This is a genomic window from Microbulbifer thermotolerans (assembly GCF_900112305.1).
Lineage (GTDB): Bacteria > Pseudomonadota > Gammaproteobacteria > Pseudomonadales > Cellvibrionaceae > Microbulbifer > Microbulbifer thermotolerans.
On record NZ_FOKT01000003.1, the window covers coordinates 229,757 to 287,427 of the forward strand.

The following is a 57,671-nucleotide window of genomic DNA, read 5'->3' on the forward strand; positions in this document are numbered from 1 at the left end:
CCGCTGGCCGCAGCGCTGATGACCAAAGGTGTGGGCGCGGGCGCGGTATTGGCATTGATTATTGGCAGTGCCGGTGCCAGTCTGACAGAGCTTATCCTTTTGCGTTCACTGTTTAAGTTCAGGCTTCTGGTGGCCTTTGTCACCGTGGTATTTGCCATGGCAATCATTGCAGGGTACGCCACGTTTCTGTTTTTTTAAGTAAGCCTTGATAAATTCGCCTGAGCGCTGTCGATGATGCAGCGGTGCTCAGGCAATGGAGTGGAAATTTATAAAAGCCGAGATCCCTATCCAATAAAGTCGAAATCCCTCTCCAACTATTTGCGTTTTTTCAGGCGGATTATTCGCAGGCCAAATAGCATTTATCAGCCATTCATCCGCATGTTTACTCGTATTTTTACCGCGAACTTTTTCACCAAAAGAAATATTTTCATAACGCTTAACACTTGTGAACAACGTTGCTCCATAGTGGTGCACAACCAAACAACTTTTTCTAATTGAGATTTGGTTCTCACTTTGGAAGCCATGCTGCACAAATGTTCTCCAAGAAATAGCATTTTGGCGCCAAATTCAAAGAGTTATCCCCAAAAAAAACTGAGGGATAGAATCATATTTCCGTTAAAGGAAAGCATTAGGATTATTATCCTTTTGTGACATTGAGTCTTTCCCGTCTAAATCTGTCGCTAAGCGTATCGGCAGCAGTATTCGTCGGCACACGAGAAACCACTCTTTGGGCAATAATTTTTGATTGTTCAAAAGTAAAACGGTAGGCGGGATACAGGAAGTAAAACGGCGCGCTGCGGGCAATTGGCGGTCGCGTTCAAAACAATAACAAAGGAGATTATGGCAACAATGAAATCACCCTTAAAAAACCTCGTGCAAAAATCCGCGCTGTTAAGTGCGGTCACTCTATTATGCGCGGGTCCTTTCACGGCCCACGCGGTGGAAACCAGCAACCCCGCGGCCGCGCCCATGAGTATGAGCGCGCAACCAGTCACTGACCGCATCATTGTCAAATATAAAAACACGTCGCAGTTGAGCATGGCTTCCAGCATGTCTCAAACCGCAATGGAAAATGCCTCGCGCCTGGCGGGCACTGAATTGCGTCACATGCGGCGCTTGGCCACCGGCGCACAGTTGATGCGTCTGAATAAGCATAAAGGCGGAGCCGAGCTGGCGGAGATTATCAGCCGTCTTCAACAAGACCCGAACGTCGAGTACGCGGAACCGGACTTGCTTCTGCAGCCCATGGCCATTCCCAACGACACCTACTACAACCAGCAGTGGCATTATTTCGAGTCCGCCGCTGGCCTGAACCTGCCCTCGGCCTGGGACACCACGCAGGGGGAAGGCGTCGTAGTGGCAGTGATCGACACCGGCTACCGGCCGCATGCGGATCTGGTGGACAATATTTTGCCCGGCTATGACATGATTTCTGATTCCACCGTGGCCCAGGACGGCGGCGGCCGCGACAGCGATCCCAGTGACCCCGGTGACTGGGCGCCCGCAAATGCCTGCTACTCCGGCTCACCGGCCACCAACAGCAGTTGGCACGGCACCCATGTGGCCGGCACTATAGCGGCTGTCACCAACAACGGCACCGGCGTCGCCGGCGTGGCCTACAAGGCCAAGGTAGTGCCCATCCGCGTTCTGGGCCGCTGTGGTGGTTACACCTCGGATATCGCCGATGCCATTATCTGGGGCGCGGGCGGCAGCGTCAGCGGCGTGCCCAGCAACCCCAACCCGGCGCAGGTATTGAACCTCAGCCTGGGCGGCAGCGGCAGCTGCGGCACCACCACCCAGAATGCAATAAACACTGCGCGCAGCCTCGGCGCCACAGTAGTGGTGGCCGCGGGGAACTCCGGCGCCAATGCCGGCAATTACACGCCCGCCAGCTGCTCCGGTGTGATCACCGTCGCCTCCGTGGACCGCTCCGGTGGCAGGGCCTGGTACTCCAACTACGGCAGTGTGGTCGATGTGGCGGCCCCCGGCGGCGATACCTCGGTATCCAGCAACGGTGTGCTGTCCACTCTGAACAGCGGCACTCAAAGCCCGGGCAGCGACAACTACGCCTACTATCAGGGCACCAGCATGGCGGCTCCCCACGTGGCCGGCGCCGCGGCACTGCTGTACTCGGTGGACCCAACCATTACCCCGAGCGAGGTTGAGTCCATCCTGACCAGCACCGCGCGCAGCTTCCCGGCTTCCTGCAGCCAATGCGGCGCCGGTATTGTCGACGCTGCGGCAGCGGTAGCCGCGGCTGGTGGCGGCAACAACGGTGGCGGCGGCGGTGAGGAAACCGGCTGGACCGAGACCAATCTCTCCGGCAGTCAGGGCTCCTGGCAGCACTTCACCCTGGAGGTGAACAGCGGTATGTCCTCTCTGAATGTAGAGATGTCCGGAGGCAGTGGGGACGCCGATCTCTATGTGCGTTACGGCGCCCAGCCCACCACCAGCAATTACGATTGCCGCCCCTACCGTTGGGGCAACAGCGAGAGCTGTAGTTTCAACAATCCCTCCGCGGGCACTTGGTATATCAGTATCCGCGGCTACAACTCCTACTCCGGTGTGACCCTGGACGCCCAGGCAACGGAGTAACCCGGAGCTTTTGCTGTAACTGCGACTATATTTCCGCAGTTTTCAGCACAGAAGGGCGAGCCAAGTGCTCGCCCTTCGTCCATCTTGAACAATACCCACCCACTCGCATCCGCAAAAATCCCTAACGGATTTCAAAATCACGTCCTCTCCCACCTAGGCGCCCGCCCCGGGGCTGTGGCAAAGTCCCTGCAATTGGGCCGAATAACAAAATAAAGAGGTACCCGTGAGTCTCATCACCCTCGCTATCCCCTTTTTTCTTATCGCTGTTCTGGTGGAGCTGGCACTGGACCGCTGGCGCGGATGGGGTCTTTACCGGCTGAACGACGCCATCGGCAGTCTCGGTGCCGGCATACTGAGCCGACTTTCCGGACTGGTGCGCGCCGGCCTGCTGCTGGCCATCTACGTGCCCGCATACGAGTGGCTGAAGCCCATCTACGCAGCGGCGGGTCTCCATTGGTCTGCGGACAACATCTGGCACCTGTTTTTGGCGGTGGTGGCCTATGACTTTTGCTACTACTGGAAACACCGCTTCGCGCATGAAATCAATCTCCTTTGGGCCGATCACCTGGTGCACCATCAGAGTGAGGACTACAACCTGACTACGGCGCTGCGCCAGCCGGCGGGCGGCCCGCCAGTGGGCTGGATCTTTTATATGCCACTGCTGGCCATCGGCCTTCCCCCGGAAATGGTGGTCACCGCTGGCGCCATAGACCTGATCTACCAGTTCTGGGTGCACACACAGAAGTTCCCCAAAGTGCGCTGGATGGAGTGGGTCTTCGTAACCCCGTCAAACCACCGGGTGCACCACGCTCAGAACACGATCTACGTGGACCGCAATTACGGCGGGGTATTTATCATCTGGGACCGCCTGTTCGGCACCTATCAGGAGGAGCTGGAAGAAGAGCCGTGTATCTACGGGGTACGCAAACCGCTCAATAGTTTCGATCCCCTGGCCGCCAATCTACAACACTACAAGCGCATGGCTTTGGATGCTTGGCACACTAAAAACTGGTGGGACAAGCTCACGCTTTGGTTTCGCCGCACCGGCTATCGCCCGGCGGACGCCGAAGCAGCCATGCCGGTGCCTTCCTGCGACCTAAACAACTTCCAACGGTTCGATCCGCAAATCACCCGCGGCCAGCGCATCTACGCGCTGGCACAGCACCTGTGCTACTCCGCCGCCACCCTGGCATTGCTCTGGCATGCGCAACACCTGGACTACTGGCAGCAACTCACTACCGTACTCGCGCTGACCTTCGGTCTGGTCGTCAACGGCCGTATTCTCGACGGCCACCGCCTGGCCAAGGGGGCAGAGTTGATCCGCCTCGGAGCCCTGGCTGCACTCCTGCCACTGCTGCCGACACCCCTGTCCGCCACCCTGGCCATCTATTGTTTGCTCAGTGCATTGAGTTGGTGGTGGTTGGCTTTTACGAGCAAAGCCGATAGAGTCGCCCTCGTTAGCGATTAGCAACAGGGAACAAAACCCGGTCGCAGGAGGTAGGTGGTGATCGGGGGCCCTTCCCACAGGGCGGTTCCGGCCGGACTCAGGGGCGTCTGTACCAGTAGTTGGTACGAGCGCTCCTGAAAACTCCCAACACATCCCCCCCACCGGCCGGGACTTAGCCTTTTACCCGCCTCGTGCAATTGCATCCGTTATAATGCGCCCTTTGTCCGGATGCAGGATCAGTTGTGCAAACAGGAACCCTTTTTACCGTGTCCGCACCCTCAGGTGCGGGAAAAACCAGCTTGGTGAAAGCGCTGGTAGACAGCGACAGCCAGGTGACCGTGTCCGTATCCCACACCACCAGACCCATGCGCCCGGGCGAGCGGGATGGGGTCAACTACCATTTCGTCGACCGCGATGCATTTGTGGAAATGCTGAACAGGAATGCCTTCCTCGAACACGCGCAGGTATTCGACAACTTTTACGGCACCTCGCGGGAGTGGGTCGAGCAAACACTGGCCAGCGGTCGAGATGTGATTCTCGAAATTGACTGGCAGGGCGCCGCCCAAGTGCGCCGTCTGTTACCGGATACGGTCGGCATCTTTATATTGCCACCCTCCCAGCAGGCGCTCCGCGAGCGTCTGACCGGACGCGGCCAGGACGAGCAGAGCGTGATTGAAAAGCGTATGGCGCAAGCCATCGACGAAATGTCCCACTATGTGGAAGCGGACTACCTGGTGATCAACGACAACTTCGACGAAGCGCTGCGCGAGCTGCGCGCGATCGTTACCGCCCAGCGCAGCCGCCTGCAGTGCCAACAACAGCGCCACGGCGCGCTGTTGGAAGCACTCCTGCACCATTGAGTCAGCTGTTCGATTTGCGTACACTGTTCGGTCCGATAGAATATCCGTACCGAATTGCCTCGCAGGTAACGCCTGCGCACTGTTAATGGAACCGAAAATTTATGGCACGCATTACCGTTGAAGATTGCCTGCAACACGTCGACAACCGCTTTGAACTCGTCATCGTGGGCAGCAAACGCGCCCGTCAGATTGCCACCGGCGGCAAAGACCCGCTGGTACCGGAAGAGAATGACAAGCCCACGGTAATCGCCCTGCGGGAAATCGAAGAGGGCCTGGTGGACGCCAGTATCCTCGACGAACCGGAAGAGGAGGCGGCCCCGGCACCGCAATCCCTGTCCGCTCCGACCTACCTGTCCGAGCAGAACATCTGATTCGTTTGGACTTGAACGCAAAGAGAGGCGCGCACGGCTTTGCACACCATCGATAGTCTGGCCCACCGCCTCTCCTCATACCTGCCCCCCAATCAGATCCAGATAGTCCGCCGCGCTTATTTCTACGCGGAGCAAGCCCACGACGGCCAGCAACGGCGCTCCGGCGAGCCCTACATCACCCACCCACTGGCGGTCGCCACCATACTGGCCGGCATGCATATGGATCACCAGAGCCTGGCCGCGGCCATGCTCCACGATGTCATCGAAGACACCGGCATTCCCAAGGCTGCGCTGGCGGAACAGTTTGGCGATGAAGTGGCAGATCTGGTGGACGGCGTCTCCAAACTGACCCAGTTCGAGACCGACAGCCCGGCGGAAAAACAGGCGGAAAACTTCCAGAAAATGGCACTGGCCATGGCGCGGGATATCCGTGTCATTCTGGTCAAACTTGCGGACCGGCTGCACAACATGCGCACTCTGGGCGCACTCAAGCCGCAGAAGCGCGCGCGCATCGCCCGCGAAACGCTGGAGATCTATGCGCCCATCGCCAACCGCCTGGGTATGAACGACGTGCGCATCGAATTCGAGGATCGCGCCTTTTTTGCCATCCACCCACTGCGTGCCAGCCGTCTGCGCGCGGCACTGGTGGCAGCGCGCGGCAACCGCAAGGAGCTGCTGGAACAAATCCAGAACGCGATAGAGCTGCGACTGCAGCGCGAGGGCATAGATGCGCTGGTCATCGGCCGCGAAAAGCACCTCTACAGCATCTATCAAAAGATGCGTGCCAAGAAAAAATCCTTCAAGGAAATCATGGATGTCTACGCCTTCCGCATTATTGTCGATAGCGTGGACACCTGTTACCGCGTACTGGGCGTGATGCACAACCTGTACAAGCCGGTGATCTCCGAGTTCAAGGACTATATCGCCATTCCCAAGTCCAACGGTTATCAGTCTCTGCACACGGTGCTGCTGGGTATGCACGGCGTACCCATCGAAGTGCAGATACGCACCAAGGAAATGGATGAAATGGCCAACAGCGGCATCGCCGCGCACTGGCTCTACAAAGCCTCTGGCGATGAAGTGATCAACACTGGCGGCACAAGCCAGGTGCGCGCGCGGCGCTGGGTGCAGGGGCTGCTGGAGATGCAGCAGCGCGCGGGCAATTCGCTGGAATTTATTGAAAACGTCAAGATCGACCTGTTCCCGGACGAAGTGTACGTTTTCACGCCAAAAGGTGAGATTATCGATCTGCCCGCCGGCGCCACCGCGGTGGACTTCGCCTATTCGGTACACACCGATATCGGCAACTCCTGTGTCGCGGTCCGTATCAACCAGCGTCTCGCGCCGCTGTCGCAGCCGCTGGAGAGCGGGCAAAAGGTGGAGATTCTCACGCGCAAAAACGCACAGCCGAATCCCAACTGGCTCAATTTTGTGGTTACCGCCAAGGCCAGGAGTGCCATACGCCACTTCCTGAAGCACCAGCGCCACCACGACTCAGTGGCCCTGGGCCGACGCCTGCTGGAAAAAGCGCTGGGGAAATTCAACACTCGCCTCGAAGATCTGACCGAAGAGCAGCTGCAAAAAGGGTTGCAGGAAAACAAAGTGCCCACGCTGGAGAAGCTGCTGGAGGAAATCGGCCTGGGCAACAAGGTGGCTTTTTCCGCTGCCAAACTACTGGCCCCCGAAGGCAGCGAGGAGACGGAGGCCAGCCACATTTCTTCACCCTTAACCATCGATGCGGAAGAGGGCATGCTGATCAGTTTTGCCCGCTGCTGCCGGCCGATTCCCGGCGATACCATTGTCGGTCACATCAGCTCCGGTAAAGGCGTGGTGGTACACCGGGATACCTGCCGCAACACCATAGATTTCCGCGAGCACCCGGAAAACATCATGCTGGTCAACTGGTCGCCGGATGTAAAGGGCGAGTTCCTCGGCGACGTGCGGGTGGAAGTGGAATCCGAGCGCGGCATTATCGCCCAGCTGGCCACCCGCATCACGGAAGAGGGCGCCAGCATCGAGCAGATTCACGTAGACGAGAAAGATGCCCACAACAGCGTTATTTCTCTCACCCTGGAAGTCAGCAACCGTGTGCACTTGGCGCGGGTGATGAAACGGCTGCGCAATCTGCCGGCGGTGATCCGCATCTCGCGCCCGTGATGGCGCTGTCACCGCTTATCCCGCCACCGCCAAAATCCTGGCAAATTTTGTCGGAGCCGGCCGGAACCTATGACAGCATCCAGCCAATTGCCATTTGTCGGCAAAATTTGCGCTTTCTTTCCGCCGCCTTATCCCCCACCTCCCATTCCCTGAACAGGCGCGCTATATTTGCCGCTTTTCTTTTTCGGCAAAGCACTGGAGTACCTCATGCCCAATCGCGCCGTCATCAAGACTGACAAAGCCCCGGCAGCTATCGGCAGCTATTCCCAGGCCGTCAAGGTCGACAACACAGTCTACCTGTCCGGACAGATTCCCCTGGATCCGCAAAGCATGGAAATTGTCGAAGGCGACTTCGCAGCCCAGGCCCGTCAGGTATTTCAAAACCTGCGCGCAGTCTGCGAAGCGGCCAACGGTTCCCTGGGGCATATTGTGAAGCTGAACCTCTATCTGACCGATCTCAGCAACTTTTCCACAGTTAACGAGGTGATGGCGGAATTCTTCGAGGAACCCTATCCCGCGCGCGCGGCGGTGGGCGTAAAAGAACTGCCCAAGGGGGCACTGTTTGAAGCCGAAGCGGTAATGGTCATCTGAGGGTAGCGCGTCCGCAACACGGTCAGCACTCCAATACCACCTTGCCCACGGAGCGCCCGGAGCGCAGAAAATCCAGGGCGGCGTGGGCATCGGCGAAAGGGAAGCGCCGCCCAACCAGCGGCGGTGGCAAAGGCACATCGCCGAGTTCAGCGAGCAGCGACTGCATCTCGTCCTTACGATCCCACAGCCAAATCAAATTGAAGGCCAATACCGAGCGGTTGCTGCTGATCATGTCCATGACATCGTAGCGGGGACGGCGCAGATAGCGCCAGGCGGCACGCAAATAGTCCGGACGTTTTCCCCTGGGGGTAAATTCAGCGGCGCCAAATACCACCAGCCGCCCCATCGGTTTGAGCGCTGCGAAACTGGCCTTTTGCACCGCGCCGCCGATGGCATCCAGAACCAAGTCAAAACTCAACCCTGTGCGCTGCAATTGCCGGTGGAAGTTCTTCTCCCGCACCAACACATCATCGAACCCCAGCTCGCGAAGCCGCACCGCTTTGTCTTCGCTGCCCACGGTGCCCACCGGACTGCCCCCCAGCGCCCGGGTCAGCTGCATCGCCTGTAATCCGACGCCGCCAGCGGCGCTGTGTATCAGAACCCTCTCACCGGAGCGCAGGGCGCCCAGCCGGGTCAGTGCATACCAGGCGGTCAACGACTGCACGGGCCAGGCCGCACCCTGGGCAAAATCCCAATCGTCCGGAAGGGGCATCAAATAGTCGGGTTCACAATCGATGACCGAGGCGTAGCCACCAAAGCGGGTCACCCCCATCACTCTGTCACCCGGCGAGAAGCCGGAGGCCTCTCCGCCCACCGCCGACACTTCTCCCGCGAACTCGAGGCCGGGGATAAAGGCACCACGCGGCGTGGCGGAGTAGAGGCCGGTGAGGGCGAAGATGTCGGCGAAATTGAGTCCGACCGCGCGCACTGTAACGCGTACGCTGGTGACGGGCAGGGTGGCCAGCGGCTCCGTCCGCAGACACAGCCTGGCGATGTCCCCGGCACCCGGCGTCTGCCAAACGGTGCGCCGCTCCCCTGCGGGCGGCGGATTCTCCCTCCGGTCGACCGCTGCCCGCGCGCCCATTTTCCTATCCTTCCGTTTTCAGCAGAGCACTGTAACCGGCCTTGTAGTCCGGGTATTTCATCGTATAGCCACTTTCCAGCATGCGCCTGTTGCTGAGTTTTTTCGAACGGCGCTCGCTGGTTTCGACAATTTCCCGCAAGTGGGCACTGGTGTAACCCATGGTCTTGACCAACCACTGCTGCAGTTCGTACATGGGCACAGGCAAACAGTCCGCTCCGATATACAGCTTTTCGGGCGCCCAGCCCCGCTTGTGCTTTTCCATCAGATGGATCAGGAAACCGATGCAGTCGTCGACGTGGATGCGGTTGCTGTACTGGGGCGGCGTCGGCGGCGCACAGCGGCCGGCACGCACTTGGGACAACAGGCGGTCGCGGCCGGGGCCGTAGATACCGGCAAAGCGCACCACACAGGTTGTGGGCACAGCATTGTGGATAATTTCCTCCGCCGCCAGCAGCGTATCGCCCTGGAAGCCATTGGGAATGGCCGGGGTCTGTTCATCGATCCACTGATCGCCACACTGGCCGTAGACGCGGGTAGAGGAAACCCAGATCAACAGACGGGGTGGGCGCGGCAGCTTGGGCAGGGTTTTGGCCAGAGCGGTGGCGGTACTGATATAGGCGCGATGATAGCCGCTTTGCGTGTGCTCATCGGGAGTGAAGGTAGCCAGCACCACATCGGCGCCATCAGTGAGCAACCGCTCGATATTTTCCGGTTTCGTCGCGTCGCCACGGCGCCAGTTGACAGCGTCGGCGCGACGTTTGGTAGCCAGGGCCACCAGCGGATTACGACGCACACCGTAGATTTGGTATTCCTGCCGATTCAGCTGCAATGCCAGGCGCGCACCCAGGTCGCCGCAACCGAAAATCCATAGTTTTTCCTGAGTCATAATCCTTCGCGCAGGGATGCCGCTCCCTCGACTTCCCCCCTTGCCGTTTCTCCCCTATCGTTAACTTGACCACCCCAAATAAAGAGGTCTTCCAGACCTCTGCAATAAGTCCCGACCAATTTCGTGGAACGGAGCCAGCGGATTCCGTAAATGACAATGCTGTTTGCCGGCCGCTGCGGTTTATTCCGCAGCGAGCCCCACCGTATCTAAAAATTTAAAAAATTCAGTGACTGCGCCGCTTGAGCATGCGGTACACGGCCAGAAATATAATCGCACCGATAGTGGCAGTGACAATATCACCGAGGCCGACACCCGTGACCGGCCCGCCGATTCCCACCAGGGAACCCACCCAGCCGCCGATAAAGGCGCCGACAATGCCGATGACAATAGTGACAATCCAGCCGCCCGGGTCCGGACCGGGCATGATCCATTTCGCCAATACGCCAGCGATCAATCCGAGAATGATCCAGGAGAAAATACCCACGATGATGCTCCAGTCTACGACTTGTTAAACGTATAGCAAAATAATGCGCCGCTAGCGCACGAACAGTTCCCTAAATAGAAAATTTTTCTATCCCCGGCGAGAGATCTACCGAAATACATTTCCCCCGTTGGCCCAGAGCTATTATTTATGAATAATTGCTATCACCCGTAATCAGCTAATTGCCTCTAACATGACGCTCAACGAACTGCGCTATATTGTGACCCTGGCCCAGGAACAGCACTTCGGCCGCGCCGCCGAGCGCTGCTTCGTCAGTCAGCCGACGCTATCGATCGCTGTTAAGAAATTGGAGACGGAACTGGGCGTGGCACTGTTTGAGCGTTCCAAAACCCGGGTACAGGCAACGCCGCTGGGAGAGCGCATCGTTTCCCAGGCGCAACTGGTACTGGAACAGGCAGCCGCCATCAAGGACATCGCCAGCGCCGGCAAGGATCAGCTGGCCAGCCCCCTGTCCGTGGGCGCCATTTTCACTATCGGCCCCTATCTGTTTCCGCACTTTATCCCACAACTGCAAAAACTGGCCCCGGATATGCCCCTCTACGTGGAAGAGGGCTACACTGCCACCCTGCGCCAGCAGCTGCGCAAGGGAGAACTGGACGCGATTATCATCGCACTGCCATTTACCGAGCCGGACGTGGTTACCCAGCCCCTCTACGACGAACCCTTCGTGGTACTGATGCCCGCCAACCATCCACTGGCGGCACAAGAGTTCATCACGCCGGAGCAACTGTCCCAGGACAATGTGCTACTGCTGGGCGAAGGTCACTGCTTCCGCGACCAGGTGCTGGAGGCCTGCCCGCAATTGCAACAGACCATGGAAAGGGAGGGCAACGGCCATATCCGCACCGCCGCCGACGGCAGTTCCCTGGAAACACTGCGCCACATGGTGGCCTCGGGCCTCGGTATCACGGTACTGCCCCTGTCTGCGGCCACGGCTTCCCAATACGCCAACGGTCTGCTGGAAACGCGCCCCTTTGCACCGCCCGCCCCGCAACGCACCGTGGCATTGGCGTGGCGCGCCAGCTTCCCGCGCCACCAGGCCATCGACAAATTGCGCGAGGCCATTAATCAGTGCCAGCTGCGCGACCAATAAATAACCTCGCGGAACTGCCGGTCACCGCGCTGCGGGGCGTGGGGGAGAAGTTCGCCCAGACACTGGCCAAGCTGCATATCGCCACGGTGCAGGATCTACTGTTTCACCTGCCACTGCGCTACCAGGACCGCACACGGGTAACGCCGATCGCAGCACTCGCCCCCGGTGTGGATGCGGTGATCGAGGGGGAAGTGCGCGCCGCCGACGTTGTCTTCGGTCGCCGCCGCAGCCTGATGGTCAAACTGCAGGATGGCAGCGGCACCATCTCTCTGCGTTATTTCCACTTCACTGCGGCACAGATAAACCGCTTCGCCCGCGGCGTGCGCCTGCGCTGCTACGGCGAGGCGCGCCGGGGCGCCGCCGGGCTGGAACTCTACCACCCGGAAACGGAAATCATTGGCGCCGAAAGCCCGGACAGGCCGGACACCCTGACACCCATCTACCCCCTTACCGAGGGGGTGACGCAATTGCGCCTGCGCGGCCTGATACAACAGGCACTGACGATGCTGGAGCAGGCCGGTGTGGCCGAACTGCTGCCTGCGGAATTGCTGCCGGCACCCCTGCGCTACCCGTTGCGGCAAGCCCTGCAGTATCTGCACGCACCGCCAGCGGGAGCCGATCTGGCGCAGTTGGCGGAGGGGATACACCCCGCGCAACAGCGCCTGGCACTAGAAGAACTGCTGGCCCACCATCTCAGTCTGCTGGAATTGCGGCGCGAAAACGCCGAAGTCTCCGCTCCGCCGCTTCCCGCCAATGCCGCCCTGGAGCGGGACTTTCTCTCCCGGCTGCCCTTTACCCTCACCGGCGCCCAACAGCGGGTATGCGCGGAGATCGCCCGGGATCTGTCCCAAAACCGCCCGATGATGCGCCTGCTGCAGGGGGACGTGGGCGCCGGCAAGACCTTGGTGGCAGCCATGGCTGCACTGAAAGCCATCGGTGCCGGTGCGCAGGTGGCGGTGATGGCACCGACGGAAATACTCGCCGAACAGCACCGGCGCAATTTTGACGCTTGGCTTGCACCACTGAATATCCGCGTCGCTCAACTGACCGGCAGCCTCAAGGCCGCCGAGAGACGTACCCAGCTGGCCGCTATCGCATCTGGCGAAGCGCAGCTGGTGGTGGGTACACACGCTCTCTTCCAACCGGAAGTGGTGTTCCACAACCTAGCGCTGGTCATCATCGACGAACAGCACCGCTTCGGCGTCCGCCAACGCCTGGAGCTGCGCGAGAAGGGCGCCGCCAAAGGTGTCAGCGGGCGGCTGCAGCCACACCAATTGATCATGACGGCGACCCCCATTCCCCGCACCCTGGCCATGTCCGCCTTCGCCGATCTGGACTGCTCGGTGATCGACGAGCTGCCTCCGGGGCGACAGCCGATCAACACCGTTGCTATCTCCAACGAGCGCCGCGACCAAGTGGTGGAGCGGGTGCGGGCCGCAGTGGCAGAAGGCCGCCAGGCCTACTGGGTCTGCACCCTGATCGAGGAATCGGAAAGTCTGCAAGCCCAGGCGGCAGAATCCACCGCCAGCGAACTGTCCGAGGCCCTGGACGGCGTGCGCGTTGCCCTGGTGCACGGGCGCCTGAAGCCGGAGCAGAAGGAAAGGGTCATGGGCGCCTTCAAGGCCGGCGAAGTCGATCTCCTGGTGGCCACCACGGTGATCGAAGTGGGGGTGGATGTCCCCAATGCGAGCCTGATGATCATCGAGAATCCCGAGCGCCTGGGCCTGGCGCAACTGCACCAGCTGCGCGGGCGCGTTGGACGCGGCTCCATCGCCAGTCACTGCGTTCTGCTTTACGGCCCCCCGCTGTCGCAAAATGGCCGCGCGCGGCTGCAAGCGCTCCGGCAGCACAGCGACGGCTTTGCCATCGCCGAGGAGGATCTGCGCCTACGCGGCCCCGGCGAGATACTCGGCACACGGCAGACCGGCGAAATTCAGCACCGCATCGCGGATCTGCAGCGGGATGCGCACCTGCTGCCACAGGTGCAGCGTATTGCCGCCTCGCCACTGCTCACTGAAGACCTGCGCCGCCTGCTGATCCAGCGCTGGCTGCAAAACAAACCGCGCTTCGCCGAGGCGTAACCCCCCGGACAGCCGGCCCGAGACCAGAGCCAAGAAAACGGTCATGAATTTTTTTGCGCTGCGCCAATGCAAATGGCAGCCTCTCGACAGCATCGCGGCAAGCCCCAAAACATCGGCACTCAAACAACCGCAATGATGATGACAAATCTCAGGGAGAGTCTCGTGAATACACTACCTCTACGCAGGCTGCTGCAGGCGGGCCTGTTGTTTCTCGGACTAAACAGCGGCGCCCAGGCCCAAGGCTTTTTCGGTTTTGGCGGCGATGAGCAAACCCCCAGTCTGACATTGGCTCCGGCGCAAGTGGCCGTGGATATACCGACACCGGTGCAAGGCAACAACCTCGCGGTACTGCTGGCGCAGGCGGGCAGTGACAACAGTCTCAGCGCACTCAAAGAGGCCGCGGCACGGAAATTCAGCGACCTCTTGGAGCGCAAATGGCGAGACCGGCTGCAAGCGTTTTTCGCCGACGAAGAAGTGCCGCTGGTGCAGCGAGACGGCTTCCTCACCATGCAAAGCTACCTCAATGTCATCGTCAGCAAACAGTTGACTGACCTGAAACCCTCCGGCGATCGCGAGGTGGAATGGGGTTTGCTGGAGCTGTCGGGGGATTTTCACTACCAGCTGAAAAACACTAGCGGTGAGCTTTTGCACGAGGAGCTGCTAAAAATCGCCGATCTGCGTGTGCAGGAAAAATACCGTATAGAAACGCGCCGCGACGGCAGCAAGATCGAGGACACCACCGACGCCGCCATTGAGCGGGCGCTGGAAGAATTGGTAGACCGGCTGCAGGACCGCATCGAGGACAATATAGAGGCGGATCAGCTGCGCGAATGGGCCTCGCTCTAAAGGCGGGGTGTCGAGGCGCTTCTGATTAAGGAACCTCTGATTCATGCACACGGGAGCTGCAGTAGGCTTCCGGGCACTCCGTATGCTGCGGGCAACGCTTTCATCAGAGTTTTTTAAACGCGATCATTTACAACAGCGGGCGTCACAGAAGCCGAGAAGTGACGCATGAGTCAGCAAAATTTTTTGCCCTATCTCCCGGGGAATGGCAGCCTTACCGGGCTACTGAAGCCGTTTTGAAACGAATTCGGTTCGCCTCTAATAAAAAATAAAACTCAGGGAGAGTCCGATGATGAGAATAACTGCCCGCGCGCTGGCGCTGGTCGGCTTGCTGATTTTTTCCTTCTCCACTTCCGCTGCCGCACAAGGCGGATTGCTTAGCTTCGGCGGCGACAGCCGCAACCCCAGCCTCACTATCGCCCCCAGCGAAATCCAAATCGATATGCCCCTGCCCCCCATGGACAGTGCCGACCTGGCACTGCTGCTGGCTCAGGCGGGCAAGGGGGGCGGCCTCGCCTCGATGAAGGAAGCCGCCGTGCGCAAATACCGCCAGTACCTGGAGGGCGAGCTGGATTCCCGCTTGCGCGCTTTTTTCGTCGGCGAAGAGGTGCCCCTGGTGGACAAGGGGGGGCAGCTGTCCCTGCACAGTGCGCTGGATCTGGCCGTCATCAAGCATTTCAACAACCTGCAGAGCGAGAGTGGTTACGACCTGGAGCGGGGCACTGTGGAGTTGGAGGGCAGCGTCCACTATAGGGTGAAGGATCACTCGGGACGCCAGCTGCTCGAAGAAACGCTGGATATCAAAAGGCTCAAGATCCGCGAAAAATATCAGGTGCGAACGCCGAAAAACGGGGGCGCCGTCGAGGACACCACTGAGCAAGCCATTAAACAAGCACTGTCGCGTATGGCCAAAGAACTCGTCGACAAAATGGAAGACGAGCTGGAAGCCGATGAGCTGCGGGATCTGTTAACGGAGTAAGCGGGGGGCTCAAGCCCCCACCCGCTCAAGGCGTTGCCGCGTTGGCGACACTGTCGTAGTTACGGTTATTGAATGTCTCCACGGACAGAGCGCCTTCGCTCTTGGCAACGATGACACTCACCACCGCGTCACCGGTGATATTCACCGCCGTGCGCACCATATCCAGCAAGCGGTCAACCCCCATCACAAGGGCGATGCCCTCCAGCGGCAGACCCACCTGCTGCAATACCATCGCCAGCATAACCAGACCCACTCCGGGCACGCCCGCCGTGCCGATGGAGGCAAGGGTCGCGGTCAGTATCACCGTCAGGTAACCCGCCAGCCCTATCTCAATACCGTACATCTGCGCCATAAAGGCGGTGGCCACTCCCTGCATGATCGCCGTGCCATCCATATTGATGGTGGCGCCCAAAGGTACTGTGAAAGCCGCCACTTTGTTATCCACACCCAGGCGCTTCTCAACTGTGGACAGAGTCACCGGAATAGTGGCAGCAGAGGAAGCGGTGCTAAAAGCGAACACCTGTGCCGGACGCATCTTCTTGAACAGCTGCACCGGGTTGAGCCCGGACAGGCATTTCAGCAGCAGCGAGTAAACACCGAAAGCGTGCAGCAGCAAAGTAATCAGCACCACCAGAAAGTATTTGCCCAGCTCCCAGATAAACTCCACACCCAGCTCCGCAAACGTCTTGGCCAGCAGCGCGAAGACGCCGTAGGGCGCAAACACCATCAGCACTCCCACCATACGCAGGATGACTTCATTGAGGTCGTTAAAAAAACTGGCCACCCTCTGGCCCGGCTCACCACAGCGGGAAATGGCGTACCCCATCAGCAATGCGAATACAATAATCTGCAGCATATTGCCCTGGGCCATGGCAGCCACGGGGTTGGTGGGAAATATGTTCACCAGCACATCGGACAGCGGCGGTGACTCCTTGGGCTGAAAGGCGCCGCCCGGCGGCGCCACGTCCACGCCGACACCCGGCTGCACGATAAGCGCCATGCACAGCGCCAGCGTGATCGCCACCGCCGTGGTCAGCATATAGAGAAGCAGCGTCTTGCCAGCCAGCGGCCCCATACGGTGCCCCTCCGACAGGGCACAGGCACCACACACCAGTGACACCAGCACCAGCGGCACCACCATCAATTTGAGTGAAGCGATAAAGATACGACCGATCACATCGAACAGCCCCCCAGTCAGGTAGCTGTTGATAACGCCGGTGATACCGCTGCCTAGCAGCTGGCTGCTGTTGAGGAAGTTGAACAGCACACCGACGACAATGCCAGCGAGCATGGCAATCAGGATTCTGGCGGTGAGACCCATGGAAAACTCTCTTCGACTTATGGATTCAAATCGGCCGGGCACTATAACAAATGCTTGGCGCAGCAGAGGAGGCGCCCCGCGCGGAATCGCCCGGCCCCGCGATCGCACAGCATACTCCTTTACGGTGTCCTGCGCAGGTAGCGACTGTCTGAGTAAATCGGTTCCCGACAGATGGGTCCCCCATTTACAATGCCCCTTTATTCGATGGCGGAGTTGCAGTTGTACCAATCTCCCTTTGAACCCAGCGGCGAGTGGCTCAACCGGCTACAGGAATCCCGGCACCGGCAACCGCCAGCGGCACTCTTGCCGTGGCTGCTGCACCCGGGCTCGCTTACCGCGGCACTCAGAGAGCTCGCGGACGGCGATTTCCATGTGCGCATTTTGAAGCAGCACTGGCAAAACCCGCGCATGGATGAGCGGCGCGAACTGGCACTGCGCGACCGCTGCCGCGCCCTGGTGCGTGAAGTACTGCTGTACGGCCGCGGCCAGCCCTGGGTCTATGCGCGCAGCGTGCTACCGGAATCCAGCCTGCGGGGCAGATCGCGCTACCTGCGCAACCTGGACAACCGACCGCTGGGAGAGCTGCTGTTCAGTGAAGCGGGTATCCGCCGCGGGCCCATTGCGCTCAACCGCTTGCACCGCAACCCGCGCTGTGACCTGCCCGAACTCGCCGGGGAAGGGGACAGCGCCTGGGGGCGCCGCTCCGCCTTCTGGCTGCGGGGCAAACCGCTGCTGGTAACCGAGGCCTTTCTCAGTGCCTTTCGCCCGCAGCGGGCACCGCTGGCGCGCGCCGAAGTCTCTGCCGAACAAACAGGGGGCTAAAGTGATCAGTCAACAGATATCCAGGCACTGGCCCGCTGCCTTGCCCTACTGGCAGCTGGCGCGTCTCGACAGACCCATCGGCACACTGCTGCTGCTGTGGCCAACCTGGTGGGCCCTGTGGCTGGCCGCCGGTGGCTGGCCCGGCCTGCATTTGTTTGCCGTATTCACTCTCGGTGTTGTGCTGATGCGCGCCGCCGGTTGTGCCGTCAACGACTATGCCGACCGCCATATCGACGGCCACGTGAAACGCACCGCCGGGCGGCCGTTGGCGGAGGGGCGTGTATCCCCGCGCGGCGCTCTGGGACTCTTTGCCGCGCTCAGCCTGACCGCCTTCGCCCTGGTACTCACCACCAACCGACCAACCATATTGTTGTCCCTGGCGGCACTGGCGCTGGCTTTCGGCTACCCCTTCGCAAAACGTTACACACACTTACCGCAAGTGGTGCTGGGCGCCGCCTTCAGCATGGGGATTCCCATGGCCTTTACCGCCGTTCGCGGAGAACTGCCGACCGCAGCCTGGCTGATATTCACAGCCAATGTGCTGTGGACCGTCGCTTACGACACCTTCTACGCCATGGTGGACCGCGACGATGACCTCAAGATCGGAGTCAAATCCACCGCTGTACTCTTCGGTGACCTGGACAGGGTGATGACCGCTGCCCTGCAGTGCCTGTCGCTCTTTGCCCTACTGCTGGTTGGCGGGCGCTTCGAACTGGGCACTGCCTATTACCTCGGGCTGGCGATCGCCGCGATGCTCTCCATCTATCAGCAGTGGCTGGTGCGCGACCGCGAAAGGGAAGCCTGCTTCCGCGCCTTCCTCAACAACAACTGGGTTGGCGGCGCGATATTTGCCGGAATTTTCGTCCATTTCCTTCTGGTTTAGCGTCTAACCACCAACGCGGTTGCGGACCCGTCATATATTTGTAACCAAAATGCCGTTAAATCCTCGGCTATCAATGGAAAAAACAGATTCAAAAGCGGGCGCGACAGGCAGATGCAAAGCAAGAAGATCCTGATAGTCGACGACGAAGCCGCCGTACGCGATATGCTGCGGGTGGCGCTGGAGATGGCGGACTACCGAGTCATCGAAGCGGAGAACGTCCAGGAAGCACACGCGCTGGTCATCGACGAGAAGCCCGACCTAATTCTTCTGGATTGGATGCTGCCGGATGTCTCCGGCGTTGAACTGGCGCGCCGCCTCAAACGCGACGAGCTCACCGCGGCACTGCCGATCATTATGCTCACCGCCAAGGGCGAAGAGGACCATAAGGTCAAAGGCCTTGAAACCGGCGCCGACGACTACATCACCAAACCCTTCTCACCGCGGGAACTGGTCGCGCGCCTGAAGGCAGTTCTGCGTCGCGCCGGCCCCACTGAGCCAGAAGAGCCGCTAACCGCCGGTGGTCTGGTGTTAGACCCTATCAGTCACAGAGTCACCATCAACGGCCAAGCGGTGGACATGGGCCCCACCGAGTTCCGCCTGCTGACCTTTTTCCTTTCTCATCAGGAACGCGCTTACACCCGCACTCAATTGCTGGATCACGTCTGGGGCGGCAATGTGTACGTGGAGGAACGCACCGTCGATGTGCACATCCGCCGACTACGCAAGGCCCTGGCCCTGGACGGTCACGACCGCTACATACAAACGGTGCGCGGCACCGGTTACCGCTTTTCTGTGCAAACCGCGGAAAAAGTGTAAGATTCCGCGCAAACCCGCACCCCCCAACCAGGCGCGGCGCCGGTGGCCAGATTGCCGCACCGCGGCCGCCAGACATAACGGCACTTCTATGCTGGATCGCAGTATTGGCGAGTTTTCACGCTTTATCACCATCGCCCTCGGCTGCACCATCTTCGGCGTTGCCAGCGGACAATGGCTGTTATCCATCACCCTGGGACTGGCGGTCTATCTCAGCTGGGTATTGTGGCAATACCGGCGTTTCTACCGCTGGCTGATCAACGGCCGCCGCGGTCCGGCACCTACCGCGTTTGGCATCTGGGGCGAAATCTCCGACGACTTCTACCGCATACAACGCCGCCACCGGCGCGAGAAGCAAAAGCTGCACGCCATGCTGCGTCGGGTACAGGACAGCACCAGCGCATTGCGAGAGGGGATAGTGGCACTGGAGGATGACGGCAACTTGGCCTGGTGGAATCCGGCTGCGGGTGACCTGTTGGGCCTGCAACCCGGCGACGCAGGCCAGCCGCTGGTGAATTTCGTGCGCGACCCCGGCTTCGTCAACTATCTGCAGCAGGGCACCGAGGGCGCGCACGAACCACTGACAATGCCCGCACCGGGTGACGATACACGCATTCTACAGCTCGAAGTCACCCACTATGGCCAGGACGAAGCACTGGTGATCGTCCGCGACATCACGCGCCTGCACAAACTGGAGCAGATGCGCCGCGACTTTGTCGCCAATGTATCCCACGAACTGCGCACTCCCCTGACCGTGATCGCCGGCTATCTGGAGACGCTCGAGGCCAGCGGCCAGGCGCCACAGGGCTGGCAGAGGCCCCTGACACAGATGCGAGAGCAGACAGCGCGTATGACCTCTCTGGTGAATGACCTGCTGTTACTCGCGCGGCTGGAAACCTCCGAACGCGACAGCGGCCGCGAGCGAGTGGCTGTGGGTGAATTGATTGGCAGGGTGGCGCGGGAGGCGCGCAGCTTCAGTGGTGGCCGCCACGAAATCAGCGTGGACTGCCAGGGGGATACCACCATTACCGGCGACGCCAATGAGCTGCACAGCGCCTTCGCCAACCTGGCCCTGAACGCGGTGAAGTACAGCCCGGACGGCGGCCCCATTCAGCTGCGCTGGCGGGTAGATGAAAATGGCGGGCATTTCTCGGTCACCGACAGCGGCATCGGCATAGATCCCATTCACATCCCGCGCCTCACCGAGCGTTTCTATCGCGTGGACGCGGGCCGCTCCCGCGAAAGCGGAGGCACAGGCCTCGGCCTCGCCATCGTCAAACACGTCCTGCTGCGCCACAGCGCGGAGTTATCCATCAGTAGTGTGCCGGGTCGCGGCAGTACCTTCACTCTGCACTTTCCCGCACAGAAGCTGGAATCAACGACTTCCACGTGAGCAGGCGAAAACAGGCTGGGGTTCCCGGGGACTACGCCAGTTCCTGCAGCGCCACTTCCTCACCGTCTTTTCGGTAGGTGACCGTCTCTCCTTCACCGACGGCGGTGCACTGTCGATGCAGAGTCACATGATGCAGCTGGCGGTCGGCGTCGCGCAGCAGCAGGTGCTCACGGCCCTCGTCGTCTACAGGCAGGGTGCCGGCGGAAATCAGTGCATCGCGCAGGGCGCGCAGGCGCGGCATATCGCGGTAGCGATCCAAGTCATTGGAAAGGCGCTTTTTCATGCGCTCACTCTCGTGCAACGCGGCGGCCGTCTCGCGGTACTTTGCGAAAAAAAAGACCGCTGCAATCGCGAAAACAATCACGACACTGGTTTCAAACCATTCGGGCATATCTGCTCCCTCTTTGTGTGGCGCCAGACCAGTTGCTGGCCGCCGGCTTACGGTTCATCGCGGGTGAAAACCCAATCGTTGCCTTTCGACATAGCGGCGTTGAATCGGTAGCCGGCGACATCGAAGGCTTTCAGTTCCTCCGCCTTTTTCACCCGGTGGTCGATGGCCCAGCGGCTCATCATGCCGCGAGCTTTCTTGGCGAAAAAGCTGATCATCTTGTACTGGCCGTTCTTCAAGTCCTTAAAGTGTGGCGTGATCACTTCCGCATCCAACACCTTTGGCCGCACCGCCTTGAAGTACTCATTGGAAGCTAGGTTGACCAGCTCCCGGCTCTTGAGGCTTTGCAATTGCCGGTTCAATGCCTCGGTGATCGCATCGCCCCAGAACTCATACAGGTTTTTGCCGCGAGCATTTTCAAACTTGGTACCCATTTCCAGCCGGTAGGCCTGCATCAGATCCAGTGGGCGCAGCAGGCCATAGAGACCGGAGAGGATGCGCAGGTGCTTCTGCGCATAGTTGAAGTCCCGCTTGTTCATGGTCTCCGCCGCCAACCCGGTGTAGACGTCGCCCTTGAAAGCGAGCAGGGCGGGGCGGGCGTTATCGTCGCTAAAGGGGCGCTCCCACTGCTGGAAGCGGTCGTAGTTCAGTACGCCCAGTTTGTCGGAGATTTTCATCAGCGCAGAAATCTGCTGGGGGCTCAGCTCGCGCAGCTCCTCGATCAACGCCGCGGATTCCTCCAGAAACTCCGGCTGGCTGGTATCGAGAGCCGGTATATCGCTCTCGTAATCGAGCGTCTTGGCCGGGGAGATGACAATTAACATCGGATTCCTTGTGTGCCGCATGCGCCGAGCCCCAGCTCGGCAATTTTTTCAATGGATTCTTTAGCCGCGCTGGGGCCCGGCCTCGCGCTCATTCCGGCTTGAGAATATCCTGCCACCAGTTAAGCGGTGTCTGGCCGTCTTGCGGATCGTAGACGTTGCCGTAATACCAGACGCTGTTGGCGCCGTCACAGGCACCGTTGAGTATTTTTTCTATTTTGTCAAAACCGCAACTGACGTGGATCGAGTAGACCAGCAGGCGCGGGCTCTCCATATCCAGCTCTCCGCCGAGCTTTTCCAGCTGTGGTGTCAACTTGTCCGAGAGTGCCACACTGTCGCCGCGGCAGAAGACCCGAATCGCCAGGTTGCCGGAGCGCCTGACCAACTCGAACTGGCGAGTGTCTTTGTTGACCTTGACTGTATCGCCGCTGGCGATGCCCTTAACGAAAGCCGGCGAGCGCACCAGTTGACAGCTATTGTCTTCATTCACCCGCACCTGCAGCCGCTCCACTACCGGTTCGCCATCGGGGCCCGTGCCGGCAAATAATTCGATGACCTGCAGTGCTGTCATAACTTCTCCCCCCAAACGCAACATCGGTTGGGTATCAGTGTTGTGTAAAATGGCTGACTAAAACCAAGCATTATACAGGGAGGAAGCGATGATCTCGCGTATACCCAAATTCACCGCAGCCGCCGTGGCCCTGTTGCTGCTGGCCGGCTGCGCGGTCAACCCGGTTACCGGCAAGAAAGAACTGTCACTGCTGTCGACGAGCCAGGAGCTGGCTCTGGGGGAGCAGCAGTATCCGATCAATCAGCAGCAACAGGGTGGTCAGTACAATGTCGACCCGTCACTGCAAGAGTATGTCAACCAAGTGGGTCAGAAGCTGGCAAAGGTATCGGACCAGCCGCAGCTTCCCTACGAGTTCGTGGTATTGAACAACTCAGTGCCCAACGCCTGGGCCCTGCCCGGCGGCAAGATTGCGGTGAACCGGGGCCTGCTGGTGCTGCTTGAGGATGAGGCGGAACTGGCTGCGGTATTGGGCCACGAAATCGTTCACGCCGCCGCCCGCCACTCCGCCGCCGCCATGTCGCAGCAAACGCTGCTGAATGCCGGACTGGCGGTGCTGGGTGCAGCCACACAAGAATCTGCCTACGGTGATCTGATTGCGCTCGGCGGCCAATTGGGGGGCTCCGCTTATATCGCCCGCTATAGCCGCAGCAACGAGTCCGAGGCAGACCAGTACGGTATGAAGTACATGGCCGCCGCCGGCTACGATCCCCAGGGGGCAGTGCGCCTGCAGCGCAAGTTTGTCGAACTGTCCAAGGGTAAACAGGCAAGCGGCCTGGAAGCGCTCTTTGCCAGTCACCCTCCATCCCAAGCGCGTGTCAACGCAAACATCGAACACGCCAAGCAGTTGCCCTCCGGGGGTGTCACCAACCGCGCCGCCTACCAAAAGGCAATAGCCTCGCTAAAACGCGATGCCGATGCCTATCAGAAATACGACGAGGCTCTGGCAGCCGTTAACAACAAGCAGTACAGTCAGGCCCTGAGCCTGGTGCGTCAGGCGCAGCAGAAACAGCCAAAGGAAGCAGCCTTCTATGCCCTGGAAGGCGATCTGCTCGCCCGCAATAAGCAGTACCGCGAGGCCCACAGCGCCTATGACGCCGCGGTGCAAAAAAATCCCGCGCTCTTCTCCCACTGGCTCAAGCGCGGCATTATCAGCGCGCAGCTGAACGACTACAGCGCGGCAGAGCGGGACTTGAACCGCTCTCTAAATTATCTGGAGACTCCCTACGCGCACTACTATTTGGGGCAGGTGTACGAAAAGCAGGGGCAGGTGCAAAACGCCTACAACCACTACCAGACAGCGGCCAGTGCCGGCGGTGATATCGGCAGCAGAGCGCAGGCGCGCATGCAGGCGCTGAGCGGCCAGTGATAATCTTTGCCAATAAAAAAGGCCGCGCAGTGCGGCCTTTTTTATTGCTTCAGAAACTGGTTATCAGAGCTGAACCGTTACGCCCAGCAGAAAAGTATCAACATCCGTATCGCTATTAGTGGTGTAGGCTATATTGCCGGCGATATTGCGGTTGAAGAAGTGGGAAACACCCAAGCCCAGAGTCTCTTCCTTGTTGTAATTGGCAAAGATAGATGTTGCCTTACTGAAATAGTATTCGGTACCAACGAGCCAAATATCCTCAAAATCATCGTTGGCGGTGTAACTGGCATTGGCGGTAAACCAGGTCTCACCACCTAACTCTTTGAAGAACTTGGAAGACAGGGTGCGGCTGTCAAAATTGTCATCAGTGGAGAAGCTGAAGCCAATGTAGTCGTTGCCACTCAGCTGGTGGTTGTAACTTGCATTAACAAAGTAGTCCGCGTCGCGGTCTTCCCATTTCACACTCTCAAGACTCAGCAGGAAATTTGGGGAAAACAGATACCCGACGGAGGCCGTATAGAGATCGTTATCTCCAAAATCTGCCGCACTTCCGCCTACGACGAAACCATTGGATGCAAAGTACTCTCCGCCAACAGCCAGCGTATCTTCATCGTCACCGTCATATTCAAAGTAGCTGTAGCCAGCGAATAGATTGCTTGTTTTGTTGATATATTCAAATTCTTTAAGGGGCCCCAGAGTTTCCTTGGGGGCAAAGTAATAAGTAGTACCGATATCAAATTGATCGACATCTCCAAAAGATTTTTCAGCCTCTGAATAATTCGCCTCCGAGATAGAAGTGTATTCCTCCGCAGAAACGGTGGCGGAGCAAATCATCAAAGGCAGGGCGAGATACTTAAACTTCATTCCAGTTTCCTTGTTTAAATTTCCAACCAGGAGCTGAGGACTATAGTGATGATGCCTGAACAGTATATGAACCGGGGGATGAGTCTTATTTTTTCCGCGACTCGGCCGCTGGTCTCACCACCCATTGAGGTTCCTCAAATTCACCGATTGGACGCACTTCAACAAAAGGGGCAGCGCTGCGGATAATTTCATCGATCTCGGCGTCGTGCTGTGTCTCCATAGTATCTCGATGTGCCTTGCTCTCCCAGCTGGCAATGGCAATCAGGGTACTGGGATCACCGATTTTTCGATGCAGTTCGGTACCGCGCGCACCGGGAGCCCGTTGTATCAGTTCAGAAGCGCGCACCCAGATATCGGCGTACTCCTCAGCGGTATGGCCTTCTTTAATGCGAACCTCGAAGATGTACTTCATTGGCAATCTCTCCCTGTTTGTCGCCAAAAAAAATGGCCGCTTAGTGCAGCCATTTTTATCGTATGCATGGGGGATTTCCCACAGGAAAACGTCATTTCGTTTTCAGTTTGTCTTCGTGGCCATGACGAATATCGGCGCCCTCGACCAAATAGACCACCTGCTCGCAGATATTCTTGGCGTGGTCACCGATACGCTCCAGGGAACGCAGGATCCAGAGAACGTTGATCACGCGGGAAATACTGCGCGGGTCTTCCATCATGTAAGTGATCAACTCGCGCACTGCGGTACGATAGTCCATATCCACCTTTTCATCCTCTGTCAGGGTGCGCATCGCCGCGATCACATCGAAACGGGTATAAGCATCCAGGGCGTCGTTGAGCATTTTGCGCACGGCGTTGGCGATATGGCGGATTTCCGTGTAACCGCGCGGTGAAGAGCCTTCGTCGGTCAACGCTATGGCCATTTTGGCAACCTTACTGGCCTCGTCGCCAATGCGCTCCAAGTCGCGGGCAATACGGGTCACCGACATGACCATGCGCAGGTCGGAGGCGGCGGGCTGGCGCTTGGCAATAATCAGGGTGGCGTGTTCATCCAAGGCCATCTCGCGCTTGTCGATTTCTTCTTCAGCACGCAGCACCTTTTCCGCCAGCTCGCTGTCGGCGTTGGAAAGTGCATCTACCGCATCGGCTACCTGGCGGGCGACGAGGCCGCCCATTTCCAGCATCTCGGTCTTGATGCTCTCCAGGTCTTCGTTGAATTGACGGGAGATGTGTTGGTCGAAATGCATTTCCATAATCTTTTCTCTGCGCAGGCACCTCAGCCGAAGCGGCCGGTGATGTATGCCTCGGTCAGTTCGTGTTGTGGGTTGGTGAATACTGTCTCGGTATCGTTGACCTCCACCAGGCGTCCCAGATGGAAGTAAGCGGTGCGCTGGCTGACCCGCGCGGCCTGCTGCATGGAGTGGGTTACTATGGCAATCGTGTAATTCTCACGCAACTCGTTGATCAGCTCCTCGATGCGCGCGGTGGCAATAGGGTCCAGAGCCGAGCAGGGCTCGTCCATCAGAATCACCTCGGGGCTTACAGCAATGGCGCGGGCGATACACAGGCGCTGCTGCTGGCCGCCGGAAAGGCCGGTGCCGGGCTGGTCGAGACGATCCTTTACTTCATTCCACAGGCCCGCGCGGCGCAGGCTGTTTTCGACGATTTCATCCAACTCCGCCCGGCGCCGGGCGATGCCGTGAATCTTGGGGCCATAGGCGACGTTTTCATAAATGGACTTGGGAAAGGGGTTGGGTTTCTGAAACACCATGCCCACCCGCGCGCGCAGGGGCACCACATCTACCTTCTGGCCGTAGATAGGCTCTCCGTCCAAGGTCAGTTCTCCCTCGACACGGCAATCCTCGATGGTATCGTTCATGCGGTTCAGACAGCGCAGAAATGTAGATTTGCCGCAGCCCGAGGGGCCGATCATGGCCACAACTTCGTTGCAGCCGATATCCAGACTGATATCGTGTATCGCCTGAGTTTCGCCATAAAAGACATTGACATTGCGCATCCGCATCTTGGCATCGTCGCAAAAGGGTTTGCCGACGGTTTTACTGGTGTTGGTGTCCACAGCTTCTCTTTCCGCCGATTCCGGTTGGGACGCCGCTGTCTGACCGGCGGCATCCAGGGTCATGGTATCCATAAATCTTCCCTTTATCTTAGCGCCGGCCGCTACCAGCGGCGCTCGAGTTTCTTGCGCAGCAGTACCGCTGCGGTGTTCATTGCGATCAGGAAACTGAGCAGCACCATGATCGCCGCGGAAGTGCGCTCCACAAAGGCGCGCTCGGGGCTGTCCGCCCAGAGAAAAATCTGTACCGGCAGCACAGTGGCGGGGTCGGTAATGCCAGTGGGCACGTCGACGATAAAGGCCACCATGCCGATCATTAACAGCGGCGCCGTCTCACCCAGCGCCTGGGCCATGCCGATGATGGCACCGGTGAGCATCCCCGGCATTGCCAGCGGCAACACGTGGTGGAATATGGTCTGCATGCGGGAGGCACCCAGCCCCAGTGCCGCTTCGCGGATCGAGGGCGGTACAGCTTTGAGCGCCGCGCGGCTGGAGATAATAATGGTGGGCAGGGTCATCAAGGTCAGCACCAAACCGCCCACCAGCGGCGCCGAACGCGGCAGCTCGAAGAAGTTAATAAAAATCGCCAGTCCCAGCAGGCCAAAGACGATAGACGGCACCGCGGCGAGGTTGTTGATATTTACCTCGATCAAGTCCGTCCACTTGTTCTTAGGCGCATACTCTTCCAGGTATATGGCGGCCGCCACGCCAATCGGGAAGGACAGCACCAGTGTCACTAGCAAGGTGAAAAAGGAACCCAGCAACGCGGCGCGGATGCCCGCCTGTTCCGGTTCGCGGGAATCTCCCTGGGTGAAAAAGGTGGTATTAAAACGCTTCTTCAGCTCGCCGCTGTCGATCAGCTGTTGTATCCACTCGGCCTTTTGATCCGACGTGCGACCGCGAAATCCCTCCTTGGAGTCGGAAAGGCTTTTCACGAAAGTATCCACATCGTCGTCGGCCGTCAGCCAGACGGTCTGTGTCTTACCCAGCAGCTCTGGGTCGGATTGCAACCGCTTGCGCAGTGTAAAGGGGGCGCCGGAGGATACCAAGCTGTAGAGTTCGCGCTTCTCGCTGCGACTCTGCACCTTGGGGAAACGCTCGCGCAACGCCTCGCGGATCACCCCGGTAAAGTTGGCCCAGGTCAGGCTCTCCTCGTCCACCTTGTCGATGCCGAGCACAAGCGGATCGTAGGTTACCTCCAGCTGTATGGCGCTCTGCACAAAAGCGCCGCTGCCTTTGCTGATGATATCGGTGAAAAGCACCAGCACGGCGAGTATGCCAAAGGCGACACTGGCAATGCCCAGACCGCGAAACACTTTTTCCTTGCGGTGGCGACTGGCGAGGTGCTGTTCGATGCGCTGGCGCACCTGCTCCTGTGTCAAATTCCGGTTTGTATCAGTCATATTGTTCCCGATATTTTTTCACCACATGCAGGGCAACAAAGTTCAGCATCAAAGTGGAAATGAACAGCATCAAGCCCAGGGCAAATGCGGCCAGGGTTTTGGGGCTGTCGAACTCCTGGTCGCCCACCAGCAGAGTGACAATCTGCACCGTTACGGTGGTTACGGATTCCAGTGGGTTGGCAGTCAGATTGGCGGTCAAGCCCGCGGCCATCACCACAATCATGGTCTCGCCGATCGCGCGGGACACCGCCAGCAATACTCCGCCGACAATGCCGGGCAACGCCGCCGGAATCACTACCTTGCGCACCGTCTCCGAGCGGGTGGAACCCAGGCCCAGGGCGCCGTCGCGCAGAGACTGGGGCACAGCGTTGATGACATCATCGGACAGGGATGAGACAAACGGAATAATCATCACCCCCATAACCAGCCCCGCGGCCAGCGCACTTTCGCTGGAGGCCTGCAGCCCCAGGCTGGCCGCCAGATCACGCACAAAGGGTGCCACCGTCAGGGCGGCAAAAAAGCCGTAAACCACCGTGGGCACGCCAGCGAGAATTTCCAACACCGGTTTGGCCAGGGCACGCACCCGCTTGCTGGCGTACTCAGCCAAGTAGATGGCGGACATCAATCCCACCGGCACAGCCACGAACATGGCGATCACAGAGACCATCAGCGTACCCGTGATCAGCGGCACGGCACCGAAGGCGCCACTGGATCCCACCTGGTCGGCGCGCAGAGCCATCTGCGGACTCCAGTGCAGGCCGAAAAGAAATTCCGTCAGCGACACTGTCTGGAAAAAGCGCAGGGATTCAAAGAGCACTGACAACAATATGCCGACCGTTGTGAAAATTGCCGCGCAGGCGCAGGTGAGCAGCACCCAGCGCAATACTTGTTCCACCTTTTCGCGCGCACGCAATTCGGGAGAGAAGCGCAATAGCGCGAAGGCGCCGAGCCCCACCGCCAGAATCAGACTCAGGGCCGCCTGCAGGTTGCGCGAACCAGTGCGCAGGCGATTCAATTGCAAAGCGGCTTCCTGCAACTGTGGCGCGGCGTCGCCGATCAGGCGGCCGGAGGCCAGGTTTTGAATCTGCGCATAAAGCAGGTTCTGCCCGGCGATTGTGTCCGGCTTATCGGCGATACGGTCCATGACCAGTGCGCGGATAATGGCGTCATCGAAAATCAGCCAAGTACCCAGCAGCAGCAGCGCCGGAAGCCCACACCAGAGCGCAGTGTAGGAACCGTAATAACCGGGCAACGCGGCCAGCTTGCGCAGACCACCGCGCTTATGCGCGACCGTCAGCGCGCGGCTGATACCAGCACCGTAGGCCACCAGTATCAACAGCAACAGCAGGGCGAACAGGGTGGATGTTTGCATTGGTCCATTCAACTTAAAAATTTGCCGGCATTATCCGGGCTTTTTGTTGCGGTTGCATGGAATTCAGAAAAAACAAAACCAGGCCCCCTGGGCCTGGCCGGTAGTTCCATTTACCTACTGCTTTTCCGAGCCTTAGTTTTCCGACAGATCCGTCAGCACATTCAGCTCGCGTACATCGGCGGCGACCTGACGACGCTTGGCGGTGGGCAGTGAAATCATGCCCTTGTCAGCTAGGTAACCATCCTCGCCCCAGGCGCGCTCACTGGTGAACTCCGCCAGGAATGGCTTAATGCCGGGAATCACATCGGCGTGTGCCTTCTTCACATAGATAAATAGTGGGCGGGAAATCGGATAGCTCTGATCGGCAATGGACTCAAAGGTCGGCGCCTTGCCCTCGATTACTGTGCCCTGTACTTTGTCCGAGTTCTGATCCAGGAAGCTGAAACCGAATACACCTAAAGCATCCGGGTTGGCCACCAGCTTGTTTACGATCAGGTTGTCGTTTTCGCCGGCCTCGATATACGCACCATCTTCACGCACTGTGTGGCAGATCGCTTTGTAGGTGTTTTTATCGGTCTTTTTCTTGGCCGCAATCCAAGCGAAAGATTTACAGCCCCCCTCCAATCCCAGCTCCGCAAAGGCGTCGCGGGTTCCGGAAGTCGGGGGCGGCCCCAGCACTTCTATGCGGGTATTGGGCAGGGCCGGATTCACGTCCTTCCATGTCTTATAGGGGTTGGGAACCAGGGTCTCGGAACCGTCCGGGTTGGGCACTTCTTTGGCCAGGGCCAGAAAAATTTCCTTGCGGGACAACTTGAAAGACGCTGCACTTTTAGCGTTCGCCAGGACGATTCCGTCGAATCCGATCTGTATTTCCACCACCTCGACACCATTGCTGTGACACATATCCAATTCGGACTGCTTGATGCGGCGGGACGCCCCCGTAATGTCGGCGGTATTTTCACCCACCCCCTGGCAAAACAACTTCATGCCGCCACCAGTGCCGGTGGACTCCACCACTGGTGTCTTGAACTTGGTCGCACGGCTGAAACGTTCGGCCACGGTGGTTGTAAAAGGGTATACCGTAGATGAGCCTACGATGCTGATGTGGTCGCGGGCGGCCATGGCCATCTGAGATGCGGCGATGGTCACTGCCGCCAGGGTAGAGGCCAAAATGCGCTTGTTCATGCTGACTCCAATGTGTGTTTTCAGTTCTTGCAGCGATGCTAGGAATAACGGGTGATGATTCTATGAATGGAAGATGACAAAAAGGTTACAGCTGGTCATCCCGCCCGGTTGGCACACAAACCGCCTAAAGGTTAGGCTTCGGGTCAAAGAATAAAATGCGTTGAGAGAGTTCCCCATGTCCCTCTTGCTCCGGGGCGCACGCGCCCTAGACCGGCTGGCCAGCGGCGCTGGTCAACTGCTCGGCTGGTTCACACTGGCGATGGCACTGCTGCAAAGTGCCGTGGTGATTTTGCGTTATGTATTTCACGGCGGATCAGTGGCCCTGCAAGACGCCGTTATCTATCTGCACGGCTCAGCCTTTATGCTGGGACTGGCCTACGCATTGCACGCTGGCGCCCATGTGCGCGTGGATGTTTTCTACCGCCGCATGGGGCCGCGGGGAAAAGCCTGGGTCAATGCGGTCGGCACTCTGGTGTTTCTACTGCCCCTGTGTGCCTTTATCTGTGTGGGCAGTTGGCAGTTCGCGGCCAATAGCTGGGCGGTGTTGGAATCCAGTTCCAGCGCCGGCGGTCTGCCCGGAGTCTTCCTCTTGAAAAGCCTGATCCCGCTCTCGGCCCTGACCCTGGCTCTCGCCGGCCTGGCGGAATTCGCTCGCGCCCTGACACAGTTGATGCACGAGACCACGAGCACCAATCCCCCTCCGGCACCCGCGGCAATACCCAGCCACAACATAGAGGAGGCCAGCGCGTGACGGAGTTGATACCGCTGTTAATGTTCGCCGCCGTCTGCGGGGCACTGATGTTCGGCTACCCGGTGGCTTTTACCCTCGGTGGCACCGCGCTTGCGGCCGCCGGCCTGGGCATTGTGTTCGGCATATTCAATCCCGAATTGCTGCGCGCCTTTCCCGACCGCCTCTACGGCATCATGCAGAACGGCACCCTGATGGCGGTGCCGCTGTTTGTACTGATGGGGGTAATGCTGGAGCGGGCGCGTATTGCGGAGGATTTGTTGGTCAACCTCGCCAAAGTGTTTGCGCGACTGCCGGCCGGCATGGCGGTATCGGTGGTGGTAGTCGGCGCCCTATTGGCCGCCAGCACCGGTATTGTGGGCGCCACGGTGGTGACCATGGGGCTGATGTCCCTACCCACCATGTTGCGCAATGGCTACCCGGCAGGACTCGCCACCGGCACCATCTGCGCCACCGGCACTTTAGGGCAAATCATCCCGCCATCCATTGCCCTAGTGCTGCTGGGCGATACTCTCTCCAACGCCTACCAGCAAGCACAATTGTCGGCGGGGATTTTCAATCCACAGCCGGTTAGTGTCGGCGATCTGTTTATCGGCGCTATAGTGCCCGGGCTGCTGCTGGTGGCCGCTTATATCGTCTACCTGTTGTTCGTCGCCCGGCGAGAACCGGTTGTAGCGCCAGCGGGTGAAAGTGAATCCGTAGATCTGACACATACACTGAAGAGTCTGCTGCCGCCCATCGTACTGATGCTGCTGGTATTGGGCTCTATTATCAGCGGCGCCGCCACGCCCACTGAGGCGGCCGCTGTCGGCGCACTGGGCGCTGGAATTCTTGCCTGGAGCCGCGGTGCCTTGAGCTGGAATCGCGCTGGCGAAGTAGGGCGCAATACTCTGCAGGTGAGCGCCATGGTGTTCGCGATACTGATCGGCGCATCGCTGTTTTCACTGGTGTTCCGCGGCTACGATGGCGAGGAGTTGGTGACCAGCATCTTCAACAGCCTGCCCGGCGGTGTTGTGGGCGCTACGCTGCTGGTCATGGTGGTGATCTTCCTGCTCGGCTTTATCCTCGACTTTATCGAGATCACTTTCGTGGTGGTGCCCATCGTCGGCCCGGTATTGTTAGCCATGGGCGTGGACCCGGTGTGGCTGGGCATTATGATTGCCATCAACCTGCAAACTTCCTTTCTGACCCCACCTTTCGGCTTCGCGCTTTTCTACCTCCGTGGCGTGGCGCCGGAGGAAGTGGCCACCGGCGCCATCTACCGGGGAGTAGTGCCATTTATCGCCATACAGCTGCTGCTGCTCTGCGCCCTCGCCTTGTGGCCGGAACTGGCTACTTGGCTGCCGGGACGCTTGTCTTAGGGAGGCTTTGATTCATTCGTGGAAGGATTTGGTTGGTTTCGGGGCGCTTCGGGGTACTTTTTTAGTCGCGCGATTCTTCAAATAAGGCGGATTTTTCTCCACAGACAGTTGTCTATTTGCTGTCCACTTTGTGCTAGAATGCGCCGCCCGCAATGCCGCGGAAGCCTATAAGTCTAACAATTCGTGAGCAGTCGATGTCCGCACTCGATGAAAACCCACAGCCCACAGGCACCCTGACGCTGCAGACCCAAGCTATGCCCCGGGACACCAACCCGCAGGGCGACGTATTTGCCGGTTGGCTGATGTCTCAAATGGACACCGCCGGCGCCATTCTGGCCCAGAGTATTGCTCGTGGTCGTGTAACCACCGTCGCTGTAGGTAGCATGGTATTTCTGCGCCCGGTACCTGTGGGCTCCACCGTCAGCTGCTATGCCGAAGCCCTGGAAGTGGGCCGCTCTTCAATACGCACCATGGTGGAAGTCTGGCTGACCCGGGTGGATTCCGGCGAGCAGGTGAAGGTCACCGAGGGCGAGTTTGTCTTTGTCGCCATCGACGACCACGGGCGCACCCGGCCGCTGCCTCAGCGCTAAGTAGAGTGATAAATCTGACAAAAAACAGCAGAAGCTGAACCTGATTTCAGAGGCGATATTTCACCCTATTTCTGCCTGGAAACCTCAAGGAAGTGAAAAATGGCTATTACCGCACTATGCATTGCTTTTTTTTCCACAGTTACCTTTTATGCAGGCATGGCCCTTGCGCGGAGAATCCGCAATAAGTGGTATGCGATCCTTGTGAGGTTGGGCAGTTTCCTTTTAGGTTTTATTGTCTTAGGAATAGCTGCATTTCTACTAGACGTGCATCCGCTGGTTGCTGAGTTGGCGGGTCGGTATTTCTTTTATATGCTTCTGGCCGGAGCCTTGGTCTATAAGTTGCTGCTGGTGAAGTTTATTCCTCTACCTCAGGATGACACCGACACACAGAAAAACCAAAGTTCCTAAGGAACCTCTGATTAATTCGCGTGAACACTATGGTAGCTTCCTGAGCGCTCAGGCAATAGAACGGACATTTCGAAAACGCTCGAGTACTTCCCTGTAGCTCCGCCGGATACATCCTTGTATCAGACGGTTTCGAACTATCCATCCCATTACCTGAACTTCTCATTTGGGTGATATGTCTCTTTGCCGTCCAGGAGCAAATTCATCAGAGACTCCTTAACAAAATTGGGGCTCTGCTTTACAGCTGCCCCAATAGTCCGTCCCTAAGATTGTTTACAGGCTACCCCGTCGACACTTACCGAATAAGCCGGTGTATACCCTTCCGACTCCAGCCAGAAGCCTTGGTCGAAAAATAGACTCAGCATGTAGTCTCCCAGCTTTAGAGATTCCTTGCGGCTGGTACATTTCTGCTTAGGCCCAGTTCGAGAGTCAGTTGTCCAGCAGATTTCCTCAGCTGCGGACTCACCGCGGCTTAACAAGGCAATGCGCTGCTGACCGTAGCCGCCTAACCCAATAATCGGACGCGTATCATAGCTGTGGCTAACACTCAGGTAGGCCTCGTCAGAAAAATCACAGTCAATGTTTGCGGACTCTTTCAAGTAATCAATGATCTTCCTGGCCCGCGGCCCTTTGGGTGATAGCTTCTGAGCCATAAACAAGCTATCAAACAGATATTCTTTGTAGTAACGGTTAGTACCGAGCTTAAGTGGCCAGCGCTGTGGATCAGATTTGAAGTAGTCTTCAATTGTGATGCCGAAATTAAAATAAGCAGCTGCCTTCATGTCATCCGACACACCGGATTTAATCAACTGATCCGCCGCTTTTACTGCTTGCAGATGATTTCCTGCTCTAAGGGCCACCAGTGACAGATTGGACAGGGCGCGGTAATTGTCTGGGTCCAGCTGCACCGCTTCTCTTAACTTGCTGTAGGCAGCACCGATATCTCCCTCTCCATAGATGCGTTCAGCTTCCAGATTGAGCTTGGCGGAACGCTTTTTGGCCTCGTCCGGTGATGGCATGGCCAACCGCTTCTGCAGAGCAGCAATATCACCGGGCTCCAGGACGGGATTTTCCTCCAGCCAGTCCACTGGGTACTTCTCGTCATCTTTTTTATAACGCAGCTCAGTTTTCGCGTATGGCAAAGCGCCCGCATCCAACAAAAGCTGTATTAGATCGTGGGAAGCATAACGCGCTGCATAGTGTAGTGGCGTATATCCGGAAGTTCTGATCCTATAGAGGCAGCGATCATCAGGGATGTAAGTTTCTGCATTTACATCCGCTCCAGCTTCGATCAGTGCCCGCACGGATTCAATATTGTTATACTGAGCCGCATACATTAACGCGGTTTTTCCAAATGCATTGCGCCGATCTACTTCCAAGCCTTGATCGAGCAAGTATTTAAGCGCGGAGGGGTTCCGCACTGATATCGTTAGCAGGTTTTCCGGATAACCAATAAGCTTTTGCAATCCAGCCCGATACGCATCGTAATCAAAAGCGATAGCGTCTATCCCTTTACCCTGTAGGATAGCCTTGCGGATATCCCTCTCTTCCTCCATTACAAAAGGCGAGTAATTGTAGAAACGGATACTAGCCCCAACCAACGCCTGGAGCGCATCGGTAGCGACGACATTGGATTTTTGCGCATCCCAGTTGAATTGTTCCTGATAAAAGCGCACCAGCAAGTCCTTTAAGCGGGTAAAGTGCTTTTCGTAGGCTTCCATATGATCATAATTATCAATCCCCATAAGCGCCCAGTCCCGCATTCCTTGCAGATCCTTAGAATAAGTTTCTTCGGCGAATAGCCCATCCTCTGTTAACGACCAGGGGCGACTTAACAGCAGGGGTAGGTTATTACCAAATTCATATTTCCAACGGTCTAAAGTTCGAGACGATCCACAATTACCTTCGCTCCGTGAAATTGCGCTCTGGGATTCCTTCAGCTGCTCAATAGCCAGGATAAGATCCGCCGGCAAACCACTGATACTATCGATCGATTTTGGCTTCAGCCGGATTCTGCAAGCTTCTTCCCAATATCCTTCTGGCTTCGCCTGATGAAGAGTGAGAAATTCGTTGGTTTCCACCAAACCGAAATAAACCTCTTCCGGAGACTGAACAAGAGTTGTCCCTCTTGTCGACGCTGGAGGGCTTTCCTGCACCAAGGTTATGTAGCGTTCGTCACTTCTGTTCAGAGGAATTTCTTGATTGGACAATAACAATTGATAAGTTTCGCAAGCACCACCACAACCGGGATTATAATGGCGAGCAAAGTAAACGCTTCTCCCTTCAATTTTCTCTGGGAGCTCCTCTCTGACGTTCAGGATACCAGGCATTCCCGTGTTTTGGTCAAAATACCAGTTGTTGGCACTTTTATGTATTTCCAGAACGCTTTTATAAACAGTTGTACAAATCGGATGGCTATCGTTAACAAGTTCTGGTTTCAGCCCCTCCACCGGTTTGGCAACAGAGCCAGTGAAATAACAAGCACTTAACAGCAGTGCTACCACAGCTAAGCTGTACTTCATTCGTAATCCCTTTCTGAATTTAACGAACCTCTAATGAATTCGCCTGAATGCGTCTGTCGATTCAGGAGCGTTCGGGTCATGGAATAGACGTTATAAAAAGCAATTACTTCACAATATTACCGCCGGACACAGTCCTGTGCCTGGTGCTTTCGAAACACCTATCCCATCAATTGAATTTCTTTTCGAATAGAAAGCTTTTTAGGAAACCTCTGATTAATTCGCTTCCTGACGGTAAAAATTCTTTGGCGCTAGATGAGAAGCTCAGGTGATAGGATGGCCATTTCGAAACCGTCGGATACAGGGATGTATCCGTCGGAGCCACAGGGAAGTACTCGTGCGTTTTCGAAATGGCCATCCTATTGCCTGAGCGCCACGGAACTAGCCAAAGCGCTCACACGAATTAATCAGAGGTTCCTTAGATTTTACAGACTATTCTTTAATTTTGTGATGAAGGTGATTTACCTAGCTCCCTTGCTTTATAGTAGGCTTCTTCACTGACTTGGTGATAGGGCAGCACATTACCTTCAAACTCCTTGAAGGCTTTATAGACACGGGCAAATTGCGGGTCTTCCGCCGCTGTCTCTTGCAGAAGCTGAGTGCTGATTTTTTGCAGGTGTGCAATCACATCATCCGGCAGCCGCTTGAGCTGTACTCCGTGCTTTTCCACCAATTCGACCAGCGCGCGGTTGTTGCGCGCCGTGTATTCGTCGAGCATATCCTGGTTGGCTGCGCGTGCGGCGGTGCGGACAATTGCCTGTAAATCTTCCGGCAGTTTTTCGAAAGCAGTTTTGTTAACGATAAACTCGAGGATGGAGCCCGGCTCGTGCCAGCCGGGATAATAGTAGTAGTCGGCGATCTGGTAGAAACCGAAGGCTAGGTCATTGTAAGGGCCGACCCATTCAGTGGCATCGATCACACCCGTCTGCAGCGCAGTATACACCTCGCCGCCGGGAATATTGACGGCAATACCACCCGCCCGGCTCAGCACCTCACCGCCTAATCCCGGAATCCGCATTTTCAAACCTTTGAGATCTTCAACAGAGTTGATCTCTTTGTTAAACCAGCCCGCCATCTGCACACCGGTGGAACCGCCGGCAAGGGGAATCAGGTTGAAGGGTGCGTAGACTTCTTCCCACAGCTCCAGCCCGCCACCGTAGTGCAGCCAGCCGTTCATCTCCTGGGCATTTAAGCCAAAGGGCACCGCGGTAAAAAATTGCGCGGCCGGAACTTTGCCTTTCCAGTAATAGGCGGCTCCGTGGCCCATCTGCGCGGCCCCCTCGGAGACGGCACCGAACACACCCATGGCCGGGACCAGCTCACCGGCGCCGTAGACCTTGATCTTCATGCGCCCGCCGGACATCCGCTCGACATTGTCCGCAAAGCGCTGTGGCGCGCTGCCAAGGCCGGGGAAATTTTTCGGCCAGGTGGTGACGAGTTTCCATTCGAAGATTTCCCGTTCACCGCCCTCGGTGAAATGCTTTACTGGCCCCTGGGTTGCGCGGGAGGCAACCAGGGCACCAAAGGTAATAACCAACAAGGCGAGAAGGCCGAGGATAATTGCCGGATACCAGTTTATTTTCTTTGTCATATTCTTGTGTATTTTCTTTATGTCATATTCTGTCTGGCTGGTAAGTTGCCAGTTCAAATTGCAGCCTCAGATATTCATAAACTTCAGAGATATATCCAAGTTTTAGGGCCACAATAAATCCTATACTTAAAAAAATCATTAAAGGAACTAACACTGTACTGAGTCGACTCAGTGGGGCCACTTCCAAATAAGCAACAGAGTTAACCTTCGGGTGAACTCTAGCATTTACTAAATCACCCACTTGATACTTCTTGGTGAGATTCTTTTCATAATCAAAATCTGGAAATAAATCATAACCACGTAGTACAGGTGTCTCCGACCTGTATGACTTCCCACGGAACGTATATTCGAAAGCAATTATGGCTTCAACCATTTTTCGCCCATCAACATCGAGCTGATTCAAGAAACGTGAGTATGTAATTCTCGCTGTGACATTCGGCCAATTGTTAAAGGTTTTCTTAAGCTTCAAATAAATGAACGTCTGTAGAAAACCAGTCGCTATAAGAAACATCGGGATCAGTACTGAAAATAACTTTAGAATCATTTTTATTTAATATTCTTGATCCCCAATCAATTCGTTCCTGTCCCTCCAGCAAAGAGGACAGAACTAAAGCGGCTGCAACTTGGCCATAGCCACCACCAGCCACTTGCTTCCCGCGTCGTCGAAGTTGACCTGCACTCGCGTGCGGGGCCCACTGCCTTCGAACTGTATCACTGTGCCCTCGCCAAATTTTGGATGTTCGACGCGCCCACCGAGGGCCAGTGGGGGCAGGTCGTCAAAGTCCGGCGGCGGGTCGGAGAGCTTGCGGACCTTGCCGTAGTCCGGCTGGAAGAGCGGGCGCGAGATCTCAGTTTTCAGGCGCACTTCGTGCACCAGTTCCGCCGGGATCTCGCCGATAAAGCGCGACGGACTGTTATAGGTCTCGGAGCCGAAAAGGCGACGGTTTTCCGCATAGGTGATATAGAGTTTTTGCATGGCGCGGGTGATGCCCACGTAGCAGAGGCGCCGCTCCTCCTCCATGCGCCCCGGTTCCTGCATCGACATTTTGTTCGGAAACAGGTTCTCCTCCACACCGCTCATAAACACCAAGGGGAATTCGAGCCCCTTTGCCGAGTGCAGAGTCATCAGCTGTACGGCATCCTCAAATTCATCCGCCTGACCTTCACCGGCGTCGAGAGCGGCACTATCGAGGAACTGGTCGAGCAGTGGACGCTCTTCCTCGTCCTCCCCCTCGACGACATCAATACCTTCGAAGGCTCGGCAGGCGCTGACCAGTTCTTTCAGGTTCTCCACCCGCGTCTGGCCCTTTTCACCTTTCTCTTTGCTGTGGAATTCGAGCAGACCGCTGGTCTCGATCACATCCTCGGCAATGGCTTCGAGCAATTTGTCTTCGGCGTTGGCAGCGAGTTGATTAACAAGGTCGAGGAACGACTGCAATGCATTGCCGGCACGGGCTGCCAGCAACCGCTGTTGCAGCATTTGCCTGGATGCCTGCCACAGGGAACAACCGTGTTCGCGGGCGTAGGCGCGCACTGTATCCACAGTGCGCGCACCTATGCCGCGGGTCGGTGTATTAACCACGCGCTCGAAGGCCGTATCGTCGTCGCGGTTGGAGATCAGGCGCATATAGGAGAGGGCATTCTTGATTTCCATGCGCTCGTAGAAACGCTGGCCTCCGTAGATGCGGTAGGGCACCTGCTCGCGCAACAGCGCCTCTTCCAGTACCCGCGACTGGGCGTTGGAGCGGTAGAGGATCGCCACGCTGTCGCGGCGGTTGCCATCGCGCACCCAGTCTTTCACCCGTTCAACGATAAAGCGCGCTTCGTCCTGCTCGTTGTAGGCCGCATAGAGGGATATCGGATCGCCTTCCTCGCCCTCGGTCCACAGCTCCTTGCCCAATCGCCCGGTATTGTGGGATATCACCGCATTGGCAGCGTTGAGAATGGTGGCGGTGGAGCGGTAGTTCTGTTCCAGACGCACCGTCTGCACATCGCGCCTATCCTGGGCGAAATGCTGAATATTCTCGATCTTGGCACCGCGCCAGCCGTAAATGGACTGGTCGTCGTCCCCCACCGCGGTGATATGGCACTGGTCTCCGGCCAGCAGGCGCAACCAAGCGTATTGAATGGTGTTGGTATCCTGGAATTCGTCCACCAGGATAAAGGGGAAGCGGCGGCGGTAGTGGGCCAGCACCGCGTCGTTGTCTCGCAACAGTTCGTGGGCGCGCAACAGCAGTTCACCGAAATCCACCAGGCCACCGCGCTGGCAAGCCTCTTCGTAGGCGAAATAGATACGCACCATCGTCTGCCGCCACTGATCGCCACCAGCCTGAATATACTGGGGGCGCAGGCCTTCGTCCTTTTGCGCACCGATCCACCATTGGGTTTCCCGCGGCGGCCATTTTTTCTCGTCCAGCTGCAGGTCGCTCTGCACCCGCTTGATCAGGCGCAGTTGGTCGTCGCTGTCGAGAATCTGGAAGTTCTGCGGCAGCTTGGCCTCCTGCCAGTGGGCCTTGAGCAAACGGTGCGCCAAACCGTGGAAAGTGCCCACCCACATGCCAAAAGTGTTTACTCCCAGCAATCCTTCTATGCGCGCGCGCATCTCTCGGGCCGCTTTGTTGGTAAAGGTCACCGCGAGGATAGAGTAGGGGGAGGCCCCCTCCACCTGCATCAACCAGGCGATGCGGTGTACCAATACGCGGGTTTTGCCGGAACCGGCGCCTGCCAGTACCAACTGATTGCCCGGAGGCGCGGCCACGGCCTCGCGCTGGGCGTCGTTAAGGGGGTCTAGAATCAGAGATACGTCCATGGGCGGGGATTGTATCAGAGGCGGCCGGGCAGTCCTGTAGAAATAAACAGGTTTGGGGAGGGAGGATGAGAAAGTATAGTGATTCCGATGCCGCGACCCGGCACAAACCCAAGCCACTCGCCAGCGGGTAGGCTTGGGGCTAAACTGCGCAGTCCGGCTTGTAGAAGGAAGTCCAGTGAAACCGGCGGAAGTCACGCAGAAAATCAGCGATCACCTGTCCTCCATGCGCAAATCTGAGCGCAAGGTAGCAGAGTATATCCTCGCCCACCCCGACGAAATTATCCATATGCGTATTGTGGATCTGGCCACTGAGGCCCAGGTCAGCGAGCCGACAGTGGTGCGCTTCTGCCGGGCAGTGGGTTGCTCAGGATTCCAGGAATTTAAACTGAACCTGGCACAACAACTGGCCTCCAGCCCCAGTTTTGGTCAGATAGCGGTGACCGATACGGACACCATCGCCGAATACAAGCGCAAGGTGTTCGATTCCACGGTGGATACGCTGCTCAACGTGCGGGACAAAATCGACAACCGCGCCCTGGAAGCGGCAGTCACCGCCATCGCATCCGCCACCCGGGTCGAATTCTTCGGCTTCGGCGCCTCCGGCGCCGTGGCCGCCGACGCCCAACACAAGTTCTTCCGCCTGCAACTGGCCACCGCCGCCCACTCGGATCATCACATCCAAAATATGTCCGCCATGTCCATGGGGCCCGGTGACGTGGTGGTAGCTATCTCTCAGAGTGGGCGCACCAAGGCACTGCTGCGCTCTATGGGCATGGCCAAGGAGCAGGGCGCCACAGTGATCGGTTTGGCACCTAGTGGCTCCCCGGTAGCCCATCAGGCCAGCATCCCCCTGGAGGTGGACGTGGAAGAAGACATAGAGATCTACACGCCGCTGTCGTCCCGTATCGCCCATCTGGTGGTAATCGACGTGCTCGCCATTGGTGTTGCCCAGCGCAAGGGCCCACAGCTGCAGGATCACTTGATGAAACTCAAGCAGGGTCTCTATACGCTGCGCGAAGATAAGCACTGACCCCTCAGCACCGCTGTTACCATTTTTTCCAAGGCCGCTGGCGTAAGCGGCCACCCGCCGCTAACATGGCGCCCCGCGAAGTATAAGCCCAATTTCCGGCCGCTCCCCCCCTGTATCCCGCTTTCACCAAGCTGTACCAGAGTCGATTTATGAGTCCCGCTGCGACACGCACTGACAAAACACCACCACGTTGGCTGGCAGTATGGCTGGCGATACTGGTAGCACTGACCCCCCTTTCGATAGACAGCTACCTTCCGGCAATCCCGGCTATGGCCGAGGCGCTGAATACGGTGGTGGCGCGGGTACAGCACTCTGTATCCAGTTTCTTGCTCGGATTCGCCATCGGTCAACTGTTCGGCGGACCTTTATCCGACCGCTGGGGAAGACGGCTGGTGGGTACCATCGGGCTCGGTATTTACATTGCCTCCTCTGCGTTGGTGTTGTTCACGAACCATGTGGACCAGTTGATCATTCTGCGCTTCCTGCAGGCCATCGGCGGAGGCTTCGCCACCGTGATATGCGCAGCCATAGTGCGCGATCTACACAGTGGACGGGAGGCAGCTAAGATCATCTCCATGATCAGCACTATGATGCTGGTGGCGCCGCTGGTGGCTCCCGTGATTGGCTCCATGTTACTCGCGACCTTCGGCTGGCAGAGCATCTTTATCTTCTTGTTGATATATGCTGCGGCAATGCTGATGCTGGTGCAGTTCCTGTTACCTGAAACGGTATCGCGCTTCTCCCGCGCGCGGCGCCAGCGCAAACCGATGAAGTCGCTGATTGAAAGCTACGGCCAAGTGATGGGCAACCGCCGCGCACTGGGATTTCTCGCCGCCCAAGCTTGCGTCAGCGGTGCCATGTTTATCTATGTCACCACAGCACCTTTCGTCTTTATGCGCTATTTCGAGGTGCCGGCCAGTCAGTTTCCGCTGTATTTCGGTGTCTGTGTGTTGGGGCTGATCTGCATGGTGCAGGTAAATATCCGCCTGCTAAACCTGTTTGAGCCGCGCAATATCCTGCTAGCGGGCATACTGCTGCAGATGGTCGGCTGCGGCCTTTTGTTGTTGGGCACCTTGACGGGAGGAAAGGATATAACGCTGTGGATGGTGCCGCTTGTGCTGGTGATGGCCTGTATCGGTATCACCGGACCCAATGCCGCCGCCTGCTTTCTGGAGTTCTTCCCCAAAATCAGCGGCAGTGCCAATGCCCTTTACGGTGCCACCATTTTTACCACTGGCGGATTTCTTGGCGGTATCGTCAACAGCCTGCACACAGGCACCCTGATCCCTATTGCTGCAGCTATGCTCGGCTGTGCCGTGGCGGCACTGCTGGCGGCGGTTTTCATCGCCCGCGCACAGAAGCCAATCGAAGTAGCGGTGCCTGCTGCGCGGCGCTACGTACCACGCTAGGCGCTTTTTGTGTCAGCTGCGGTTGTGGGGAGCCGCATAATCTAGCTCTGGCCCCTTAGGCACTATGCCGCTGGGATTAATGGTGGCGTGGCTGGCGTAGTAGTGGGTCTTGATATGGTGGAAATCCACAGTGGCGGCCACCCCCGGCCACTGGTAGAGCTCGCGCGTATACGCCCATAGGTTCGGATAATCCGCCAGCCGCTGCTTATTGCACTTGAAGTGCCCGTGGTAGACAGGATCGAAGCGCACAAGGGTGGTGAACAGCCGCCAATCCGCCTCGGTAATGCGGTCGCCGCACAGGTAACGGTTGTTGGCCAGGCGTTGCTCAAGCTGCTCCAAGGTGTCAAAGAGGCGCTCGTAGGCGTGCTCATAGGCCGCTTGTGTCGTTGCAAAACCTGCGCGATAGACACCGTTGTTAACATTTTCGTAGACAGTTGCGTTAATTGCGTCAATATCGCCACGCAGTGCCTGCGGGTAAAAGTCCGCGCTGTTGCCGGTCAGGCCGTCGAAGGCGCTATTGAACATGCGGATGATCTCCGACGATTCATTGCTGACCACACAGGCACGCTGCTTGTCCCACAGTACCGGGACGGTAACGCGGCCGCTGTAATCTGCCTTGTTTCTGATATAGAGCTGATAGAGGTAGTCGGCACCGTAGAGAGCGTCGCCAGTGGACCCCTCTTCAGTGGCAAATGTCCATCCGTGCTCCCGCATGTAAGGGCTCACTATCGACACACTGATGTAGTCTTCCAGCCCCTTCAGTTTGCGAAAGATAAGGGTGCGGTGGGCCCAGGGGCAGGCCAGGGATACATAGAGGTGGTACCGCCCCTTCTCCGCGGCAAAACCGCCCTCGCCGCTGGGCCCGGGACTGCCGTCGGCAGTGATCCAGTTGCGCAGCTGCGCCGCCTCGCGCACAAACTCGCCGCGATGCTTTGCGGTGTCGTACCACTGATCCTGCCACTTGCCCTTAACCAACAGGCCCATTGCTATCTCCCAGTTGCCGCGGAATAGGGGCCCGGGTCAGGGCCCATTGTGTGTGCTCACTTACTGTGCAGATGATGGTCCATGCTCATTCTGCCGGCACCGGCACAGGCGAGAATGAAGAAACCGCCAGCGATGGCGATGTTTTTCATAAAGCTCTGCATCTCACCCTGGTCGCCGGGCACGAAGTGAAACAGGATGGCAGTGGCCAGGCAGAAAAACGCCAGAGCCAGTGCCCACCAGCGGGTAAACCAACCCACCAGCACGCCCAAGCCGCCGATCAGCTCGACAATGATCACCAGTGGCAACAAGATGCCGGGGACGCCGGCACTCTCCATATAGGCCTGGGTACCGGCATAGCCGCCGATCTTGGCCCAACCGGCGAGAATAAATGGCAGCGCCAGCAGCACGCGGCCGAGCAGTTTGGCGAGATCGCAGAAAATGGAATTGGTCATCGTTGAACCCTCTCTTGAGACAGGTTCGTAAACAATAGTGAAGCTGCGCGCAGTCTAGACCCTTTAACGGTGGAAAAAACCGCAAAAATTCGCGCAGAGTGTTCGAAAATTTAGGCACCTCGCTCAGAGGCTGAGATTAAGGAACCTCTGATAAATCCGCTTCTAGCCGGTAAAGATACGGCGAGGCCAGATAAGTAGCTCAGGTGATGGGATAGGCAGTCTGAGCGCCCCGAAGCCCACTACAGCGCTCATGCGAATTCATCAGTGGATTCCGGGGGATTATTCCAGCGGCCCCAATCCACTGCGCAGGGCATCAATCAGGAAAGCCGCCGCCGGGCCGCAGCGGTCTGCGTCGGCGTAGACCAGATAGACAGTCACATCCCGCTCCCAGGACTCCTCCGTCGGCAGCGGCAGCAGGCGGTCGGAGGACAGAGACTCACGGATACGCGTCTCCGGCAGCCAGGCAAAGCCCAGCCCGCGCTCGATCAGATCAATGGAGGTCTGCACATTGGTCACCGTAATGCGCTGGTCGGAGCCCAGCCAGCCGTCATCCTGGGGATTTTTGATCGCCGAATCCCGCAGTACTATCTGCCGACAGGCCTTGAGGTCTTCCCGCTGCACGGGCCGCCCGAGCTGGTGCAACGGGTGCTCGGGATGGGCGACGGGGAGAAAGCGCACCCGGGCTACCGGCTCACCGACAAATCCCTGTGGCACCCGCGCGCTGAGAATAAAGTCGGCCCGCTGTTGAAGCAGCAGCTCCTCGGCACCGGACAGCACCGTCTCGCGCACTTCAAGACGGGTGTGGGGAAACTCTGCGGCAAAGCGTTCCACAGCGCCGAGCAGGCATTCGTAGTCGAAGATGACATCCACCGCCAGGGTCAGTACCGCCTCGACGCCCTCCGCCAGACTTGCCGCCACCGTCTCCAGCGCCTCGGCCTCGCTCAGCAGGCTGCCGGCGCGCGCCAGCAGAATGCGACCGGCATCGGTCAGTTCAGCCTTGCGCCCGCGCACTTCCAAAAGCGCCACCCCCAGGCTCTCCTGCAGCTTGTGCACCGCGTGATTAATAGAGGACTGGCTTTTGTGCACCGCCTCGGCTGCCTGGGAAAAGCCGCCGTGCTCCACGACAGCCTGAAACATACGCCACTGTTCCAGCGTCACCTTGGCCATCCACATCCCCCCTTGTTTGTCTTGTTGTAAATTTTCGTGCGGCTGCAATTCTGTATAACGCAACCTGTCCATAAATTCGAATAAAAGTGGCAACTTTTTGCCATTTTTAATCGAAACGATCGGCCTATACTGCGTACAAACGCACGACTGGAGCTATCTATGGTGGATTTTGAGAAAGGGTCCGGCGCCCGCCCGCTGATCTGCAGCATCGAGAGCACCGCGTCCGCCGACGGTGCAGGTGTCAACATTCAGCGGGTAGCGGGCTTCGACAGCCCGGAATTCAGTCCCTTCCTGATGCTGGACGAAATACGTTCCGACAACGCCGATGACTATATGGCCGGATTTCCACCCCACCCTCATCGCGGCATAGAAACGCTGACCTATATGCTCAACGGCGCGTTCGAGCACCGCGACCACCTGGGCAACCGTGGCGCAGTGTCTGCCGGGGGCGCCCAGTGGATGCGCGCCGGGCGCGGTATTGTGCACTCCGAGATGCCAGTTCAAGGAGATGGGGGGATGCACGGCTTCCAACTGTGGATCAATATGCCCGCGGCAGACAAAATGCGCCCGCCCGAATGGCGCGATATTCAATCCGCTGAGATTCCGGAACTGGCGCTGGACAGTGCGGGATCGCTGATCCGCCTGATCGCGGGCCGTTGGACATTCGGCGACGGGGAAGTCGCCGCGCCTCTAACCGACGCCTCCAGTGAAGCCGCGGCAGCAGATATCCGCTTGCGCGGTGACAGCGAAGTCGAGTTGCCGTTACCCATGGAGCACAGCGCGCTGGTTTATGTCTACCGCGGGGGCCTGATTACCGGTCTCGGCCCGATTGTGCGCGGAACCATGCTGTTGTATGGCCCTGGGGAATCGTTACAATTGCACTCCAACTCTGAGGGAGCCGGCCTGTTGTGCCTGCACGGCCGGCCTCTGCGCGAGCCCGTATACCACTACGGGCCTTTCGTGATGAACAGCCGCGAGGAAATCGAGCAGGCCTTGCGCGACTACAATAACGGCACACTTACCGGCTAATAGCCATTTTTTCCTCTCTTCAGGAGCGGCCACATGCCACTCCTGCGAGGTTGTACGCAATCCCCAAAGTTCTCAAAAGCGGAGCCCGCAAGCGGCATGCAAGTCTATTACACCTTTTGTTTTCTGGCCGCCATCTCAGTATTTCTCGGCTTTCTGAACCAATATGTACTGCGCGCCCAGGCCACCATCGCCATCACCGCAGGTGCCCTGGCCCTGTCACTGGTGGTGCTTGGCCTGGGCAAGCTGGGCATTGTGGAACTGCGCTCCTGGGCCGATCAGCTTCTGCCACTGCTGAACTTGGAAGACTTGCTGTTAAAGGGGATGCTCGGCTTCCTTCTGTTCGCCGGCAGCCTGCACATCGACCTGCTGGCACTGCGCAACCAGCGCCTGGAAATCGGCCTACTGGCTGTGGTCGGCACCCTGATCTCCACCTTCGCCGTGGGCGCATTGCTGTATTGGTTTCTGCAGCAGGTGGGCATGCCGGTGGCTTTTGTCTATTGCCTGCTGTTTGGGGCGCTGATCTCGCCCACCGACCCCATCGCCGTGCTGGCGATCATCAAAAGCCTAAAGGCCCCGGAGCAGGTGTCGATACAGGTAGAAGGGGAGTCGTTGTTTAACGACGGCTTCGGCATCGTGATTTTCGCGGTGATCTATGCGCTGGCCTTCGAAGGCGGTGAACCGACACTGCCAGCGGTGGCGCATCTGTTCGCCTTAGAGGCGATTGGCGGCGTAGTGCTCGGGCTCGCAATTGGCGGCCTCTTTCACTGGTTGATCTGTTCCACCAATGACCACAGCCTGGAGCTACTGCTCACCCTGGTAATTCCCACCGCCGGCTTCTCCCTGGCCAATGTTCTCGGAGTGTCCGGTGCCCTGGCCATGGTGGTCAGTGGCATCATCATCGGCAACTTCACCCGAGAGACCGGCTTCTCCCGGGTAAGCCAGCACGAGCTGGATAATTTTTGGACCATCACCGAGGACTTTTTGAACGGGCTGCTTTTCCTACTGGTAGGACTGTTCCTTATCACCATTGACCTGCAACCCTTCGACTACCTGATCATGGGGGCGGGGATCATCATTGTGTTGCTGGGCCGCAGCATAGCGGTGACGGTTCCCTTCACTGTGCTGAAACGCTTCCGCCGCTACCACCCCTATACCGAGCGCATTCTCATTTGGGGCGGTCTGCGCGGCGGCCTGGCACTGGCGCTGGCGATGTCCATTCCCGCTGGGCACGCCATGGTGCAGGGACAGGACCTGCGCCACCTGTGGGTAGTGATGACCTATGGCGTGGTAGTCTTCTCAATTGTGGTGCAGGGCTCCACCATAGCGCCGCTGATCCGCCGCAGCCGCGGCATCGCCGAACCGGAAACAAAGCCGGAGGCGGGACCGTAACAACCATTTCACCGATAACAACAGATAACTTTCTATGGAAGAAGCCGGGTTTCTGCAACAAGCCGTCATTTACCTCTCCGCAGCGGTCATCGCTGTACCAATCGCCACCCGCCTGGGGTTGGGCTCTGTTCTCGGCTATCTACTCGCAGGTGTAGCCATAGGTCCATACGTGCTGGGACTGGTGGGCGATGCCAGTGAAGAAATGCATATGGCCGAATTCGGTGTGGCATTGATGCTGTTTCTCATCGGCCTGGAGCTGCAACCGAAAAAGCTCTGGAAGATGCGCGGCGCTATTCTCGGCACGGGCAGCGCACAGGTGCTGCTGACGGCTGCCGCGGTCAGCCTGCTGGCGCTGCTGCTGTTTGGCAAAGACTGGCGCAGTGCGGTTGCTATCGGCTTGATACTCGCACTGTCATCCACCGCCATTGTGTTGCAGTCCCTGAGTGAGAAGGGGCTGCTCAAGACGGAAGGGGGGCGCGGCGCCTTCGGCGTGCTGCTGTTCCAGGATATCGCGGTGATACCGATTTTGGCTTTGCTGCCGCTGTTGTCCGGCAACCCGCCGGAGGAGGATCACACCGGGCTCAGCGGCTGGAGCTATGGCCTGGCCCTCGCCGGGACAGTGATCGCATTTGCCGCCGCTGGTCGTTACCTGCTGGGGCCGCTGCTGCGCCTGGTGGCGGGCAGTGATCTGCGAGAAATGTTCACCGTCACTTCACTGCTGATCGTACTCGCCGCGGCAGCCACCATGCACTGGCTGGAGCTGTCGCCAGCCCTGGGCACCTTCCTGGCGGGAGTGCTGCTGGCGGAGAGCGAGTTCCGCCACGAGCTGGAAGCGGATATTCAGCCGTTTAAGGGGTTGTTGTTGGGGCTCTTTTTTATCGCCGTGGGCGCCAACCTGAACTTCAATCTAATCATTCAACACCCGCTGCTATTGCTGGGACTGGTGCTGTTGCTGGTGGGCGTGAAGTTTGCCGTGCTCCACCTGCTCGGCCGCATGGTTGGAATGTCGCGGGGGGAAGACTGGCTGTTTTCCCTGTCCCTGGCACAGGCGGGTGAATTCGGCTTCGTGCTCGTGTCCTTTGCCGTCGGCCAGCAGGTATTGGACAACACAACCGCCAACCTGCTGCTTGCGGTGATCGCCTTGTCGATGGCACTGACGCCTGTGCTGCTGCTGATCTATGAGGAGGTGATTCGCCCGCGCTATCTACGCGGAGCCAGCGAAACACCACGGGAAGAGGAAGTGCCGCTAGAGAGCGACTCGCCGGTGATCATTATCGGCTACGGCCGCTTCGGTCAGATCACCGGGCGGCTGTTGAACGCCTGCGGGTTCGGCACCACGCTGCTGGAGCGCAGCGCGGAACAGCTGGATTTGGTGCGGCGCTATGGCATCAAGGCCTACTACGGCGACGCTTCCCGGCAGGATCTATTGCGCGCCGCGGGCGCCGACAACGCCAAGCTGGTGATCCTCACCCTGAGCGATCAGGCCGCCTGCCTGGAGATAGTCGCGCAGATCCAGAAACACTTTCCGCACCTGACCATTCTGGCGCGGGCCCGCAACCGCATGCACCAGTACGCGCTGATGGAGGCGGGGGTAAAATACATCTTCCGCGAAACAGTGGATTCGGCGCTGTCCATCGGCGAGTGCGCCCTGCAGCTGCTCGGTTTCAACAAGTTCCGTGCCGCCCGCGCGGCGCGCAAGTTCAAGCAGCACGACCAGCGCATGTTGGAAAAACTGTTCCCTTACTGGCGCGACGAATCCCAGCATATCGCACAGACCAAGATTTACCGGGAACAACTGTTACAGGCACTGCGGGAGGACAGGCGGGACAAAGATCTGCACCTGGACCACCACTGGGATGAAAATCAGCCCAAGCCGAGCCTGTAGGCCCCTGCCTGCAAGCGGACTGGCGCACCGGCAAGAGTTCCCAAACCAATGGACTTTCTCGTCTCCAGCTATACCCTGCGGCCAATCAATATGCTGGAGCTGATTGTCATCAGCACCCTGGCATTTTCCTGCCTGCTGCTGTGGCAACGGCCCCGCTTTAAGGGGCTGACGCTGCTACTCGTGCAGGAAATACTGCTGATGGCCTTCAACTTCTCCGAGGAGACCGGCTTCTGGCGCCAGCAACACTTGGTCACCCCCATCTTCAGCCTCTGGACCGGCCCGACGTTTTATCTGTTTATCCGTCACCTGGTGTTTGCGCACCAGCCCTGGCGGGTGCGCGAGGGCTTGCACCTACTGCCAGCACTACTGGCACTGCCGTTTACCCATTACACCCAGGCCGTGTTGGCGGTGGGTACCGTCAGCCTGGTCGGTTACGGGGTGGCCTCTTTCCTACTGGTACGCCGCTATCACCGCGCGCTGCGGAATATGCGCGCCGACCCGGAGGCGCTCCAATTGCGCTGGCTGCAGGGCATTATGTTGGCCTTCGCCCTGCTCGCTGTCACCGACGCAGTGCGTGTCAACAGCCAGCCATATCTCGACTACACCCTCCGCAACAGCTGGTATCTACTGCAGCAGCTGGCGAACTTTTGCACCTTCCTAACACTGGTCTACCTGGCCATTCGCCAACCGGCGCTGTTCGACCAATTGGACTTCTTCGAGCGCCAGGTAAAGCCGGTCGCCCCAGCGGTGGTTCAACCGGCGCTGGAGCAGCAGCTGTTCGAGCAAATCGATCGCACGGTGCGTTCGCACCAGCTATTCCGGACCCCGCGCCTGTCGTTACAAGATGTCGCCGAAAAGACGGGACTGGTGGTGCGGGACGTTTCCACTGCGATCAACCAAGGCGGCGGACAGAGTTTCAGCGACTACATCAACGGCTTGCGGGTGGAATTTGTCACCACCCAGCTGCGGCAACCAGAGCGGCCGCAAGAAAACCTGTTACAACTGGCCATGGATGCCGGATTTAACTCCAAAACCGCCTTCAACACAGCTTTCCGGCAGCACTGCGGCATGACACCCAGCCAATTTATCAAGCAGCTCCAAAACTGAGGGCCCACTGCCCGACAATATGCGCTTTAGTTGACGCCGGGCGCCCCGAAACCGGCCGAAACGGGTGCGGAATCATGATCCGGAACGCCGCACACACCGCGCGCGGCTAAGGTGGCTCCGTTTTTCGATCCAACGGAGCGCACCGCAATGACACCGAAACGCCTCGCTATCCGCATACTGCTTTGGCCCCTGGCGGCACTGCTATTGCTTGCCGTACTGTTACTGGCCGCGATACCGGCCGCCTGGCTGGACAAACCACAGGATCTGCCCCCAATGCCGCACCTGCAGGTGTACGCACTGGACAATGTACACTTGGTCGACGTCAGGCACGGTACCCTGATCCGCGACCAGCAGCTGTTGATCTCCGGTACACGCATTCACGCCGTGCGCCCGGCGGGCACTCCGGCGCCAAGCGGCGCCGTGCGTATCGATGGTGAAGGCCGCTATGTATCGCCGGGCCTCACCGATATGCACGTGCACATCTACGATCGCAAGGAGCTGGTACTGAACCTGGCCTACGGGGTGACCAGCGTGCGAAACCTGCGCGGACTGCCCATGCACCTGCGCTGGCGGCGGGAAATTAATGAGCGGCAGTGGCTAGGTGCCACCCTCTACACTTCGTCTCCCGCGCTGGATGGCCCGGACTACGCCCACGCCCTGCAGGAGGTGGTCACCCGCCCCGAACAGGCGCGCGCTCTGGTGCGCCACTACCGAGACAAAGGGTATGACTTGGTCAAGCTTTATGGTTACCTGGACGACGACGTTCTGCTGGCGGCGCTGGACGAGGCCCGCCAGCTGGGTATGCCGGTGGCCAAACACGCCCCCCATGCCGGTCCCCGCCTGCCCATCGCCGCACTGCGGGGATTGCAGTCTCTGGAGCATGTGGAAGATCTCTTCCAGGGACCACTGCAATATCGCTTCGACGCCGAGGCGCTGCCCGATGTCATCCGCGAGCTCAAGGACATAAACCCCTATATCACTCCGACCCTGGCCACCTTCAATCACTTGACCGAGCTGAGTGACAAAAAACAGGGCTATCTGTCCACACAGCCCATCGACCGCCTGAACCCCTTTTATTGCGTTCTGAACCACGTCTTCGGCGCGCAGCGCTGGCTGGAGGCCAGCCGCGAAGAGGCGGACTGGAACCTGAAGGAACGGGACTTTTTGCTGCGGATCACCGCCGAACTGGACCGGGCCGGCATCCGGCTGCTGGTGGGGTCGGATGCCGGCACCATGTATATGAGCGCCGGTCTGTCCACCCACGAGGAGATGCAGCTGATGCAGCGCGCCGGCCTGTCACCGGCACGCATCCTGGCCGCGGCGACCTGGAACCCGGCACAGGCGATGGGACTGACACAAGACTATGGCAGCATCGATGCGGGCAAATACGCGGATCTGGTGGTGACCAGCCGCAGCCCCCTGGAGGATATTGCCCATCTGCAGACACCCTGGGCGGTGGTGAAGCACGGCCAGTGGCTGGACGCAGCGAAGTTGGAAGAATTCAAGCGCAGTGCCACCCGCACCTCGCACTGGTATCCCAGCCTGGGGCGGCTACTGGAGGATCTGATGGTGCGCCTAATACCGCCGAACAACTGAAACAGCGTCACCGGGCGCACAGACCCATGGAGGCTTATTCGAACATATCCGGCTGTTCGGCGCAGATCACATCATATAGCGGCTGAAAGCTGAAAAGCCCCGCCAGCTCCGTGCCCACCACCGCGCGGGTGCGTATCGCTACCTCCGGTTCTATCAGGATCGGATCGCCGGCGGCCTCCGCCAACAGCTGTGCCTGACAGCTCCGCTCCATGGTGATATACCACCAGGCCGCCTCATCCACCGACTTACCCACAGTCAGCAGTCCATGGTTCTGCAGTATCAGCGCTTTCTTGTTGCCCAGCGCGCGCGCCAGCGCTTCGCCTTCCCCCATTTCCAGTACCACGCCGGAAAAGGTGTCCAGCAGGCCGTGATCACCGAAGAAAGCACAGGAATCCTGGGTGATCGGGTCCAACAGGCGCCCCAGGGACGACCAGGCCTTGCCGTAAAGAGAGTGGGCGTGGGCCGCGGCCACCACATCCGGGCGCATGCGGTGGATATGGGAGTGGATGGTAAAGGCGGCGCCGTTCAGATAGCCGTCTCCCTCGACGACTTCGCCCCTGTGGTTGACCAGCAGCAGCTGCGACATTTTCAGCAGCTTGAAGGAAACCCCCATAGGGTTGACCCAGAAGTGGTCCTCCAGCTCCGGGTCGCGCACTGTGATATGGCCGGCGACCCCCTCGTCGAATCCAAACTTGCCGAACAGGCGAAAAGCGGCGGTGAGCTTTCTCTTGCGCTCCTCGCGCACCTGCTCCGGGGGCTGCGACGGCTCGCCGAAGATCACACTGACGTCACCATTCATTACCGCATCGTTGGTGGTGGCGGTTTCCGCGGTGGTCATGGGTCTTTCCTCTCATCTTCGCTGGCGGCGAGAGCTCGTTATAGCACGCTGCTCGACTTTTGAGCACAAGAAGGCGCCGACATCGTTGTTTCTTTGCATTCGCACCACAAAATCAGACCGATGGAGCGGAATCCTGCACAGACAGTGCCTCAACGAAATAATCCAGTAGCAATCTGACTTTTGGCGAAAGATGGCGGTTTTGCGGGTAGACAGCCCAAACCCCCTCGTCGGAACGGCGGAACCGCTCCAATACGGGAATCAGATCACCGGATTGCAGATAGCGCAGCACATAGAAGTCCGGCAACTGCACCAGCCCTATCCCTTTGAGCGCCGCATCCAGCAGTACCCAGCCGCTGTTGCAATGGAGACTGCCCGCGACACGGATATCCCGAGCGCGGCCATCTTCCTCAAAACGCCAGTAATCCAGTGTCCCGCGCAGGCAGTTGTGCCGTTCCAGCTCCGACAGGCTGTGCGGCTCCCCGTAAGTGGCGAGATAGCTGCGCGCTCCACATACATACAAGGTCCGGGAGGCGAGGCGCCGAGCCATCAACGTGGAATCCTTCAACTGCCCCAGACGGATCGCAAGATCGTAACCCTCTGCCACCAGGTCCAGCTTCTGATTGGTCAAAAAGAGCTCCACCTCCAGCTCCGGATACTGAATGGTGAAGTCGTTGATCAGTGGCGCCAGGGTTTTCTCGCCGAAGGCCACTGGCGCGGTCATGCGCAGTTTGCCCCTGGGCACCTGCTGCTGGCTGGTGACCGCCAGCTCCGCCTCTTGCAGTCCATCCAGCGCCTGGCGGCACATGCGGTAGTACACTTGTCCCAAATCGGTGACCGTAACCCGGCGCGTGGTTCTATACAGCAACTTGGTCGCCAGCCGCGCCTCCAAGGCACTGACCTGGCGGCTGACCTGAGCCGTGGAAATGCCCAGCCGCTTCGCCGCGGCGGTAAAGCCTCCCTGTTCAACCACGGCGACAAACTCACTGACACCTTCCCAACTCAACACAGAACCTCCGCGCGATCACACTGCAACAAACCGCAATTATTACCAAACTGAAAAAGTCATTTTATATGGCCCCAGATTATCTCACCTTCGTATCAACCTATACTCACTCCCGATTCCCGCGGCCAGTGCCGCCAACTTCTTTCAGCCGAGGAATGAACAATGACTCAGATGATCAAATCTCGCGCCGCCGTGGCCTGGGGACCCGGACAGCCGCTGTCGATTGAAGAAGTGGACGTGATGCCACCGAAAGCCGGCGAGGTGCTGGTGCGCGTGGTCGCATCCGGTGTCTGCCACACGGATGCCTTCACCCTTTCCGGAGATGATCCCGAGGGTGTCTTCCCGGCAATTTTGGGGCACGAGGGCGGCGGTATTGTCGAGGCGGTGGGCGAGGGCGTCACCAGCGTTGCGGTGGGCGACCACGTGATTCCCCTGTACACCCCCGAGTGTGGCGAGTGCAAGTTCTGCAAATCCGGCAAGACCAACCTGTGCCAGAAGATCCGCGAGACCCAGGGCAAGGGCCTGATGCCCGATGGCACCACCCGCTTCTTCAAAGACGGCAAACCCATCTATCACTACATGGGTTGCTCCACCTTCTCTGAATACACAGTGTTGCCGGAAATCTCTCTGGCCAAGGTGAACCCGGAAGCACCGCTGGAAGAAATCTGCCTGCTGGGCTGTGGCGTTACCACCGGCATGGGCGCGGTGATGAATACCGCCAAAGTGGAGGAGGGCGCCACCGTGGCCATCTTCGGCCTGGGCGGCATCGGCCTGTCGGCGATTATCGGCGCCACCATGGCCAAGGCCGGACGCATCATTGCCATCGATATCAACGAGCGCAAATTCGAGCTGGCGCGCAAACTCGGCGCCACCGACTGCGTCAACCCGAACGATTACGACAAGCCCATCCAGGAAGTCATTATCGAGATGACCGACGGCGGTGTGGACTACTCCTTTGAATGTATCGGCAACGTCCATGTTATGCGCTCGGCGCTGGAGTGCTGCCACAAGGGCTGGGGTGAATCGGTGATTATCGGTGTCGCCGGTGCCGGACAGGAAATCTCTACCCGTCCCTTCCAGCTGGTCACTGGCCGCGTGTGGAAAGGCTCCGCCTTCGGCGGCGTCAAGGGTCGCTCGGAGCTGCCCGGCTATGTGGAGCGCTACATGAAAGGCGAGTTCAAGCTGGACGACTTCATCACCCACACCATGGGCCTGGAGCAGATCAATGACGCCTTCGAGCTGATGCACAAGGGCGAAAGCATCCGCTCCGTGATCCACTTCGACAAGTAACCGCACCGCCCCCGCTGCCTTGCGACGCAGCGGGGGCACCGCTTACCGGAGACACCATGTCCATAGAGAACCTGAGCAGCCACAAAAGCTTCGACGGCTGGCACAAGCAGTACAGACACCACGCCGAGACGCTCAACTGCCCCATGCGTTTCGCCATCTACCTGCCGCCGCAAACCACACAGGGCGAAAAGGTGCCCGTGCTCTATTGGCTATCCGGGCTAACCTGCACCGACGAAAACTTTATGCAGAAAGCCGGTGCCCACCGCATCGCCGCCGAACTGGGCATCGCCATCGTGGCCCCGGATACCAGCCCCAGGGGCGAGGCGGTGGCTGACGACGAAGGCTACGACCTGGGCCAGGGCGCCGGCTTCTACGTCAACGCCACCCAGGCCCCCTGGAACCGCCACTACCACATGTACGACTATGTGCTGCAGGAGCTGCCGCAGCTGATCGAAGCCAGCTTCCCGGTCAGTGACAAACGCGCTATCGCCGGCCACTCCATGGGCGGCCACGGCGCCCTGGTACTGGCCCTGCGCAACCCGGAACGCTACACCTCGGTTTCCGCCTTCAGCCCCATCGCCAATCCGGTGGACTGCCCCTGGGGACAAAAAGCCTTCAGCGCCTATCTGGGAGAAGACACGAGCAAGTGGAAAGACTACGACGCCAGCCTGCTGATGCGCAGCGCGACCGCCAAAGTGCCAGCACGGGTCGATATCGGCGAAGCGGACGAGTTTTTACACGAACAGCTCAACCCCCAGGCCCTGGAAGCCGCCGCCGAAGCCAGCGGCTACCCCCTGCAGCTCAACCGCCATCCGGGCTATGACCACAGCTACTATTTCATTGCCAGCTTTATTGAGCAGCAGCTGCGGTTTCATGCGCGGCACCTGCAGTAGTAAGGAAAGGCACAGCGCCGCCGCGGCCGGTCACCGCGGCTGGCATGCCCGCCAGCTGGCTGTAGTACCATGACACCATGCCGGACCTTTCCGAAATCCACCGCATCATCCGCACACACCCCGCGGTCATGCTGTTCTTCAGCGCACCGGACTGCGGTGTCTGCCATGCCCTCAAACCAAATGCGCAGCACGCCCCCCCACCAACTCCAGAAATTTCTGCAACTGCAATGAAAGCGTAATAGATATGGACTACTGGAATTGCCAGGCACTGGAAAGCACCGCTGTGATTGCCTGCTGCCTTTTGCTGTAGAGGTGCGCTGCCGGGGAAAATATGCGTTAGGATTTCCAGTATTGCCGCACAGGCAATATCATAATCGTCCAGCAGTAAATGCAACTGCTGGACGGCCAGAGTTCGCCTGTATCCTTGTACGGTAAACCCTGACAATCAGTTAGATGAAGTTCAGGGCGCGTTTACACCACCCCCAGTAATATTTTTTATTTGATCCACATACGGGCGCACCGCTTCAATATCTTCCTTGGGAACATTGCGAATAGCTTCGTTCATTTTCAAAGAGCTTTCCATAATTCCACGCAGACTCTCCATATTGGCAGCAGGCATCCCTCCTATTTCACCTAAAGATTTCATGTAGCTCTCCATTGCCGCTGGATCAATACCAAACGATTGGCCCTCCAGGGAAATGGCCCAGTAGGCCAAATCAACACGGTCTCCAATATCTGCCCATTCCTCAAGGTCATTGAAACCGTGCCGTTTAACTATAGCCTCTACCTTTTGAAAAGTTGGAGGATGCTTGCGCATTTCCTTCACTAAAGCTGAAGCGGATCCATTAAATTCACTCTC

At 58.4% G+C, this 57,671-nt stretch carries 55 protein-coding genes (2 of these 55 running past the window's edge); 29 read left to right on the forward strand and 26 right to left on the reverse strand.

Going from position 1 to position 57,671, the window contains the following annotated elements; genetic code table 11:
• A protein-coding gene (locus BM155_RS06040) for a permease (RefSeq protein WP_074901720.1) crosses the window boundary here: on the forward strand, positions 1-198 show its final stretch. It extends 840 nt beyond the left edge of the window; 198 of the gene's 1,038 nt are visible here — the last part of the coding sequence; its start codon lies beyond the left edge, outside the window; the stop codon is at positions 196-198.
• A gap of 48 nt (positions 199-246) precedes the next feature.
• Here the strand turns inward: BM155_RS06040 and BM155_RS16980 are convergent, their stop codons facing one another.
• Positions 247-531: a hypothetical protein gene (locus BM155_RS16980; protein ID WP_139223161.1), complete on the reverse strand. Its 285-nt coding sequence runs from the start codon at positions 529-531 to the stop codon at positions 247-249.
• A gap of 318 nt (positions 532-849) precedes the next feature.
• Here BM155_RS16980 and BM155_RS06045 point away from each other — a divergent pair, with 318 nt between their 5' ends.
• The 6 genes from BM155_RS06045 to BM155_RS06070 all read left to right on the forward strand — a co-directional run bounded on the left by BM155_RS06045 (position 850) and on the right by BM155_RS06070 (position 8,021).
• Positions 850-2,595: a S8 family peptidase gene (locus BM155_RS06045; protein WP_074901722.1), complete on the forward strand. Its 1,746-nt coding sequence runs from the start codon at positions 850-852 to the stop codon at positions 2,593-2,595.
• A gap of 223 nt (positions 2,596-2,818) precedes the next feature.
• Positions 2,819-4,063, forward strand: a complete 1,245-nt coding sequence (locus BM155_RS06050; protein WP_074901725.1) for a sterol desaturase family protein — start codon at positions 2,819-2,821, stop codon at positions 4,061-4,063.
• 221 nt (positions 4,064-4,284) lie between these two features.
• Positions 4,285-4,902 (forward strand): guanylate kinase, encoded by a 618-nt coding sequence (gene gmk, locus BM155_RS06055; RefSeq protein WP_067156906.1) that lies wholly within the window; start codon positions 4,285-4,287, stop codon positions 4,900-4,902.
• A gap of 101 nt (positions 4,903-5,003) precedes the next feature.
• Positions 5,004-5,273 carry a DNA-directed RNA polymerase subunit omega gene (gene rpoZ / locus BM155_RS06060; protein WP_067156909.1) on the forward strand — a complete coding sequence of 90 codons (270 nt, stop codon included), beginning with the start codon at positions 5,004-5,006 and terminating at the stop codon, positions 5,271-5,273.
• A 39-nt stretch (positions 5,274-5,312) separates the two neighbouring features.
• The gene (spoT, locus tag BM155_RS06065) at positions 5,313-7,430 is read left to right on the forward strand and encodes a bifunctional GTP diphosphokinase/guanosine-3',5'-bis pyrophosphate 3'-pyrophosphohydrolase (RefSeq protein WP_067156912.1); all 2,118 of its coding nucleotides are present in this window, start codon (positions 5,313-5,315) and stop codon (positions 7,428-7,430) included.
• Positions 7,431-7,637: 207 nt separating this feature from the next.
• Positions 7,638-8,021 carry a RidA family protein gene (locus BM155_RS06070; RefSeq protein WP_067158184.1) on the forward strand — a complete coding sequence of 128 codons (384 nt, stop codon included), beginning with the start codon at positions 7,638-7,640 and terminating at the stop codon, positions 8,019-8,021.
• Between the two features lie 22 nt (positions 8,022-8,043).
• On the opposite strand, the gene BM155_RS06075 is transcribed toward BM155_RS06070, so the two are convergent.
• The 3 genes from BM155_RS06075 to BM155_RS06085 all read right to left on the reverse strand — a co-directional run bounded on the left by BM155_RS06075 (position 8,044) and on the right by BM155_RS06085 (position 10,475).
• Complete coding sequence (locus BM155_RS06075) at positions 8,044-9,105, reverse strand: zinc-binding dehydrogenase (protein WP_067156915.1); 1,062 nt, start codon at positions 9,103-9,105, stop codon at positions 8,044-8,046.
• Positions 9,106-9,109: 4 nt separating this feature from the next.
• The gene (locus BM155_RS06080) at positions 9,110-9,991 is read right to left on the reverse strand and encodes an NAD-dependent epimerase/dehydratase family protein (protein WP_067156918.1); all 882 of its coding nucleotides are present in this window, start codon (positions 9,989-9,991) and stop codon (positions 9,110-9,112) included.
• 223 nt (positions 9,992-10,214) lie between these two features.
• A complete protein-coding gene (locus BM155_RS06085; protein WP_067156921.1) occupies positions 10,215-10,475 on the reverse strand; it encodes a GlsB/YeaQ/YmgE family stress response membrane protein in 261 nt (86 codons plus the stop codon).
• 190 nt (positions 10,476-10,665) lie between these two features.
• On the opposite strand from BM155_RS06085, the gene BM155_RS06090 reads away from it, so the two are divergent.
• From BM155_RS06090 to BM155_RS06105, 4 genes are all read left to right on the forward strand, one after another.
• The gene (locus BM155_RS06090; RefSeq protein ID WP_067156924.1) at positions 10,666-11,586 is read left to right on the forward strand and encodes a hydrogen peroxide-inducible genes activator; all 921 of its coding nucleotides are present in this window, start codon (positions 10,666-10,668) and stop codon (positions 11,584-11,586) included.
• Entirely contained in the window at positions 11,565-13,667 is a 2,103-nt protein-coding gene (gene recG, locus BM155_RS06095; protein WP_254773142.1) for an ATP-dependent DNA helicase RecG, read from the forward strand. Before BM155_RS06090 ends, recG begins: the two co-directional genes overlap by 22 nt.
• 162 nt (positions 13,668-13,829) lie before the next feature.
• Complete coding sequence (locus BM155_RS06100; RefSeq protein ID WP_139223162.1) at positions 13,830-14,513, forward strand: hypothetical protein; 684 nt, start codon at positions 13,830-13,832, stop codon at positions 14,511-14,513.
• Positions 14,514-14,799: 286 nt separating this feature from the next.
• Positions 14,800-15,489 (forward strand): hypothetical protein, encoded by a 690-nt coding sequence (locus tag BM155_RS06105; protein ID WP_067156930.1) that lies wholly within the window; start codon positions 14,800-14,802, stop codon positions 15,487-15,489.
• A gap of 25 nt (positions 15,490-15,514) precedes the next feature.
• On the opposite strand, the gene BM155_RS06110 is transcribed toward BM155_RS06105, so the two are convergent.
• Positions 15,515-16,810, reverse strand: a complete 1,296-nt coding sequence (locus BM155_RS06110; RefSeq protein ID WP_067156933.1) for a dicarboxylate/amino acid:cation symporter — start codon at positions 16,808-16,810, stop codon at positions 15,515-15,517.
• Between the two features lie 219 nt (positions 16,811-17,029).
• Here BM155_RS06110 and BM155_RS06115 point away from each other — a divergent pair, with 219 nt between their 5' ends.
• From BM155_RS06115 to phoR, 4 genes are all read left to right on the forward strand, one after another.
• Positions 17,030-17,632: a chorismate--pyruvate lyase family protein gene (locus tag BM155_RS06115; protein WP_082817640.1), complete on the forward strand. Its 603-nt coding sequence runs from the start codon at positions 17,030-17,032 to the stop codon at positions 17,630-17,632.
• Between the two features lies 1 nt (position 17,633).
• Entirely contained in the window at positions 17,634-18,515 is an 882-nt protein-coding gene (ubiA, locus tag BM155_RS06120; RefSeq protein ID WP_083421100.1) for a 4-hydroxybenzoate octaprenyltransferase, read from the forward strand.
• Positions 18,516-18,626: 111 nt separating this feature from the next.
• Positions 18,627-19,331 carry a phosphate regulon transcriptional regulator PhoB gene (gene phoB / locus BM155_RS06125; protein ID WP_067156936.1) on the forward strand — a complete coding sequence of 235 codons (705 nt, stop codon included), beginning with the start codon at positions 18,627-18,629 and terminating at the stop codon, positions 19,329-19,331.
• 88 nt (positions 19,332-19,419) lie between these two features.
• Positions 19,420-20,721 carry a phosphate regulon sensor histidine kinase PhoR gene (gene phoR, locus BM155_RS06130; RefSeq protein WP_067156939.1) on the forward strand — a complete coding sequence of 434 codons (1,302 nt, stop codon included), beginning with the start codon at positions 19,420-19,422 and terminating at the stop codon, positions 20,719-20,721.
• Positions 20,722-20,752: 31 nt separating this feature from the next.
• Here phoR and BM155_RS06135 read toward each other — a convergent pair whose 3' ends face one another.
• From BM155_RS06135 to BM155_RS06145, 3 genes are all read right to left on the reverse strand, one after another.
• Positions 20,753-21,112, reverse strand: coding sequence for a hypothetical protein (locus tag BM155_RS06135; RefSeq protein WP_067156942.1), 360 nt, complete (start codon positions 21,110-21,112; stop codon positions 20,753-20,755).
• Positions 21,113-21,159: 47 nt separating this feature from the next.
• On the reverse strand, positions 21,160-21,933 hold the full coding sequence (gene yaaA / locus BM155_RS06140) for a peroxide stress protein YaaA (protein ID WP_067156945.1): 774 nt from the start codon (positions 21,931-21,933) through the stop codon (positions 21,160-21,162).
• An 88-nt stretch (positions 21,934-22,021) separates the two neighbouring features.
• Positions 22,022-22,501: a DUF4265 domain-containing protein gene (locus tag BM155_RS06145; RefSeq protein ID WP_067156948.1), complete on the reverse strand. Its 480-nt coding sequence runs from the start codon at positions 22,499-22,501 to the stop codon at positions 22,022-22,024.
• Positions 22,502-22,589: 88 nt separating this feature from the next.
• On the opposite strand from BM155_RS06145, the gene BM155_RS06150 reads away from it, so the two are divergent.
• Entirely contained in the window at positions 22,590-23,867 is a 1,278-nt protein-coding gene (locus BM155_RS06150) for a M48 family metalloprotease (protein ID WP_067156951.1), read from the forward strand.
• Between the two features lie 63 nt (positions 23,868-23,930).
• Here the strand turns inward: BM155_RS06150 and BM155_RS06155 are convergent, their stop codons facing one another.
• From BM155_RS06155 to BM155_RS06185, 7 genes are all read right to left on the reverse strand, one after another.
• Positions 23,931-24,731 (reverse strand): putative porin, encoded by an 801-nt coding sequence (locus BM155_RS06155; RefSeq protein WP_074901728.1) that lies wholly within the window; start codon positions 24,729-24,731, stop codon positions 23,931-23,933.
• Between the two features lie 85 nt (positions 24,732-24,816).
• Entirely contained in the window at positions 24,817-25,143 is a 327-nt protein-coding gene (locus tag BM155_RS06160; RefSeq protein WP_074901731.1) for an antibiotic biosynthesis monooxygenase family protein, read from the reverse strand.
• Between the two features lie 91 nt (positions 25,144-25,234).
• The gene (gene phoU / locus BM155_RS06165) at positions 25,235-25,936 is read right to left on the reverse strand and encodes a phosphate signaling complex protein PhoU (protein ID WP_067156960.1); all 702 of its coding nucleotides are present in this window, start codon (positions 25,934-25,936) and stop codon (positions 25,235-25,237) included.
• 23 nt (positions 25,937-25,959) lie between these two features.
• Entirely contained in the window at positions 25,960-26,706 is a 747-nt protein-coding gene (gene pstB, locus BM155_RS06170) for a phosphate ABC transporter ATP-binding protein PstB (RefSeq protein ID WP_231902533.1), read from the reverse strand.
• A gap of 155 nt (positions 26,707-26,861) precedes the next feature.
• A complete protein-coding gene (pstA, locus tag BM155_RS06175) occupies positions 26,862-28,160 on the reverse strand; it encodes a phosphate ABC transporter permease PstA (protein WP_067156962.1) in 1,299 nt (432 codons plus the stop codon).
• Positions 28,153-29,532, reverse strand: a complete 1,380-nt coding sequence (gene pstC, locus BM155_RS06180; protein WP_074901734.1) for a phosphate ABC transporter permease subunit PstC — start codon at positions 29,530-29,532, stop codon at positions 28,153-28,155. The genes pstA and pstC overlap by 8 nt, the downstream gene beginning before the upstream one ends.
• Positions 29,533-29,664: 132 nt before the next feature.
• Complete coding sequence (locus BM155_RS06185) at positions 29,665-30,717, reverse strand: PstS family phosphate ABC transporter substrate-binding protein (protein WP_067156968.1); 1,053 nt, start codon at positions 30,715-30,717, stop codon at positions 29,665-29,667.
• Between the two features lie 175 nt (positions 30,718-30,892).
• Here BM155_RS06185 and BM155_RS06190 point away from each other — a divergent pair, with 175 nt between their 5' ends.
• The 4 genes from BM155_RS06190 (at position 30,893) to BM155_RS06205 (ending at position 33,824) form a co-directional block, all read left to right on the forward strand.
• A complete protein-coding gene (locus BM155_RS06190; protein ID WP_083421101.1) occupies positions 30,893-31,468 on the forward strand; it encodes a TRAP transporter small permease subunit in 576 nt (191 codons plus the stop codon).
• Positions 31,465-32,826 (forward strand): TRAP transporter large permease, encoded by a 1,362-nt coding sequence (locus BM155_RS06195; RefSeq protein ID WP_074901737.1) that lies wholly within the window; start codon positions 31,465-31,467, stop codon positions 32,824-32,826. The genes BM155_RS06190 and BM155_RS06195 overlap by 4 nt, the downstream gene beginning before the upstream one ends.
• 194 nt (positions 32,827-33,020) lie before the next feature.
• Positions 33,021-33,416 (forward strand): acyl-CoA thioesterase, encoded by a 396-nt coding sequence (locus tag BM155_RS06200; RefSeq protein ID WP_067156974.1) that lies wholly within the window; start codon positions 33,021-33,023, stop codon positions 33,414-33,416.
• Positions 33,417-33,515: 99 nt separating this feature from the next.
• Positions 33,516-33,824, forward strand: a complete 309-nt coding sequence (locus tag BM155_RS06205) for a hypothetical protein (protein WP_067156977.1) — start codon at positions 33,516-33,518, stop codon at positions 33,822-33,824.
• Between the two features lie 260 nt (positions 33,825-34,084).
• Here the strand turns inward: BM155_RS06205 and BM155_RS06210 are convergent, their stop codons facing one another.
• From BM155_RS06210 to uvrD, 4 genes are all read right to left on the reverse strand, one after another.
• A complete protein-coding gene (locus BM155_RS06210) occupies positions 34,085-36,343 on the reverse strand; it encodes an ankyrin repeat domain-containing protein (RefSeq protein ID WP_083421102.1) in 2,259 nt (752 codons plus the stop codon).
• 436 nt (positions 36,344-36,779) lie between these two features.
• The gene (locus BM155_RS06220; RefSeq protein ID WP_074901745.1) at positions 36,780-37,931 is read right to left on the reverse strand and encodes a TRAP transporter substrate-binding protein; all 1,152 of its coding nucleotides are present in this window, start codon (positions 37,929-37,931) and stop codon (positions 36,780-36,782) included.
• Between the two features lie 22 nt (positions 37,932-37,953).
• The gene (locus BM155_RS06225) at positions 37,954-38,475 is read right to left on the reverse strand and encodes a DUF3592 domain-containing protein (protein ID WP_067156983.1); all 522 of its coding nucleotides are present in this window, start codon (positions 38,473-38,475) and stop codon (positions 37,954-37,956) included.
• 63 nt (positions 38,476-38,538) lie between these two features.
• Complete coding sequence (gene uvrD / locus BM155_RS06230; RefSeq protein ID WP_074901748.1) at positions 38,539-40,740, reverse strand: DNA helicase II; 2,202 nt, start codon at positions 40,738-40,740, stop codon at positions 38,539-38,541.
• A gap of 175 nt (positions 40,741-40,915) precedes the next feature.
• On the opposite strand from uvrD, the gene hexR reads away from it, so the two are divergent.
• The gene (gene hexR / locus BM155_RS06235; protein WP_074901752.1) at positions 40,916-41,770 is read left to right on the forward strand and encodes a transcriptional regulator HexR; all 855 of its coding nucleotides are present in this window, start codon (positions 40,916-40,918) and stop codon (positions 41,768-41,770) included.
• 149 nt (positions 41,771-41,919) lie between these two features.
• Complete coding sequence (locus BM155_RS06240; RefSeq protein ID WP_074901755.1) at positions 41,920-43,179, forward strand: multidrug effflux MFS transporter; 1,260 nt, start codon at positions 41,920-41,922, stop codon at positions 43,177-43,179.
• A gap of 12 nt (positions 43,180-43,191) precedes the next feature.
• On the opposite strand, the gene BM155_RS06245 is transcribed toward BM155_RS06240, so the two are convergent.
• The 3 genes from BM155_RS06245 to BM155_RS06255 all read right to left on the reverse strand — a co-directional run bounded on the left by BM155_RS06245 (position 43,192) and on the right by BM155_RS06255 (position 45,782).
• Complete coding sequence (locus BM155_RS06245) at positions 43,192-44,163, reverse strand: glutathione S-transferase family protein (RefSeq protein WP_074901758.1); 972 nt, start codon at positions 44,161-44,163, stop codon at positions 43,192-43,194.
• Positions 44,164-44,219: 56 nt separating this feature from the next.
• Positions 44,220-44,615 (reverse strand): DoxX family protein, encoded by a 396-nt coding sequence (locus BM155_RS06250; protein ID WP_067156995.1) that lies wholly within the window; start codon positions 44,613-44,615, stop codon positions 44,220-44,222.
• 279 nt (positions 44,616-44,894) lie between these two features.
• Positions 44,895-45,782, reverse strand: a complete 888-nt coding sequence (locus BM155_RS06255) for a LysR family transcriptional regulator (RefSeq protein WP_067158202.1) — start codon at positions 45,780-45,782, stop codon at positions 44,895-44,897.
• A gap of 159 nt (positions 45,783-45,941) precedes the next feature.
• On the opposite strand from BM155_RS06255, the gene BM155_RS06260 reads away from it, so the two are divergent.
• The 5 genes from BM155_RS06260 (at position 45,942) to BM155_RS06280 (ending at position 52,788) form a co-directional block, all read left to right on the forward strand.
• Positions 45,942-46,811 (forward strand): pirin family protein, encoded by an 870-nt coding sequence (locus BM155_RS06260; RefSeq protein ID WP_067156997.1) that lies wholly within the window; start codon positions 45,942-45,944, stop codon positions 46,809-46,811.
• Positions 46,812-46,907: 96 nt separating this feature from the next.
• The gene (locus BM155_RS06265) at positions 46,908-48,200 is read left to right on the forward strand and encodes a cation:proton antiporter (protein WP_074901761.1); all 1,293 of its coding nucleotides are present in this window, start codon (positions 46,908-46,910) and stop codon (positions 48,198-48,200) included.
• Between the two features lie 34 nt (positions 48,201-48,234).
• The gene (locus BM155_RS06270; protein ID WP_067157003.1) at positions 48,235-50,085 is read left to right on the forward strand and encodes a monovalent cation:proton antiporter-2 (CPA2) family protein; all 1,851 of its coding nucleotides are present in this window, start codon (positions 48,235-48,237) and stop codon (positions 50,083-50,085) included.
• Positions 50,086-50,133: 48 nt separating this feature from the next.
• Positions 50,134-51,192, forward strand: a complete 1,059-nt coding sequence (locus tag BM155_RS06275; protein WP_083421103.1) for a helix-turn-helix domain-containing protein — start codon at positions 50,134-50,136, stop codon at positions 51,190-51,192.
• A gap of 147 nt (positions 51,193-51,339) precedes the next feature.
• The gene (locus BM155_RS06280) at positions 51,340-52,788 is read left to right on the forward strand and encodes an amidohydrolase family protein (RefSeq protein ID WP_067157009.1); all 1,449 of its coding nucleotides are present in this window, start codon (positions 51,340-51,342) and stop codon (positions 52,786-52,788) included.
• Positions 52,789-52,822: 34 nt separating this feature from the next.
• On the opposite strand, the gene BM155_RS06285 is transcribed toward BM155_RS06280, so the two are convergent.
• On the reverse strand, positions 52,823-53,626 hold the full coding sequence (locus BM155_RS06285) for a class II aldolase/adducin family protein (protein ID WP_407939258.1): 804 nt from the start codon (positions 53,624-53,626) through the stop codon (positions 52,823-52,825).
• A gap of 112 nt (positions 53,627-53,738) precedes the next feature.
• Positions 53,739-54,632: a LysR family transcriptional regulator gene (locus tag BM155_RS06290; RefSeq protein ID WP_074901764.1), complete on the reverse strand. Its 894-nt coding sequence runs from the start codon at positions 54,630-54,632 to the stop codon at positions 53,739-53,741.
• Between the two features lie 159 nt (positions 54,633-54,791).
• On the opposite strand from BM155_RS06290, the gene BM155_RS06295 reads away from it, so the two are divergent.
• Both BM155_RS06295 and fghA read left to right on the forward strand, forming a co-directional pair.
• Positions 54,792-55,919 carry an S-(hydroxymethyl)glutathione dehydrogenase/class III alcohol dehydrogenase gene (locus BM155_RS06295; protein ID WP_074901767.1) on the forward strand — a complete coding sequence of 376 codons (1,128 nt, stop codon included), beginning with the start codon at positions 54,792-54,794 and terminating at the stop codon, positions 55,917-55,919.
• A 56-nt stretch (positions 55,920-55,975) separates the two neighbouring features.
• Positions 55,976-56,812, forward strand: coding sequence for an S-formylglutathione hydrolase (gene fghA / locus BM155_RS06300; protein ID WP_074901770.1), 837 nt, complete (start codon positions 55,976-55,978; stop codon positions 56,810-56,812).
• On the opposite strand, the gene BM155_RS16985 is transcribed toward fghA, so the two are convergent.
• Positions 56,769-57,206, reverse strand: coding sequence for a hypothetical protein (locus BM155_RS16985; RefSeq protein WP_139223163.1), 438 nt, complete (start codon positions 57,204-57,206; stop codon positions 56,769-56,771). The two genes, fghA and BM155_RS16985, sit on opposite strands and share 44 nt — an antisense overlap.
• Positions 57,207-57,272: 66 nt before the next feature.
• Positions 57,273-57,671, reverse strand: the 3' portion of a protein-coding gene (locus BM155_RS06305) for a hypothetical protein (protein WP_074901773.1). 240 nt of this gene lie beyond the right edge of the window; the window shows 399 of its 639 coding nt (coding positions 241-639); its start codon lies off the right edge, out of view; its stop codon occupies positions 57,273-57,275.

Excerpts from the sequence above, each read along its gene's own strand:
- BM155_RS06045 (WP_074901722.1), top strand. The coding sequence starts at position 850 with ATGAAATCACCCTTAAAAAACCTCGTGCAAAAATCCGCGCTGTTAAGT.
- rpoZ (WP_067156909.1), top strand. The coding sequence starts at position 5,004 with ATGGCACGCATTACCGTTGAAGATTGCCTGCAACACGTCGACAACCGC.
- BM155_RS06070 (WP_067158184.1), top strand. The coding sequence starts at position 7,638 with ATGCCCAATCGCGCCGTCATCAAGACTGACAAAGCCCCGGCAGCTATC.
- BM155_RS06075 (WP_067156915.1), bottom strand. The coding sequence starts at position 9,105 with ATGGGCGCGCGGGCAGCGGTCGACCGGAGGGAGAATCCGCCGCCCGCA.
- BM155_RS06080 (WP_067156918.1), bottom strand. The coding sequence starts at position 9,991 with ATGACTCAGGAAAAACTATGGATTTTCGGTTGCGGCGACCTGGGTGCG.
- BM155_RS06090 (WP_067156924.1), top strand. The coding sequence starts at position 10,666 with ATGACGCTCAACGAACTGCGCTATATTGTGACCCTGGCCCAGGAACAG.
- BM155_RS06105 (WP_067156930.1), top strand. The coding sequence starts at position 14,800 with ATGATGAGAATAACTGCCCGCGCGCTGGCGCTGGTCGGCTTGCTGATT.
- BM155_RS06110 (WP_067156933.1), bottom strand. The coding sequence starts at position 16,810 with ATGGGTCTCACCGCCAGAATCCTGATTGCCATGCTCGCTGGCATTGTC.
- phoB (WP_067156936.1), top strand. The coding sequence starts at position 18,627 with ATGCAAAGCAAGAAGATCCTGATAGTCGACGACGAAGCCGCCGTACGC.
- phoR (WP_067156939.1), top strand. The coding sequence starts at position 19,420 with ATGCTGGATCGCAGTATTGGCGAGTTTTCACGCTTTATCACCATCGCC.
- BM155_RS06135 (WP_067156942.1), bottom strand. The coding sequence starts at position 21,112 with ATGCCCGAATGGTTTGAAACCAGTGTCGTGATTGTTTTCGCGATTGCA.
- yaaA (WP_067156945.1), bottom strand. The coding sequence starts at position 21,933 with ATGTTAATTGTCATCTCCCCGGCCAAGACGCTCGATTACGAGAGCGAT.
- BM155_RS06145 (WP_067156948.1), bottom strand. The coding sequence starts at position 22,501 with ATGACAGCACTGCAGGTCATCGAATTATTTGCCGGCACGGGCCCCGAT.
- BM155_RS06150 (WP_067156951.1), top strand. The coding sequence starts at position 22,590 with ATGATCTCGCGTATACCCAAATTCACCGCAGCCGCCGTGGCCCTGTTG.
- BM155_RS06155 (WP_074901728.1), bottom strand. The coding sequence starts at position 24,731 with ATGAAGTTTAAGTATCTCGCCCTGCCTTTGATGATTTGCTCCGCCACC.
- BM155_RS06160 (WP_074901731.1), bottom strand. The coding sequence starts at position 25,143 with ATGAAGTACATCTTCGAGGTTCGCATTAAAGAAGGCCATACCGCTGAG.
- phoU (WP_067156960.1), bottom strand. The coding sequence starts at position 25,936 with ATGGAAATGCATTTCGACCAACACATCTCCCGTCAATTCAACGAAGAC.
- pstB (WP_231902533.1), bottom strand. The coding sequence starts at position 26,706 with ATGCGGATGCGCAATGTCAATGTCTTTTATGGCGAAACTCAGGCGATA.
- pstA (WP_067156962.1), bottom strand. The coding sequence starts at position 28,160 with ATGACTGATACAAACCGGAATTTGACACAGGAGCAGGTGCGCCAGCGC.
- pstC (WP_074901734.1), bottom strand. The coding sequence starts at position 29,532 with ATGCAAACATCCACCCTGTTCGCCCTGCTGTTGCTGTTGATACTGGTG.
- BM155_RS06185 (WP_067156968.1), bottom strand. The coding sequence starts at position 30,717 with ATGAACAAGCGCATTTTGGCCTCTACCCTGGCGGCAGTGACCATCGCC.
- BM155_RS06190 (WP_083421101.1), top strand. The coding sequence starts at position 30,893 with ATGTCCCTCTTGCTCCGGGGCGCACGCGCCCTAGACCGGCTGGCCAGC.
- BM155_RS06200 (WP_067156974.1), top strand. The coding sequence starts at position 33,021 with ATGTCCGCACTCGATGAAAACCCACAGCCCACAGGCACCCTGACGCTG.
- BM155_RS06205 (WP_067156977.1), top strand. The coding sequence starts at position 33,516 with ATGGCTATTACCGCACTATGCATTGCTTTTTTTTCCACAGTTACCTTT.
- BM155_RS06210 (WP_083421102.1), bottom strand. The coding sequence starts at position 36,343 with ATGAAGTACAGCTTAGCTGTGGTAGCACTGCTGTTAAGTGCTTGTTAT.
- BM155_RS06220 (WP_074901745.1), bottom strand. The coding sequence starts at position 37,931 with ATGACAAAGAAAATAAACTGGTATCCGGCAATTATCCTCGGCCTTCTC.
- BM155_RS06225 (WP_067156983.1), bottom strand. The coding sequence starts at position 38,475 with ATGATTCTAAAGTTATTTTCAGTACTGATCCCGATGTTTCTTATAGCG.
- uvrD (WP_074901748.1), bottom strand. The coding sequence starts at position 40,740 with ATGGACGTATCTCTGATTCTAGACCCCCTTAACGACGCCCAGCGCGAG.
- BM155_RS06240 (WP_074901755.1), top strand. The coding sequence starts at position 41,920 with ATGAGTCCCGCTGCGACACGCACTGACAAAACACCACCACGTTGGCTG.
- BM155_RS06245 (WP_074901758.1), bottom strand. The coding sequence starts at position 44,163 with ATGGGCCTGTTGGTTAAGGGCAAGTGGCAGGATCAGTGGTACGACACC.
- BM155_RS06250 (WP_067156995.1), bottom strand. The coding sequence starts at position 44,615 with ATGACCAATTCCATTTTCTGCGATCTCGCCAAACTGCTCGGCCGCGTG.
- BM155_RS06255 (WP_067158202.1), bottom strand. The coding sequence starts at position 45,782 with ATGGCCAAGGTGACGCTGGAACAGTGGCGTATGTTTCAGGCTGTCGTG.
- BM155_RS06260 (WP_067156997.1), top strand. The coding sequence starts at position 45,942 with ATGGTGGATTTTGAGAAAGGGTCCGGCGCCCGCCCGCTGATCTGCAGC.
- BM155_RS06265 (WP_074901761.1), top strand. The coding sequence starts at position 46,908 with ATGCAAGTCTATTACACCTTTTGTTTTCTGGCCGCCATCTCAGTATTT.
- BM155_RS06270 (WP_067157003.1), top strand. The coding sequence starts at position 48,235 with ATGGAAGAAGCCGGGTTTCTGCAACAAGCCGTCATTTACCTCTCCGCA.
- BM155_RS06275 (WP_083421103.1), top strand. The coding sequence starts at position 50,134 with ATGGACTTTCTCGTCTCCAGCTATACCCTGCGGCCAATCAATATGCTG.
- BM155_RS06280 (WP_067157009.1), top strand. The coding sequence starts at position 51,340 with ATGACACCGAAACGCCTCGCTATCCGCATACTGCTTTGGCCCCTGGCG.
- BM155_RS06285 (WP_407939258.1), bottom strand. The coding sequence starts at position 53,626 with ATGACCACCGCGGAAACCGCCACCACCAACGATGCGGTAATGAATGGT.
- BM155_RS06295 (WP_074901767.1), top strand. The coding sequence starts at position 54,792 with ATGACTCAGATGATCAAATCTCGCGCCGCCGTGGCCTGGGGACCCGGA.
- fghA (WP_074901770.1), top strand. The coding sequence starts at position 55,976 with ATGTCCATAGAGAACCTGAGCAGCCACAAAAGCTTCGACGGCTGGCAC.